Source organism: Nocardiopsis tropica, assembly GCF_042660575.1.
Taxonomy (GTDB): Bacteria; Actinomycetota; Actinomycetes; order Streptosporangiales; family Streptosporangiaceae; genus Nocardiopsis; species Nocardiopsis tropica.
Map to the genome: position 1 here is coordinate 519044 of NZ_JBHSUF010000001.1, position 57242 is coordinate 576285.

Consider the following 57242-nt stretch of genomic DNA (forward strand, 5'->3'; position numbering starts at 1 on the left):
GGGTGGCGCGGGTCCTGGGCCCCGGCACCCGGAAAAGCCCTTGGCGACACGGTCGGCGGTTGGTTCCATGGGGCCATGGACCAGATCGAACCGAACCGCCCCTTCCGCTGGAACGTGGCCGGCGGCGACCGGCTGGGGTCCCTCGTCGGAGACGGGTCCGAGGAGTACGACCCCGGCTACGCCGCCGAACTCACCGACTGCGCGGCGAAGGTCGTCGCGCGCAGCGCCGACGGGGACCTGTTCTTCGTGGGCCGTTCGCCCGACAGCCTGTACGACCTGCTGGGCGGGGTCCTCGCGGGGACGGCCGACGCCGAGCGCCTGAACCGGCTGCCGCTGTCCCTCTACGGGTACGAGGGGCGCGGGACCACCCCGCGGGAGCGGCGGCAGCTGCGCGTCAACCTGGCCGACGCGGGACTGTCCCCGGCGGGGCTGGCGGGCCGCAAACGCCCCGTGGTCCTCGTCGACCTGGTCGCCGCGGGCTCCACCTTCGGGAACCTCCACCGGGAGCTGCGGGACTGGATCGACGACGAGCGCGCCGCCTGGAACGTGATCCGGACGAAGGTCCGCTACCTGGGGGTCACCGCCAGGGGGAAGACGAGCCCGAAGACCTGGCGCTGGCAGCAGCACGCCGACTGGGTGGAGGAGCTTCCCGCCCGCGCGGTGCGCAACGTGTCCGTCTCCGGTTGGCTGTGGGGCTATCTGGGCAACACCCAGCCCAAGGCCGAGGACTCCTTCCGGCGCCACCGCTGGGCGGATCCGGGTGTGACCGTGCCCCGGCGGGACGAGGAGGCCCGCGCGGCCCTCGGCAGCGCGGTCGCCCTGCACAGGTACGGGCGCACCCCCGAGGCCAGGGAGCGCTTCCGCCGGGTCCTGGCGGGCGAGCCCGGCTTCCGGGAGCCCTGGCTGCGCGCCCTCGCCGGCCGCGTCCGCGACGCCTGAGCAAGGGACGGGTCCGACCCGGAACGACCGCTACCCCTCCGGTTCGGGATCCACCCAGGCGACGTGCAGCGGGGCACCCAGTGCTCGGCACACGCGCAGGGCGGACCTGACGGCGGAGAAGGTGTCCCGGACCGGTACCGCGTCGCCGACGAGGGTGACGCGGCCGTTGCGGAACGCCTGGCCCCAGGCGAGGACGACCGCGTCGGACTCGTCGTAGTCCATGGCACACACGGCGAATCGGCGGGGCGCCGCCTCGGCCGCCTTGAGCTCGGCCTCGGCGCGCAGGGCTCCGGGGGCCAGGACCGGGGACAGGATCGGAACCGCGGTGGTGTTCTGCATGCTTTGAGCCTGGATCCCGGTGTCCGCCCTGTGCTACTGATTCCTGTTCACGGTGCGAGCTGTGGCTTCGTGTCCCACATGCCGGAGGGCCCTGTGGTTCGGAGTGGCCTGGGAACGGTCCGCTGTGACCGGGGCGCGAACGACTGTGGACCTCGTGGCCGAACCAGGTCAGTGGAAAGCCTCCACCGGTGGTGAGTGCGGAACTACGCTGGGCAAGCTGACTTCTGCTGGTCGGCACCGTTCGTTCTCCCCTCGCCCACTCCGGAGCGTTCGCATGACCGACCTGCACCTCGTCCCGGAAGAGGAGCCCGAGGCCGAGCAGCGCCCGGCTTCACTGGCTCTGAGGTACTACGCCACCGAGCTCAAGCGTCACCGCGAGGCCGCCGGGCTGACCCAGGCCCAGCTCGCAGAACTCATCCCGTACTCGAAGTCCATGGTCTCCATGGTGGAGACCGCCAAGCGCTCGCCGGTGGAGAGCCGGGAGGGGGACAAGGTCACCTCCCGGTTCACCGAGTGCTGCGACGAGGCGCTGAACACCGGGGGCGCCCTGAGCCGGATACTGCCCCTGCTGGAGAGCGCCAACGACCTGTATCCGCCATGGTTCAGGCCCTACGCGGTCCTTGAAGCGGAAGCTACGGTGATTCACAGTTATGACGCTCAGACCGTCCCAGGACTGCTCCAGACGGAGGCGTATGCTCAGTCGCTGACCGAGTGCCTCTTCCCCGCACCGCGTGAAACGGAGATAGCCGGGCTCGTGGCCGCACGCATGCGGCGGCAGAAGATTCTCGACCGGCAGCAACCTCCCCACCTGTTCTTCGTGGTGGACGAAGCGGTGTTCAGGCGCCGTATCGGTACGGCCGCCGTGATGGCACAGCAGATGCAACGACTGATAGAGGCAGCGAGCCAGCCAAGGGTGAACCTGCTTGTCATGCCGTTCGAGGCAGGTGGACATCCGGCGATCGACGGTTCGCACTCGATTCTCGATCTGCCGGAGGGGGAATCCGCCCTGTACGTTGAGGGCCCGGGCAACGCGTCGATCACCATGGTGACCGACGAGGTGCGGCCGGCCCGGTTGCGCTTCCTTGCTCTCTGCGGTGCGGCGCTGCCCCCGTCGTGTTCGGTCGACATGATCAAGAAGTACATGGGAGATGCATGAGCGAGACCCCCTTCACCACGGAGCCGCAGTGGTGGAAGTCCTCGTACAGCAGTGCCCAGGGCGGTAACTGCGTGGAGGTTGCCGAGACCGGCCGCCACATGCACCTGCGGGACTCCCAGAACCCCGGGCTGGGCCACTTCTCCTTCGGCTCAGGGGAGTGGAGAGCCTTCCTCCGGTCCGCCGGGCGGAGCTGACCCCTTCCGATACCCCGGTGACCGGAGACATGCGGCCGTCGGACGGTCTGCGTCGGTTTTCCCAGGAGGCTCATGTCAGCCATCGGGGACGCGGGGCCGGAGCGGGGGTTCCGGTCACAGCCGTCCTGTGAGCAGGCGGCCGAAACGCCCGAAACCCCTGTGCTCGACCGTGTTCTCGGATCCCTCATTGTGAGCGGTTCGCCGGTGTCCGCCGCTTCTCGCCCGGGCATCGTTACGGCAGCCGTGAGTACGAATCTTCCTACGCCCTCACGGTGATCCGACTGTGGACCTGTGGGGCCGACCTTCATGGCGAACCTCACCCGACCTGAGAATTGGATGGGTTTCCTATGAGAGCTTCTGGAGAAGTCTGCCGAGACTGTGATGAGCACCAGTCGGACTGCCAGTGTCCGGGTGGACCCAACACCTGACAGGACGTGCCCCGGGCAGTTCCCATGCCCGGGGCGCGGTTGTCCACAGGGGGGCACGAGCGTCGTGGGAAAGTCGTAGGCTCGGGAGATACCACCCGACCTACGACCCTCATGGGGGCACCCGAACCATGGCCGACTCCTTCGCACATCTGCACGTCCACACCGAGTACTCCATGCTCGATGGGGCCGCGAAGCTGAAGCCCCTCTTCAAGGAGGCGGCGAGGCTGGGGATGCCGGCGGTCGCCATGACCGACCACGGCAACATGTTCGGCGCCTACGAGTTCTACCAGCAGTCCAAGGGGACCGGGGTCACGCCGATCATCGGCATCGAGGCGTACGTGGCGCCCGAGTCGCGGTTCCACAAGAAGCGTGTGTTCTGGGGTCGCTCCAGCGGGTCGGACGACGTGTCCTCCGAGGGCGGCAAGGACATCTCCGGCGGCGGCCGCTACCTCCACATGACGATGCTGGCGCAGAACGAGACCGGGCTGCGCAACCTCTTCCGGATGTCCTCGCTGGCGTCCATGGAGGGCTACTACATGAAGCCCCGCATGGACCTGGAGCTCATGCAGGAGTACAACGAGGGCATCATCGTCTCCACGGGCTGCCCGTCCGGCGGCGTGCAGACACGGCTGCGGCTGGGCCAGGAGAAGGAGGCCATCGAGTACGCTGCCGGCCTCCAGGACATCTTCGGCCGGGACAACGTCTTCCTGGAGCTGATGGACCACGGTGTGAGCATCGAGAAGGAGGTCCGCGACGGCCTCCTCAAGGTCGGCCGCGAGCTGAACATCCCGCCGCTGGTCACCAACGACTCCCACTACGTGTACGAGAACCAGGCGGCGGCGCACGACGCCCTGCTGGCGGTGGGCGTGGGCAAGAACCTGGACGATCCCACCCGGTTCCGGTTCAACGGCTCGGGCTACTACCTCAAGACCGCCGACGAGATGCGCGGCATCCTCGACTTCGACGAGTGGAAGCAGGGGTGCAAGAACACCCTGCTCATCGCCGAGCGCGTCGATCCCAACGCCTACGACAACGTTTTCGCCGAACGCGACCTGATGCCGGTCTTCCCCGTGCCCGACGGCGAGACGCAGGCCTCCTGGCTGGCCAAGGAGGTGGAGCGGCTCATCCCCACCCGTTTCCCGGGCGGCGCTGACGAGGAGGTCCACAAACGGATCCAGTACGAGCTGGGCATCATCAACGAGATGGGCTTCCCCGCCTACTTCCTCGTGGTCGCCGACATCTGCCAGTACGCGCGCAAGAGCAAGATCGCCCTGGGGCCTGGACGTGGGTCCGCCACCGGGTCGATGATCGCCTACATCCTGGGCATCACCGATCTCGACCCGATCGAGCACAGCCTCCTGTTCGAGCGGTTCCTCAACCCCGAGCGCGTGTCCATGCCCGATGTCGACCTGGACTTCGACGAGCGTCGGCGCGGGGAGATGATCGAGTACGTCACGCGGCTGTACGGCGAGGAGTCCACCGCGCAGATCCTCACCTTCGGCACCATCAAGGCCAAGGCCGCGATCAAGGACTCCACCCGTATCCTGGGCATGCCCTACTCGGTGGGCGACCAGATCACCAAGGCGTTCCCGGCCGCGGTCGGAGGCAAGGAGATCCCGCTCGAAGCGGTGTTCAACACCGAGCACGAGCGGTACGGCGAGACCACCGAGCTCCGCAGCCTGGTCGACAACGACCCCCAGGTCGCCAAGGTGATGGAGACCGCGCGCGGCATCGAGGGACTGACCCGCGGCACCGGCGTGCACGCGGCGGGCGTCATCCTGTCCAAGGAGCCCCTGCTCGACGTCATTCCGCTGCACAAGCGGGACAACGACGGGGCCATCATCACGGGATTCCCTTTTCCTCAGTGCGAGGAGATGGGCCTGCTCAAGATGGACTTCCTGGGCCTGCGCAACCTGACGGTCATCGACGACGCGGTCAAGAACATCAAGGAGGCCGACGGGATCGACATCGATCTCCCCACGCTCCCCCTGGATGACCCCAAGGCCTACAAGCTCCTCGCACGCGGTGACACCCTGGGCGTGTTCCAGCTGGACGGCGGCGCGATGCGCAACCTGCTCAAGCGGATGGAACCGAAGAAGTTCGGTGACATCGCCGCTGTACTCGCCCTGTACCGTCCCGGTCCGATGGCCGCGAACGCGCACAACGACTACGCCGACCGGTCGAACGGGCGCCAGGACGTCACCCCGATCCACCCGGAGCTGAAGGACGCCCTGGAGCCGATTCTGGGAGAGACCTTCCACCTGCTCGTCTATCAGGAGCAGGTCATGGCCATCGCCCAGCAGCTGGCCGGCTACACGCTGGGCGGCGCCGACCTCATGCGCCGCGCGATGGGCAAGAAGAAGAAGGAGGCCCTGGAGAAGGAGGAGGTCAAGTTCTTCGAGGGGGCCAAAGAGCGGGGCTTCTCACAGGAGGCCATCCAGGCCCTGTGGGACGTCATGCTTCCCTTCTCCGGCTACGCGTTCAACAAGTCACACACCGCCGGGTACGGGCTCGTCTCCTACTGGACCGCCTACCTCAAGGCCAACTACCCCGCTGCCTACATGGCGGCGCTGCTCACGTCCGTGGGTGACGACAAGGACAAGATGGCGGTCTACCTGGCGGAGTGCCGGGCACAGGGCATCAAGGTGCTCCCCCCGGACGTCAACGAGTCGGGTCTGCGCTTCACACCGGTGGGCAAGGACATCCGCTTCGGCATGGGCGCGGTCCGCAACGTCGGCGCCAACGTGGTCAACTCCATCGTCAAGACCCGCACGGAGAAGGGCAAGTACACGTCCTTCACCGACTTCCTGGCCAAGATCGAGCTGGCGGCCTGCAACAAGAGGGTCATCGAGTCGCTGATCAAGGCGGGCGGGTTCGACTCGCTCGGCCAGCCGCGGCGTGAGCTGTACCGCCACCACGAGACCGCGGTCGACGGCATGATCAGCTCCAAGAAGCAGGAGGCGCACGGCCAGTTCGACCTGTTCGGCGGTGCGGAGGAGGGCGGCGACTCCACCCCTATCGGCCTCAACATCAACTGGGGGGACGAGGAGTGGGACCGCAAGACCAAGCTGGCGTTCGAGCGGGAGATGCTGGGCCTGTACGTGTCCAGCCACCCGCTGGCGGGGGCGGAGCGCGTCCTGGCGCGGTCGCGGGACACGTCCATCGCGCAGATCGTCGCCGGTGACCTGGGCCGCGAACGCGGTGAGGTGCGGATCTCCGGCCTGATCTCCAAGGTGGACAAGCGCACCAACAAGGCGGGCAACCAGTGGGCCATCGCCACGGTGGAGGACCTGGACGCCTCCATGGAGGTGCTGTTCTTCCCCAAGACCTACCCCCTGTACGTGGAGGCCCTGCTGGAGGACACGGCGGTCACGGTCAAGGGCCGCCTGAACGACCGGGACGGCACGTGGTCGATGTTCGCCTCGGAGATGTCGATCCTGGACATCTCGCACATCACCGAGGGTGAGCCGCCGGTGCTGCTGACCGTGGACGAGAAGCGCCTCACCCCGGACCTGGTCGTCGACCTGCGCCAGGTGCTGGCCAGCCACCAGGGGGCGACGCCGGTGCGGATCAGGGTGGACAACCCGGTCCGGTCGAGGATCTACGCCGTGGACCGCTACTCGGTGCGGATCTCCCCGGAGTTCAACGGCGAGGTGAAGAGCCTGCTGGGGGCGTACGCGGTCGACTACTGACCCCGAGCGACCAGGATCCCCGTGAGCCGCGCTGTGCGGCCCACGGGGATTCTTCTGTGTCCGGGACTTGCCGGAAGAGAGTTAACGATATATCTTTGAGCTATCAGAACAGAGTAGACAGTCTCTCTGTATCGATAGAAGGAGAACAGCATGAGCGCCATGGCACTTCCCGGCCCCTGGTCCTGGAACGCACGCGGCGGACGCTCCGAGCGTGCGCGGCGTCCCTGGGACCGGCACCCGGCCGACGCACACCAGGGCCCCCACCCGCACCCCCACCCGCACGAGTACGGACACGAGCACGGCGGCGACCGGGCGCAGTTCGGACCGCCGCCGCCCCCGCCGCCTCCCGGAGTCCCGCCGGGAGGCGGACCCTGGGGAGGGGCGGGAGTCCCCTTCGGGGGCCCGTTCGGCGGTTTCGGGCACGGTCCCGGCGGCCACCGGGGCGGTCGCGGCGACGGGCGCCGGGCCCGGCGCGGCGACGTCCGCACCGGCATCCTGCTGCTCATCGCCGAGGAGCCGCGCAGCGGCTACGAGATCATCCGCGAGGGCCGCGACCGCAGCGGCGGCATGTGGCGGCCCAGCCCCGGGTCCGTCTACCCGATGCTCCAGCAGCTGGAGGACGAGGGCCTGGTCGCACAGGAGGAGGGGGAGGGGCGCCGCCGCCCCTACCGGCTCACCGAGGAGGGCATCGCCTACCTGGACGAGAACGGCGCCGGGCTCACCCCGCCCTGGGAGGCGGGTGCGGACGCCCATGCGGACAGCCGGTCCCGCTACGAGGAGATCGGCGGCCTGGCGTACCAGCTGGCGGCGGCCGCCGCCCAGGTCGCCCAGGCGGGCACCGACGACCAGCTGGACCGCGCCAAGCGGCTCCTGGCCGAGGCGCGGCGCAACCTCTACCTGATCCTGGCCGAGGAGGACACCGCCCCGGAGCCGGACCCCGGGGAGGACGCCGGCCTCTGAGCCGGGGACGCCGGGGGCCCGTGGACACGACCCTGGGTTTCCAGCGGTCGGCACGGGCCCTCCGCGGTCCGGCCCCGGCCCCGCACTACTCGCCGGTCACCCCGTCGGCGAGTTCGCGCAGCAGGTCCAGGTGCCCGTTGTGGCGGGCGGTCTCCTCGATCATGTGCACCAGGACCCAGCGCAGGGTGGTGGGCTCCTCGTCCTTCCGGGCGGTGGCGGCCACCGCGTCCAGGTCGAGCCCCGCGGTGATCTCGCGCGAGCGCGCGCACTGCTCCTCGTACTCGTCGAGCAGCAGGGACAGGGGGAGCTCACTGCCGCGCCGCCACTCGGCGTCGGGGTCCCCGGGGGTCGCGTGCCCGTTCTCGGGCAGGCCCATCAGGAGCTTCTCGAACCAGGCGTGCTCCACCCAGCGCAGGTGCGAGACCACGGCGCCGACGCTCATCAGCGGCGACGTCGGAAGCGGGGTGGCGGAGGCGTGCCCGGGGGACAGGCCCACGCACTTGGCGTGCACCGTGGCGCGGTGCCACTCCAGCCACGTCGTGAGCATGGTGCGTTCGTCGGCCGCCATGGGCGGATCGACGCGGCCGGGGGCGGTCAGGGGGACGTTCTCGTCGTTCATCCCCGTATTGTCCGGTCGGCGCCCCTCGCGCGCCAGCGCATTTCCGGAGGCGCCGGCCCCGGTTCGGGTGACCGGGGACGGGGTGGGCTCCGGGGGCGCGCCCCGGCCCTGTCCTACTGCCCGGTCACGCCGTCGGCGAGTTCGCGCAGGACGTCCAGGTGCCCGTTGTGGCGGGCGGTCTCCTCGATCATGTGCAGGAGCACCCAGCGCAGGGTCGGCTGCGGCCGCGAACGGCGGGCCGACGCCCCCAGCTCCAGCCTCGCGGTGATCTCGCGCGAGCGCGCGCACTGGGCCGCGTAGTCGTCGAGCAGCCCCGTGAGCGGCAGCTCGGCGCCGACGCGGAACTCGGCGTCCGGGTCCTCCAGCGAGTACGGCGCCCGGTCGGCCTGGTTGAGCATCACCACCTCGAACCAGAACGCCTCCACCCACCGCAGATGGGACACGAGGCCGCCCGCGGTCATCAGCGGAGAGGTGGGGAGGGGAGCCGCCCCCGACAGCTCCGAGGCCAGACCGGCGCACTTGAGGTGGACCGTGGCGCGCTGCCTGTCCAGATAACTGGTGAGCATGGTGCGCTCGTCGGCCGCCAGGGGAGGATCGACACGCCGGGGCGCGGGTGCGGCCGGAGGGCTGTTCTCGTCGCTCATGCCGGTATTCTCCGTTCCGGCTATGCCCTGTATCCACTGGTTTTCCGGGGTGGGACCGGGACGGGGTGAGGAGAGTTGGGGAGATGACGGAGCAGAACCGCGCGGACGGGGCGGCGCCGCTACGACAGCTGGCCGTGGGGGCGTGCGTCTTCGGGGCCCTGGTTCTGCTGGGCGCGCTGCTGGGCCTGGTGTGGTGGCAGTTCGCGCCCCGCGCGGAGGGCACCGCGCTGGGCGACGGGCAGGTCTTCACCGGCACCACCGAGGACGTGTTCGCCGGTGAGGGCTACTTCGTCGTCATGACCGCGCTCGCCGGCCTGGCCACCGGGTACGCGGCCTACATGGTCCAGTTCCCGCTGGCCCGGCGACGCCTCCAGGACCTGCGCCTGGCCGTCCTGGTCGCGGGTTTCCTGGGCGCGGTCGCGGGCGCCCTGCTCACCTGGCGCGTCGGGGTGGCACTGGACGGCGGGGTCCACGCCGCCGTCGGGGCGGCGGAGTCCGGCGCGACGGTCGTGACCGGGCTCCACCTGGACGCGACCGCGTTCCTGGTGGCCTGGCCCTTCGTGTTCGTGCTCCAGTACGGCCTGCTCGACGCGGTCAGCATCGTGCGCCGCGACCTGCCCGGCGTCCCCCCGCCCCCTCCCGCGCCGCCCGAGGGGGCGGCGGAGGGGGCCGTCGGGCAGGAGGGCGGGGACCGGACGCCGCAGGACGGCGGTCGGCCCCCGGCGCCCCCCGCCCGCGGTGCGCCGGTCGCGGTCGAACGCGACCCGTCCGGACCGGAGGGCACCGGGCGCTGACCCCCGGCCGCGTGCGCCTCAGAGGGGCCGGACCGAGTCCTCGTACATGGCGTCGAGGAGGTGCCGGTACTTGGCCTCGATCGTCCTCCGCCTCATCTTGAGACTGGGGGTGATCTCGCCCTCCTCCACGGTCAGGTCGTGGGGGAGGACGGTGAACCTCTTGACCGTCTCGTGCCGGGGCAGACCCCTGTTCAGCTCGTCGACGGCCTCCTGGACCATCTGCCGCACCCGGGGCTCCGCGGTCAGTGCCGTGTAGTCGAGGTGGCCCAGTCCGTTCTCGGCCGCCCACACGCCGACGGCCTCGGGGTCCAGGGCCACCAGCGCGGTGCAGTAGGGGCGCCTGTCGCCGTGCACGACCAGGTTGCTCACGTAGGGGCACAGCGCCTTGAAGCGGCTCTCGATCCCCTGCGGCGCGACGTACTTGCCGCCGGACGTCTTGATGAGCTCCTTCTTGCGGTCGGTGATCCGCAGGTGTCCGCCCTCCAGGACGCCGATGTCGCCGGTGGCGAACCATCCGTCCGGGCCGAGCGCCTCCTCGGTGGCGCCGGACAGGTTGTGGTAGCCGCGCATCACGCACCCGCCGCGGATGAGGATCTCGCCGTCCTCGGCGAGCTTGACCTCCGTGCCGGGCATGGGCAGGCCCACGGTGCCGAACCGGACCGAACCCGGCCGGTTGAGGAACGTGCCCGCACTGGTCTCGGTGAGGCCGTAGCCCTCCAGGATGAGGATTCCGGCCCCGTAGAAGAACCGGCCGATCTCGGGGGAGAGCGGGGCGCTGCCGGAGACGAAGAACTTGAGGCGCTCCCCGAAGCGCGCCCGCAGCCTGGAGAACACGAGCCGGTCCGCCACCCGGTGCTGGACGGCCAACAGGCCGGTGGGCGTCCGCCCCTCCTCCTTCTCGCGGGCGACCCGGTCCGCGACCCCCGCGGCCCACCGGAAGATCCGGTACTTGGCGGCGCCGCCCTCCGCGGCCTGCATGACGACCCGGTTGTACACCTTCTCGAAGATGCGCGGCGCGGCCGCCATGAAGGTGGGCTGCACGATCGCCAGGTTGTCCACGATCTTGTCCACCCGGCCGTCCACGGCGGTCCTGAAACCGATCCGCAACTGGCTGACCTGCATGAGCTTGCCGAAGACGTGGGACAGGGGCAGCCACAGGTACTGGACGTCGTCGGGGGTGAGCATCTCCCAGCCCTGCCCGCGCAGCTCCTCGTCCAGGTCCTGGACCGCCTGGGCCTCGTACAGCCAGTTGGAGTGGTCCAGGCGCACGCCCTTGGGCCTTCCGGTGCTGCCGGAGGTGTAGATGAGGGTGGCCAGGTGGTCGGGCCGGACCGCCGCGACGAGTGCGTCGAACAGGCCGGGTCTCTCCTCCCGGAGCTCCGCGCCCAGGGCGGACAGCTCGTCCAGGGTGATGACCCAGTCGCCGTCCCCGTCGCCGTCGAAGACGACCACCTTGGACACGCCGGGGATCTGCGCCCGCTGGTCGACGAGCTTGGCGACCTGTGCGGCGTCCTCGGCGAAGACCACCATGCTGCCGGAGTCGGAGAGGATGTAGGCGCAGTCGGGCGGGGTGCTGGAGGGGTAGACGGTGGTGGAGGCGCCGCCGGCGCAGAGGATGGCCAGGTCGGCGAGGATCCACTCCATCCGGGTGCCGGAGGCGATGGCGCACCGCGCCTGGGAGGTCACTCCCAGGGAGTGCAGGCCCAGCGCGAGGTCGCGCACGCGGTCGAGGGTCTGGGACCAGGTGAGGGTCTCCCACTTCTCGGGAGCGCCGCTCGGGTCGGGGACGGGATGGCTGAACGCCACGGCGTCACCGGACTCGGCGACGCGGTGGGTGAACATACCGGGAACGGAGGAGAAGGGGGATGTGTTGCCCATTTCACAAAGCTACCCTCGGGTAGGTAGCCCGGCAACAGCCCCTCCGCGGGCCTTCCCGGACGTCGGCCCCGGCGGGGAGGGAACGTGGCAGTCCGCTGCGGTGCGTCGCCGCGCCCCGCCCCCGCGCCGGCCGCCGCCCGTGGCCGGACCGGTGTCAGCCGGCGCAGATCGGGGCGGTGACCGCCTCGGTGAGCGCGATCAGGTCGTTCGGGCGCAGCTCCATCTGCAGGCCGCGCCTCCCCGCCGAGACGTAGACGGAGGCCAGGTCCGTCACCGAGGAGTCGATCACCGTCCGCAGCCGCTTGCGCTGGCCCAGCGGGCTGATCCCGCCCCTGACGTAGCCGGTGATCCTCTCGGCCCTGTCGGGGTCGGCCATGGCGGCCTTCTTGCCGCCGACCGCGGCGGCGAGCGCCTTGAGGTCGAGCGAGGTGCTCACCGGGACGACCCCCACCGTGAACACCCCGTCCACCTCGGCGATCAGAGTCTTGAAGACGTGCTCGCGGGGCACCCCGAGCGCGTCGGCGGCGTCGGCGCCGTAGGAGCTCCCCTCCGAGCCGCCGTCCACCTCGTAGGGGTGCAGGGTGTAGGTGGTCTTGGTCCGCCCGGCGGCCACGGTCGCGGGTGTGGCTTTTCCGCTCATCGGAATTCCTGGTTCCTGTCTGCGCGCGAGCGCGCGGATGTGCGTCGACGGTCCGCGCGAAGCGTCCGGGCCGGTCCCGGGCGGGCCGCGCCGGCCGCACCTGTCCGTACAGCAGGCTAGACCCGGACCCGCGCGCCCCACGAGGGGACCTGCGGGGAGGGGCGGGCCCCGGTGGCGGGGTGCGGATCGCCCCGCCCCGGGTCAGTTGAAGGAGACGCCGTTGCTGAGGAAGGGGCCCGCGGGCAGGTTGGGGAGGGTGGGGGCCGCCACGATGCGGTTCTCCCGGCGCAGGAACCTGGCCGCCACCGCCAGCCGTGTCGCGGCGTCCTCCGCCTCCAGCATCCGCTGCTTCTCGGACTGGTCCAGCACGACCGACGCGGCCACGGAGTACGACAGGGCGATGGGGTCCTTGGGCAGTTCCGGCGCGGAGTCCGGCGACATCCCGATCGACGCCAACCGCTGGGAGTAGGTCCCGAACAGGTCCCGTACGTGCTCGGCGTGCTCGTCGGCGTCAGGACCCAGGGGCTCGGGCAGGAACGACACCGAGGCGGTCGAGTACACCTCGGGGGAGGAGGCGTCCACCTCGGCCAGGTCGGTGACCGCGAACCGGGCGCCCCCCTCGACCACCAGGTCGTAGCGCCCGTCGTCGTAGGTGCGCACGTTGCGCAGCAGGGCTGTGCAGCCGGTGGCGGCCACCCTGGGGAGCGAGGTCCCCGGACCGCCGATCGTCGGCACCCCGGTGTCGGCCCCGCCCGCGCCCTGGCCCGACTCGGCGGCCACCTCGTGTCCCAGCTCGATCCACACCACGCCGAACCGGCGCGGTCCCCGGTCGTGCCCGGTCACCTCGCTCTGGGCGAGGGCGGGGCCGAGCAGCTCCGAGACCAGGGCCCGGTACCGCCGCTCGAAGACGTGCAGGGGAACGGTCATACCGGGGAACAGGACGGTGTTCAACGGGAAGATCGGCAGTGCCACGGGCATGCCCCCAGTATGCCTCCCTCCCGGCGGGGCGACGGCGTCGCGCGGGTCGGCGCGTCCGGGCGCGCGTACGGCCCGGGGGAATCCCGGCTCGGCCTCGGCCGAACACCGGAACGCGTCCGGGCGCGCGTACGGCCCGGGGCCGGCTCCCGGCTCCCCCCTCGGGAACGGGCGTCCGGGCCCCGGGCCGCACGGGAGGCGGCCGCCCACCGGGCGGCCGCGTGGCCGGAGGGCCGCGCCGGTCAGGAGACCGCGGGGCCCGCGGTGCCGGGAGCGCCCTGGCTCCCGTTGTCCTCGCTGGGCATGTCGCGGGCCACGAAGGTCTCCACGTCGAACAGGTTGCCCTGGGCGCGGTCCACCACGTTGAGGAGCGTCGACATCTTGGCGACCTCCTCGGTCTGCTCCTGGATGAACCACTGGAGGAACTGCTCGCCCGTGTAGTCGTCCTCGTCGCGGGCGACCTTGGCCAGTCTCTGGAACTGGTCGGTCACCTCGCGCTCCTGGCGAAGGGCCAGGGCGACCAGGTCGCGGGGGGTGGAGAAATCGGTCTCGATCTCGTCCACGGAGGGGAGCGCGAACTGGATGTCGCTGTCGAGAAGGAACCGCACGATCATCATCGCGTGGTCCCTCTCCTCCAGGGACTGCTCGTAGAAGACCCGCGCCAGCTGGGGCAGGTCCTGGTCGTCGAACCAGGCGGCGATGGCGACGTACTGGTGCGAGGCCGTGAACTCGTGCCGTACCTGGTCGACCAGGAGGCGGTGGAACTTGGAAAGGCCGATATCGCTGCTCTTGTTCGAAGTCATGGCCCTACGATAACTCATCGATAAGAGTTTTACGAAACGCGCCAAAACGTGTCGCTCATTGTTAGGCAAGCCTTTCTGAAGTCAAATTAGGTTAGGTGTCCCAAAGTTAGGCGACACTTATTCGCGGTATTTGCGGTGGTTGTCGGCCCGGGTCGCCGCGATCGCGTACCCGCCGGTCGCGAAGGTGTGGTGTCCATCATCCGGACGCCGCAGCCCACCGAATGCGCGAGGCCCCCTAGACTGGGCCCGTGATCAGTCGAATCGACCTCCGAGGCACCCAAGGCGACCCGCGCGAAGCCCTTCCGCGCGCGGAACTGGACGTGGCGGCCGCCGCCGACCGCGTACGTCCCATCTGCGAGGACGTGCGCCATCGGGGGACCGAGGCGCTGATCGAGCTCACCGAGCGCTTCGACGGCGTCCGGCTCACCGACATCCGCGTGCCCGCCGAGGCGATCGAGGGGGCCCTGACCGGTCTCGACCCGGCCGTGCGCGCCGCGCTGGAGGAGTCGATCCGCCGCGTCCGCAAGGTCCACCGGGACCAGCGCCGCTCCGACCACACCACCCAGGTCGTCCCGGGCGGCACCGTCACCGAGAAGTGGATCCCGGTCGACCGCGTCGGCCTCTACGTGCCGGGCGGCCGGGCCGTCTACCCCTCCAGCGTCATCATGAACGTCGTCCCCGCCCAGGAGGCGGGGGTGCGCTCCCTGGCGGTCACCTCACCGCCGCAGAGCGACTTCGGCGGGCTGCCGCACCCGACCATCCTCGCCGCGTGCGCCCTGCTGGGCGTGGACGAGGTCTACGCGGTCGGCGGCGCCCAGGCCATCGCCATGTTCGCCTACGGCGCCGAGGGGTGCCGGCGCGCCGACATGGTCACCGGTCCGGGCAACATCTGGGTGGCTGCGGCCAAGCGCCTGCTCAAGGGCGTCATCGGCATCGACGCCGAGGCGGGCCCCACCGAGATCGCGATCCTGGCGGACTCCACCGCCAACGCCGACTACGTCGCGGCCGACCTCGTCAGCCAGGCCGAGCACGACGTCGTCGCGGCCTCGGTCCTGGTCACCCCGGACGAGGCGCTCGCCGACGCCGTCACCGGGCACCTGGAGCGGCGCGTCGCCGCCACCAAGCACAGCGGCCGCGTCCGCGAGGCCCTGTCCGGTCCGCAGTCCGGCATCGTCCTGGTGGACGACCTCGAACACGGGCTCGCGGTCGTGGACGCCTACGCCGCCGAGCACCTGGAGATCATGACCGTGGACGCCCCCGCGCGGGCCGCGCGCGTGCGCAACGCGGGGGCTGTCTTCGTCGGCGACTTCTCACCGGTCTCCCTCGGCGACTACGCGGCCGGGTCCAACCACGTGCTGCCCACCGGCGGCTGCGCCTGCCACTCCGGCGGCCTGAGCGTGCAGACCTTCCTGCGCGGGGTGCACATCGTGGACTACGACCGCGACGCGCTGGCCGACGTCGCCCACCACGTCATCACCCTGGCCGACGCCGAGGACCTGCCCGCGCACGGCGAGGCCGTCGCCGCGCGCACGAACCCGGTGACGGCCTGAGCCCTGCGGCCGACCGCCCGGCGGGAGGGGACAGGGGGACCGCGCGGCCGCACAGGCCGCGGGAGCCCCGCACACCCGCCCGCCCACAACCGACCATGAGCGTGGAACCCGTGAGCTTCACACTGAACGACCTGCCACTCCGCGACGACCTGCGGGGGCGCTCGCCCTACGGGGCGCCCCAACTGGACGTGCCGGTGGTCCTCAACACCAACGAGAACCCGCACGCGCCCTCGCCCCGCCTCGCCAGGGCCCTGGCCGACGCCGTGGCCGCCACCGCGCTGGGCCTCAACCGCTACCCCGACCGGGACGCGGTCCGCCTGCGCGAGGGCCTGGCCTCCTACCTCGGCCACGGTCTGACCGGCGCCCACGTGTGGGCTGCCAACGGGTCCAACGAGGTCCTCCAGCAGATCCTCCAGGCCTTCGGAGGGCCGGGCAGGACCGCCATGGGCTTCGAGCCGTCCTACTCGATGCACCCGATCATCTCCCGGGGCACCGGGACGGGATGGGTGTCCGTGCCGCGCGACGCCGACTTCCGGATCGACACCGACACGGCCCTGGCCGCGATCGCCGAGCACCGGCCCAGCGTGGTCTTCCTCACCTCGCCCAACAACCCCACCGGCACGGCCCTGGACATCGCCGACATCGCGCGCGTCGCCGACGCGGCGCCCGGGGTCGTGGTCGTGGACGAGGCCTACGCCGAGTTCCGCCGCACGGGCACGCCCAGCGCGCTCACCCTGCTGGCCGACCACCCCAGGCTGATCGTCTCGCGCACGATGTCCAAGGCGTTCGCCCTGGCCGGGGCCCGCGTCGGCTACCTGGCCGCGCACCCGGCCGTGGTCGACGCCCTCCAGCTGGTCCGCCTGCCCTACCACCTGTCCGCCGTCACCCAGACGGTCGCGCTCACCGCGCTCGACCACTCCGACGAACTCCTCGGCGCCGTCGACGACCTGCGCGCCGAACGCGACGCCGCCGTCGCCTGGCTGCGCGAGCACGGCTTCGCCGTGGCCGACTCCGACGCGAACTTCGTCCTGTTCGGTGAGTTCGAGGACCGCACCGAGGTGTGGCAGGCGATGCTCGACCAGCAGGTCCTCATCCGCGAGGTCGGTCCGCCGGGCTGGCTGCGCGTCACCGTCGGCACCCCGGAGGAGATGGCCGCCTTCCGGGCAGCGCTCCTCCGCGCGACCGGCCGCTGACCGCGCCTCCGGGACCCGCCGGCCGCCGGCCCCGCCCCACCGCACCCGCCAGAACCACCGGGAGAGTCACCATGAGCCGTATCGGGCGCGTCGAACGCGCAACCAAGGAAACCAAGGTCCTGGTCGAGATCGACCTGGACGGCACCGGCGTCGCCGACGTCTCCACCGGCGTCGGCTTCTTCGACCACATGCTCGACCAGCTCGCCAAGCACGGCCTGTTCGACCTGACCGTGCGCACCGAGGGCGACCTGCACATCGACTCGCACCACACCATGGAGGACACCGCCCTGGCCCTGGGCGCGGCCTTCCGGGAGGCGCTCGGCGACAAGGCCGGCATCCGCCGCTTCGCCGACGCCAAGGTGCCCCTCGACGAGGCACTGGCCGAGGTGACCGTCGACGTCTCCGGCCGCCCCTACCTGGTCCACAGCGAACCCGAGGGCATGGCGCCGATCATCGGCCGCGACTACGACACCACCATGACCCGCCACATCCTGGAGTCCTTCGTCGCCCAGGCGCGGGTCGCCCTGCACGTGCGCGTCCCCTACGGGCGCAACGCCCACCACATCGTGGAGTGCCAGTTCAAGGCACTGGCGCGCGCCCTGCGCTCCGCCACGGAGAAGGACCCGCGCGTCAGCGGCATCCCCTCCACCAAGGGCGCCCTGTAGATGGACACCGACCTGTGGGGGATCGCCCTCGTCGTGCTGGGCGGTTTCCTGGCCGGGGGCGCCTACGCGATGTGGAAGGTCAACAGGCTCATCGCCGTGGCCCTGGCCGGCTGCACCGTGCTCGCCGTCGCCTCCGGCGCTCTCCGACTGGGCTACCTGTAGAGGAAGGGCAGTTCCCATGCCGTCACGAGTGGTCGTCTTCGACTACGGCTCCGGCAACCTGCGCTCGGCGCAGCGCGCCATGGAGCGCACCGGCGCCGACGTCACCGTCACCTCCGACCCGCACGCCGCACTGGAGGCGGACGGCCTCGTCGTCCCGGGCGTCGGCGCGTTCAGCGCCTGCATGTCCAGCCTCAGAGCGGCCGGCGGCGACCGGATCATCGGTCGGCGCGTGGCCGGGGGCCGCCCCGTCCTGGGCATCTGCGTGGGGATGCAGGTCCTCTTCGACCGGGGCGTGGAGCGCGCCGACCCGAGGGCCGGGGACCAGGTGACCGAGGGCTGCGGCGAGTGGCCCGGGACCGTGGACCGCCTGCGCGCGCCGATCGTGCCGCACATGGGCTGGAACACCGTCCGGCCCCCCGCGGACACGCGGCTCTTCGCCGGGATCGGCCCGCAGGAGCGCTTCTACTTCGTGCACTCCTACGCGGTGCGCGAATGGGAGTTCTCCACGCACAACGAGCGCATCCGCGAGCCCGGGGTCACCTGGGCCGAGCACGGCGAGCCGTTCGTGGCCGCCGTCGAGAACGGGCCGCTGTGCGCCACCCAGTTCCACCCGGAGAAGTCCGGCGACGCGGGCGCCCGCCTGCTCGCCAACTGGGTCGCCACCCTCTGACCGACGTTTTCCCACCGAGCACGAGAAGGTTTCATGACCGGCGAGCACACCCCGTCGTCCCCCGCACTCGAACTGCTTCCCGCCGTGGACGTGGCGGGCGGGCAGGCCGTCCAGCTCGTCCAGGGCAAGGCCGGTTCGGGGGGCCAGTACGGCGACCCCTTCGAGGCCGCCACGGCCTGGCAGAACGCCGGGGCCGAGTGGATCCACCTGGTGGACCTGGACGCCGCGTTCGGGCGCGGACACAACCGCGACCTGCTGCGCGACATCGTGGGACGCCTGGACGTCAAGGTGGAGATGTCCGGCGGCATCCGCGACGACGAGTCGCTGGCCGCCGCGCTGTCCACCGGGTGCCGCCGGGTCAACATCGGCACCGCGGCCCTGGAGAACCCGGAGTGGTGCGCCAGGATCATCGCCGAGCACGGCGACCGGATCGCGATCGGCCTGGACGTGCGCGGCACGACCCTGGCCGCGCGCGGCTGGACCCGGGACGGCGGCGACCTGTTCGCGACCCTGGACCGGCTGGAGTCGGAGGGCTGCGCCCGGTACGTCGTCACCGACGTCAACAAGGACGGCACCCTCAAGGGCCCCAACCTGGACCTGCTGCGCACCGTGTGCGAGCGCACCGACAAGCCGGTGGTCGCCAGCGGCGGCGTGTCCAGCCTGGACGACCTGAGGGCCATCGCCACCCTGGTACCGCTGGGGGTGGAGGGCGCCATCATGGGCACCGCGCTGTACGAGGGCGCGTTCACCCTGGAGGACGCCCTGGCTGCGGTGCGCGACGCCGAGGACGTGGTCCGGTGAGCCTGGCCGTGCGCGTCATCCCCTGTCTGGACGTGGACGCCGGGCGGGTGGTCAAGGGCGTCAACTTCGAGAACCTGCGCGACGCGGGCGACCCGGTGGAGCTCGCCCACGGCTACGACGCGGCCGGCGCGGACGAGCTCACCTTCCTCGACGTCACCGCCTCCAGCGGCGACCGGGAGACCACCTACGACGTGGTCCGCCGCACCGCCGACCAGGTGTTCATCCCGCTGACCGTGGGCGGCGGGGTGCGCACCGCCGACGACGTCGACCTCCTGCTGCGGGCGGGCGCGGACAAGGTGGGCGTCAACACGGCCGCCATCGCCCGACCCGAGCTCATCGAGGAGATCGCCGAGCGCTTCGGCCGCCAGGTCCTGGTGCTCTCCGCCGACGTGCGCCGGGTGCGCGAGGGCGACCGGCCGACCCCCAGCGGGTTCGAGGTCACCACCCACGGCGGCCGCCGCGGGACCGGGATCGACGCCCTGGAGTGGTGCGAGCGCGCCGCCGGGCTGGGCGCGGGGGAGATCCTGCTCAACTCGATGGACGCCGACGGCACCAGGGCCGGCTTCGACCTGGAGCTGATCCGCGGGGCGCGGGCCCGGGTGGACGTGCCCCTGATCGCCTCCGGCGGCGCGGGGGCGGTCGAGCACTTCGTCCCGGCGGTGGAGGCGGGCGCGGACGCGGTGCTGGCCGCGACGGTCTTCCACTTCGGCGAGTTCACCGTCGCCGACGTCAAGCGGAGCCTGCGCGAGGCGGGCCACGCGGTGCGCTGAGGTTTTTCGGCGGATGGAAGTGCGCAAGGTCCCCGGGACGAGTACGTCCCGGGGACCTTGCGCGTCCGTATGACGACACGTAGTCGTTTCCGTGTGGCGTTGCCTCGACACGCCGACGCTTCGTGTGAGCATGATCCCCGTAGTGCCCATTACCCACGGGGGAAGGACCTTTTTTCGCATGTTTCCGCACTTCTTTGGTGGTTTTGGTAGGCGTTTCGTCTCCCTGATCGCCGCCTCCGCGGTCGCCGCCACCGCCGTCGTCGCCACCGCTCCCGCGGCCTCCGCCGACAACCTCAACCGCACCTCCGAGCAGGTCGTCGCCCAGATCGAGGCCGAGGCGTGGCCGTACTACGTGAGGGGCGACCGGTCGGTCGACATCGCGGCCGCACGCAAGCTGCTCGCCCACCACGGCTACCGCTCGGACAGCACCACCTCGCGGTTCTTCAACCTCAGCCTCGAGAACACGGTCAAGCGCTACCAGCGGGACAACCCGAACGACCTCGTCGAGACCGGGGCGCTCGACGAGGAGACCTGGCTGCTGCTGCGCGAGCGCACCTTCGGCGAGTACGGCCCGGGCACCCGCGGACTCGTCGTCGAGGCGATCCAGGTCCTCCTCAAGGAGAAGGGGATCGCCTCCGGGCTCGCCGTCGACGGCCAGTACGGCCCCGCCACCGAGCGGGCGGTCCGCGCCGCGCAGCGCGAGTTCGGCATCGGGGTCGACGGCATCACCGGCCGCCTGACCTTCCGCGCGCTGGTCACCTACCAGGTCGCGGCCCAGTAGTACCCGGCGGTCGGAGGACGGCCGCTCCGACCGCCACGGCGCCCGGACCACCCCGGTGGACCGGGCGCCCCGTCGACCACCCCACCCGGCGTGCGCCGGCCACCGCACGCGGACCCCTCCGCCCGCCCCGGACCCCTCCGCCCGCCCCGGGCGCCGTCCCCCGCCCCCCGGGCGCTCCCACGAGCGCCGGACCCTCCCGGCCGGAATAGCCCCGGCGCGAACCGCGCTGAAACAATCCGGTGGAACCTTGTCGGTTCCGCTGGATAGGTTGGCTCGACACACGCACCCACGTCCCCTTCGGCATGCCCGGAGGGCGTCGGCGCGTGAGGGGCCGGGCCGTGCCGGCGGAACCGGCAGGCAGACGAACGGGGGGCGTATGGCGCAGGGCACCAGCACGAGGGATCCGGGGACCGGGGAGGGCTCCGCGCCACCGGAGGAGCCCGTCGGCGACGCCGGGACCGGCGACCGCCCCGCGGACACCGCCGGCGCCGGGATCTTCGGACGGGGCATGCGCGTCCTGTGGGTCGCCGCGCGCACCGAACCGTGGATCTTCCTCGCCGCCGTCGCCGGAGCCATGCTGCACGCCGGCGTCACCGTCGGCTCGGCCTCCGTCCTCGGCCACCTCACCGACACCACCATCCTCCCCGCCTTCGCCCGGGGCAGCACCACCGCGGCCGCGCTCGCCACCGCCGCCGGACTGCTCCTCGCGGTCGGCCTGGGCAAGGCCGTCGGCATCGCCATGCGCCGCATGCTCGCCGCCCTCATGCAGTTCCGCATGCAGGCCCGCTACCGCCGCGCCGTCGCCCGCAAGTACCTCGAACTCCCGCTCTCCTGGCACCACCGCCACCCCACCGGCCAGCTGCTCTCCAACGCCAACGCCGACGTCGAGGCCGCCTGGCAGCCGCTCGCTCCGCTTCCCATGGCCGTCGGCAGCGTGTTCATGCTCGTCATCGCCGCGGTGGCCATGCTCGTCACCGACCCCGTGCTCGCCCTGGTCGCCTTCGTCGTCTTCCCCGTCCTGGCCGCCGCCAACGTCGTCTTCCAGCGCCGCGTCTCACCCATGGCCTCCCGGGCCCAGGCCCTGCGCGCCGAGGTCAGCGGCGTCGCCCACGAGTCCTTCGACGGCGCCCTCGTCGTCAAGACCCTCGGCAGGGAGGACACCGAGACCGAGCGCTTCACCCGGTCCGCGCACAGCCTCCGCGACGCCCTCATCCAGGTCGGCCGCATGCGCTCCATGTTCGACCCGGTCATGGAGGCGCTGCCCAACTTCGGCGTGCTCGCCGTCCTGCTCCTCGGCATGTGGCGGCTCTCCACCGGCGCCATCGACCCCGGCGACCTCGTCCAGATCGCCTTCCTCTTCACCCTCCTGGCCCTGCCGATCCGCTCCTTCGGGTGGATCCTCGGCGACCTGCCCCGCAGCGTCGTCGGCTGGGACCGCGTCCAGTCCGTCCTCGGATCCGGCGGCACCATGGAGCACGGCGACCGGACCCTGGAGGACAGCCCCCGCGGCATCGCCCTGAGCGCCCGCGGCGTCACCTTCTCCTACGCCGACTCCTACGACGCCGACGGCGGCGGCCGCGACCTGATGGACGACGGGGAAACCACCGCCCGCACCACCGTCCTCAACGGAGTGGACCTGGACATCGCCCCCGGCCGCACCGTCGCCCTCGTCGGCCCCACCGGCTCGGGCAAGTCCACGCTCACCACCCTGCTCATGCGCCTCGTCGACCCCGACACGGGCCACATCCGCCTCGACGGCGTCGACGTCCGCGACCTCGCCCGCGGCCAGGTCTCCGGGCACGCCGCCCTCGTGCCCCAGGGCACCTTCGTGTTCGAGGACACGGTCCGCGACAACATCACCCTCGGCGCCGACATCGACGACGAGCAGGTGTGGGCCGCCCTGCGCCTGGCCCGCGCCGACGGCTTCATCGGCGAACTCGACGGCGGCCTCGACGCCCCGCTCGGGGAGAAGGGCACCACCCTGTCCGGCGGCCAGCGCCAGCGCCTCGCCCTGGCCCGCGCCGTCGTCCGGCGGCCCCGGCTGCTGATCATGGACGACGCCACCTCCGCCGTCGACCCGCAGGTCGAGGCCCAGATCCTCGCCGGGCTGCGCGCACGCGACGACGCCGCCACCGTGGTCGTCGTCGCCTACCGGCGCGCCACCATCGAACTCGCCGACGAGGTCGTCTACATGGAACGGGGCCGCGTCCTGGCCCGCGGCACCCACGACGAACTCCTCACCGCCTCACCCGGCTACACCAGGCTGGTCACCGCGTACGAACGGGCCTCCGCCGAGGGCGAGGCCGAACGCGAACCCCTCCCCGAGGAACCCGGACCACTCGAACCCGCCCCGCCCGCCACCGCGCACGGCGACCACGCCACCGAGGAGACGAGCCGATGAGCGCACCCGCCCAGACCCGTGCCGACCAGCGGCCCGAACCGGACCCCGGGCGGGAGGCCGGCGACGCCGCCGACCCGCTCCTCTCCCTGCACCGCTCCACCGACACCGCCATGGGCACGGTCCGGCGCGGCCTGCGGCTCTCCCCGGAGTTCGCCAAGGGCCTCTGGCTCACCCTGGTGTTCGCCGTCGTCGCCACCGGCGGCAAGATCGTCGTGCCCGTCGCCGTCCAGCAGATCATCGACAACGGGCTCTCCGGACCGGAGGGCCCCGACCTCGCCTTCGTCGCCCGCATGGTGGCCGTCTGCGCCGGACTCCTCGTGGTCACCATGGTCGCGTCCTACCTGATGAACCTGCGCCTGTACCGGGCCACCGAGTCCGGCCTGGCCACCCTGCGCCGCAAGGCGTTCCGGCACGTCCACGACCTGTCCGTGCTCACCCAGAACAGCGAGCGCAAGGGCGCCCTGGTCTCCCGCGTCACCAGCGACGTCGACCAGATCAGCACCTTCATGCAGTGGGGCGGCCTGCTCCTGCTCGTCAGCGCCGGCCAGCTCCTCGTCGCCACCGCCCTCATGGCGGTCTACTCCTGGCAGCTCACCATCGTGGTGTGGGTCTGCGTGCTGCCGCTGCTGTTCGGCGTCCGCTGGCTCCAGAAGCACCTGTCCTCGGCGTACATGAAGGTCCGCGAGAACACCGGCGACATGCTCGGCGTCATCGGCGAGACCGTCATGGGCGCGGCCGTCATCCGCGCCCACGGCACCGAGAAGCGCACCGCGGAGCGGATCGACTCCACCGTGACCAGGACCCGGCGCTCCCAGGTCCGCGCCCAGCGGCTGGCCATGGCGGTCTCACCCTTCGCCGAGATCGTCTCCGCGGTCGGCAACGCGGCCGTGGTCCTCGTCGGCGTCTGGCTCGGCCTGGGCGGCGACCTGACCGCCGGACAGCTCATCGCCTTCCTGTTCCTGCTGACCCTGTTCATCCAGCCCATGATGATGGCGACCGAGATCTTCAACGAGGCCCAGAACGCCATCGCCGGGTGGCGCAGGGTCCTGGGCGTCCTGGACACCGCACCCGACATCGCCGACCCCGGGGAGGCCGGCAAGGTCCTGCCCCGCGGCCCGGTCCGGGTCACCTTCGACGACGTCACCTACTCCTACCCCGACGGCCCCGTCGTCCTGGACGACGTCGCCGTCGAGATCACCCCGGGCACCCGGGTCGCGGTCGTGGGGGAGACGGGCTCGGGCAAGACCACCTTCGTCAAACTCCTCACCAGACTCATGGACCCCGCCAGGGGCACCGTGCGCCTCGACGGCGTCGACCTGCGCGAGGTGGCCTTCTCCTCCCTGCGCAGCCGCGTCGTCATGGTCCCGCAGGAGGGCTTCCTCTTCGACAGCTCCCTGGGCGACAACATCCGCTTCGCCCGCCCCGAGAGCACCGACGCCGAGCTGGAGGCAGCCGTCACCGAACTCGGCCTCTCCGAGTGGCTCGACTCCCTCGCGCACGGCCTGGACACACCGGTCGGACAGCGCGGAGAGTCCCTGTCGGCGGGGGAGCGGCAGCTCGTCGCCCTCGTGCGCGCCTACGTCGCCGACCCCGACCTGCTCGTCCTCGACGAGGCCACGTCGGCCGTGGACCCCCACACCGAGGTCCGCATCCAGCGGGCCCTGGACCGGCTCACCCGGGGACGCACCTCCGTGGCCATCGCACACCGCCTGTCCACCGCCGAGGCGGCCGACCGGGTACTGGTCTTCGACGACGGCCGCATCGTCCAGAGCGGGTCGCACGCCGAACTCGTCGCGCGGCCCGGCGTGTACGCCGACCTGTACGCCTCCTGGGTCAGCTCCTCGGCCTGACCCCGCCACCGTCCGTCAGCGGGGGGACGCCCTCCACCAGTGGGCGGCCAGCAGCTCCGCCACCAGCGGCTCCACCAGCAGGCTCACATCCGGGTCGGAGTCGCCCGGGTAGCGGACGGTCAGCTCCGCCCCCGGCACGCGCTCGTGCCCGGGGGTGGGGCCCACGGCCACGAACGTGCCGCGCAGGTGCCCCAGGTGCTCGGCGAACCGCTCGTCGTAGGCCGACCCCGCGAACAGCAGCGCCCGGTAGTCCGTCACGGCCGCCAGGTAGCGGTCCGTGTGCGACCACTCGCCGGTCTCGCACGCGTACGCCGCCCGCACCGGGCCCTTGCGCAGGGCCTGGACGCCCTGCGAGGCCGACGCCATCCGCTCGTCCGGCGCCACCAGGTGCACGCCGTGCGGCGACTCCAGGATCCGCGCCGCCTCGGGCACCCACTCCGGGGCACTCGCCAGCAGCGACTTCGCGGCGTTGGCCGCCCGGCGCAGCAGCCCCGGGAAGTTCTGGCTGCTCCCGGACACAGGGGCGCCCAGGCGGTGGCCCAGCAGCAGGAGCAGCGCCAGCGCGTGCTGGTAGGCCCGGCAGGCCAGGCCGCTCTCCTCCTCGCCCGCGTGCAGCGGCACCAGCAGGTCCGCGTAGTGCCCCACCACCAGGTCCGCGGACGGGGCCAGCACGATCACCGGTGACCGCGCGACGTACCGGTCCAGCACCGTGTACAGCTCCCTCTGGCCGCCGCCCAGGGACACCGCCACCACCAGCGTCTCCGGGCCGGCGGGCGGCTGCTCCGCGGACGAGGAGCGGTCCGCGCTCGCCGCGATGCCCGCGCGCCGCAGCCGGGCCGCCGCCACCTCGCAGGCGTAACGGGCCGAACCCAGGCCCACGAACCGCACGGCGGCGGGCTCGTCGGCCAGGAGCGCGGGCAGCGCGGCGTAGGGGTCCCACCGGGGGAAGCGGGTGGCGAGCGAGGTCAGCGCTGCGGGCTTGCCCGCCAGGTCGGCGGACAGGGTCTCGGCGGTCACGGAACTCCCAGGGTGGAGACGGCGGACGGAAGGGGCGGGGGAGCGAGGCGGGCGCCGGGGACGGCCCGCGGCACCCGAACCGGGAGGACGCACGAACTCTAACCGCCCCGGACGAACGCCCCCAAGGGGACGCCCCGCGCCCGGCCCCGCTGGGCACGACCCGGTGCGGACCGCTGGACGGTCGGCCATAACCTGGAGGACATGAGCGTCACCAGCCTCGACCCGGCCATCGCCGCCCGACTCAAGCGGACCGCGGACGGCCTCGTCCCCGCCGTCGTCCAGCAGCACGACACCGGGGAGGTGCTCATGCTCGCCTGGATGGACGACGAGGCGCTGCACCGCACCCTCACGACCCGCGCCGCCACCTACTGGTCGCGCAGCCGCAACGAGTACTGGGTCAAGGGAGCCACGTCCGGGCACACCCAGCGTGTGGTGTCGGTCGCACTGGACTGCGACGGCGACACGCTCCTGGTCCGCGTCGACCAGGAGGGCGCCGCCTGCCACACGGGCGACCGCACGTGCTTCGACGCCGGGGCACTGCTGTGAGCTCCCCCACGACCTCCCCCCGCGTCCGGCGCGAGTACGGCGCCACCATGCTCGGCCTGGCCGCCGGCGCCGGACTCCTCCTCGCCGCCGCCGGACAGCAGTGGGCGACCGGCCAGCTCACGGCGCCCGGACCGGTCCCGCCGGTCCCCGTCGCACTCACCGGGGCCGACCTGACCGGCGCGCCCAGCGGCATCGGGTGGGCCGGCCTGGCCGGCATCGCGGGCCTGTACGCCACACGCGGATGGGCCCGGCGGCTCGTCGGCGCCCTCGTCGCCGCGGGCGGCGTCCTCGCCCTGACCTCCGTGTGGGGAGCAACACGGCCCGACGCCCTCATGGAGGCCGTGGCGAAGAACGCCACTGACGCCGCGGGCACCGCCCAGGTGGCGGCGGCGCCCCACCTGGCCGCGCTCGGCCCCGCCATGGCCGGGGGAGGCGCCGTCCTCCTGGTCCTCGCCGGGCTCCTGTCCGCGGTACGAGCCCCTGCCTGGCCGGGCATGGGCACCCGGTACGATCGGGACGCCGCACCGCGCGCGACCCGGGCCGAGACACCTGCCGACCTGTGGAAATCGCTGGATGCCGGTGACGATCCCACACTCGACGCCCCCGACGGCGGCCGGTCCGAGGACCCCGCCGGCCCCGGGGACGCCGGCGAACCCGCACCGCTGGCAGCACGGCCAGCCGAACCGAAGGAGAACCACTGATGGCCGACGAACACCACGACGACCACGGCAACACCGTTTCCGCCTGGTTCCTCACCATCTCCTGGATCGTGGCCTGGACCGTGGCGGCCGTCGCCATCATCCTCGGCGGCGCCCTGGTGACGTGGACCCTCATCGGTCTCGGCCTCAGCATCGTCCTGGCCGTCATCGCCGGCGTCATGAAGAAGGTCGGCCTCGGCCGCAAGGAGCCGCGCCCCTACCCGCAGACCCGTGAGGCGTGGGAAGCCGCCCGGAAGGTCTCGGCCACGGCGGGCAATAACTGACTCCCCTCCGCGAAACCGCAGCTCACAACGAGTGAGTAACGGAAAATGGACGAAGGTCCCATGGGGCAGGTAGATTCACCACACCGGACCTGCCAAACGTGTCGTCGCCTGTCGGCTGATGTCCCCTCTGTCTGGCATCATTCGTTTCTGCCCGTGACGTACGCGTTCCGGTGACCCGATCCTGCCCCATGTCGGGCCGGTGTGTTCTCCACACCGTGCGAAATCCCTTGTCCTCTTTCTGAAAGTTGTACGACCATGAGCTACGGTCCCCCTCCCCCCGGCAACCCCGGCCCGCCCCCCGGCGGCGGCTACGGGCCTCCCGGAGGCGGTTACGGCGCCCCCGGCGGCACCCCGCCCGACAACGGCCTCACCTGGGCGATCGTCGCCGTCTTCTGCTGCTGGCCCCTCGCCATCCCGGCGATCATCAACGCGACCAAGGTCAACGACCTGTGGAACCGCGGCGACCAGGCCGGCGCGATGCAGGCCCAGGCCCAGGCGAAGAAGTTCACGAAGCTCGCCTTCATCCTCGGCAGCATCGCCTACGTGCTGAGCATCGGCTTCTACATCGTGAGCACCGTGCTCCTCGTTGCGTCAACGCCCACGTACTACTAGTCGGCACCCGCACCGAGCACGTGTCTGCCCCCGTGCGCCCTGTGGCCACGGGGGCAGAACCCTGTCCTCCCCGAACCCGTAGGCTGGTCCCGTGCACCCAAGCGAACCACCCGAGACCGCCGGGCCCGAGACGCCTGCCGCGCCCTCGTGGACCCAGCGCGTCGAACACCGGCTCAGGGCCCTGCCCCCGGTCGTGTGGCCCGTCGGCCTGGGCGTCCTCGGCCTGACCGGGGCCACGCTCCTGCACTTCGTGGACCCCAACGAGCCCGGCAACTACCCCACGTGCCCGTGGCTGCTGCTCACCGGCACGTTCTGCCCCGGCTGCGGCAGCATGCGCGCGATCGCCCTGGCCACGCACGGCGACTTCCTCGGCGCCATCAGCATGAACCCCCTGCTGGTGCTCCTGCTCCCCTACATCGCGGTGACCTACACGCTGTGGCTGGTCAGGACGGTCCGACCGCCCACGAAGCCGCCCAAGCTCACCCCGGGCTGGTTCCTGTGGCTGCTCCTGATCGTCATCACCGCCCACTGGATCCTGCGCAACCTGCCCTGGTTCTCCTTCCTCGCCCCGGGAACACCGCTGTTCCCCGGCTGGTAGCCAGAACCAGAAGGGCACTTCCGCCGTCTGAGCGGATGAGCGCCACGACCCCCTGTACGAGTCAACGCACCACACACACGTCCTGGAAGGTTGGACCCCTATGAGCTACGGACCTCCCACCGGCGGCTACGGCCCGCCCAGCGGTGGCTACGGCCCGCCCGCGGGCTACGGAGGCGCGCCGGGGTACGGAGGCCCGCCCGCGGGCGGACCGCCCAAGAACTACCTGATGTTCAACATCCTGGGCATCTTCGGGTGCACCGTGGTCGGCATCATCGGCCTGATCTTCGCACTCCAGGTCAACAGCAAGTGGGAGTCGGGTGACTACGCGGGAGCCCAGTCCTCCGCGCAGGTCGCCAAGATCATGGGGATCATCGGCCTGGTCGGATTCATCTGCGTCGTCCTCTACCTGCTCTTCGTCCTCCTGATGTTCATCGTCGCCTTCGGCGCCGCGGCCACGTACTGAGGCAGGCATCCCGGCCCACGGCAGCGCGTGCCGCCGCGAGCGGCGCGACGAGCGGTGCTCGGGACACGGCGCCCCTGTCCCCGGTCTCCGGGGCAGGGGCGCCGACGAACGCGCGGCGCCCCCGGCAAGGAAGAAGACCGGCCGTCCCGGCCGCCCATCGGCGCCACGGGCCCGGACGGGCGGAACGCCGGTGAGGGCCGTGCCCGACAGGTGGAGCCGGGGACGAGCCGGCCCGCCGACATCCCCCACGAGAGCGGAACCCGACATGAGCTACGACGCCCTGCCCCCCGGCGGCCACGGTCCCCCCGGCGGCCACGGTCCCCCCGGGGGATACGGCCCTCCAGGGGGCTACGGCACACCCGGCGGATACGGCCCTCCCTCCGGCTACGGAGGCGTACCGGGCCACGGTGGCCCGCCTCCCGGCGACCCGCCCAAGAACCACCTGGCCATGAACATCCTGGGCATCATCAGCTGCTTCCCGGTGATCGGCATCATCGGCCTGGTCTTCGCCGTCATGGTCAACAGCCAGTGGACCTCCGGCGACTACCGGGGCGCCGAGACCTCGTCCAAGATCGCCAAGGTCATGGGCATCATCGGCGTGGTGCTCTTCGTCCCGGCGGCCCTCTACATCCTCTTCATGATCGTGATGATGGTCGGCCTCTTCATCTCCGAGATCTGATTCCGGCGCGGCGGCACGCGCCGCCGGACACCCCCTGACACAAGCGGACACAGCCACCCCTTCCCACCCGTTCCCCCGGAGAACCCGGGGGACCAGGTGGGGGGTGGCGGCCCCCCGGCCCCCGAAGGTCGATACGATGACCAGCAACACGGTGCGCCGGCGGTGCGTCCGGGCACGCCGCGCGGGCGGCCCGCCCGCCGGAGCCACCACCGTGACAGACCACTGCACGAGGGAGCGGTAACTGGTGAGCGTGCTCGACGAGATCCTCGACGGAGTACGCGCCGACCTGGCGAAGCGGCAGGAGGCGCTGCCCCTGGACCGCCTCAAGGCCCAGGCCGAGTCGGCGCCCACCCCGCAGGACGCCGAAGCCGCCCTGCGCCGTCCCGGCGTCCACGTGATCGCCGAGGTCAAGCGGGCGAGCCCCTCCAAGGGACCGCTCGCGACCATCACCGACCCCGCCGCCCTGGCCCGCGACTACGAGGCCGGGGGCGCCGCGCTCATCAGCGTCCTCACCGAGGAGCGCCGCTTCAAGGGCAGCCTCGACGACCTCCGGGCCGTCCACCAGGCCGTCGACACCCCGCTCCTGCGCAAGGACTTCGTGGTCAGCTCCTACCAGCTGTGGGAGGCCCGCGTCTTCGGCGCCTCCGCCGTCCTCCTCATCGTCGCGGCGCTGCCCCAGGAGGCCCTGGTCTCCCTGGTCGAGCGCGCCCGCTCCCTGGGACTCATGCCCCTGGTCGAGGTCCACGACGAGGACGAGGTGACCCGGGCCGTCGACGCCGGCGCCACCGTCATCGGCGTCAACGCGCGCAACCTCAAGACCCTGGAGGTCGACCGGGACACCTTCTCCCGGATCGCCCCCGGCATCCCCTCCGACGTCGTCAAGATCGCCGAGTCCGGAGTCCGCGGCCCGCACGACCTGCTGGCCTACGCCGGCGCCGGCGCCGGAGCGGTCCTCGTCGGCGAGAGCCTCGTCCGCGGTCGGAACCCGCGCGAGGCCGTGGCCGACCTGGTGACCGCGGGAGCACACCCCGCCCTGCGTGACCGGAACTAGGGGACGAACAGCACGATGGGACAGACGACGCCAGGGACGGTCGCGGTGACGGCACACCCCGGCCTCCGATGGCGATGGCTCTAGGGAACCCGCAGGCATGAGCCGCGGGTTCCCGACGCCGCGTCGACCCACCGGTCCGAACGCGCCGCCGGAACCAGGCGGCGCGCAGCCGGTCGACGCGCGGACCCCCGCGGCCGTACGCCCGGGGGAAGAGCCGCCGTCGGCCCCTTCCCAGGAGAACGTCCCAATGAGCCATGCTGGACCACTGCCCGACCACGGCGGGCACTACGGCCGCTTCGGGGGCCGCTTCGCCCCCGAGGCGCTCATCGCCGCCCTCGACGAGGTCGAGGCGGAGTGGGAGAAGGCCAAGAACGACCCCGCCTACCAGGCCGAACTGGCCGCGCTGCTGAAGGACTACACCGGCCGCCCCAGCGCCCTCAGCGAGGCCCGCAACTTCTCCGAGCACTGCGGCGGCGCCCGCGTCCTCCTCAAGCGCGAGGACCTCAACCACACCGGCTCGCACAAGATCAACAACGTGCTCGGCCAGGCCCTGCTCACCCGGCGCATGGGCAAGACCCGCGTCATCGCCGAGACCGGAGCCGGACAGCACGGCGTGGCCACCGCCACCGCCTGCGCCCTCCTCGGCCTGGAATGCGTCATCTACATGGGGGAGGAGGACACCCGGCGCCAGGCGCTCAACGTCGCCCGCATGCGCATGCTCGGCGCCGAGGTCGTCCCCGTCACCATCGGCAGCCGCACCCTCAAGGACGCCATCAACGAGGCGTTCCGCGACTGGGTCGCCAACGTGGACCGCACCCACTACCTCTTCGGCACCGTCGCCGGGCCCCACCCCTTCCCCAAGCTGGTGCGCGACCTGCACTTCGTCGTCGGGGAGGAGGCCCGCGCCCAGGTCCTGGAGAGGGTCGGACGGCTCCCCGACGCGGTCGCCGCCTGCGTGGGCGGCGGCTCCAACGCCATGGCGGTCTTCGCCGCGTTCATCCCCGACGAGAGCGTCGCCCTGTACGGCTTCGAGGCCGGGGGGGACGGCGCGGACACCCCCCGCACCGCCGCGTCGATCACCGCGGGCAGCCCCGGGGTCTTCCACGGGGCGCGCACGTTCGTGCTCCAGGACGAGTTCGGCCAGACCCTGCCCAGCCACTCCATCTCGGCGGGGCTCGACTACCCGGCGGTCGGCCCCGAGCACGCCTACCTCGCCGACACCGGCCGGGCGAGCTACGAGCCGATCACCGACGCGGAGGCCATGGAGGCGTTCCGCCTGCTGTGCCGCACCGAGGGCATCATCCCGGCGATCGAGAGCGCCCACGCCCTGGCCGGCGCCCGCAAGCTCGGCGAGCGCCTCGGCCCGGACGCCGTCATCCTGGTGAACCTCTCCGGGCGCGGGGACAAGGACGTCGACACCGCGGCCGCGTACTTCGGACTCGTCGACACGGAGGGACAGGCGTGATGACCGCGACGACGCTGCAGACCAAGCTGGCCGAGGCCCGCGAGGCGGGCCGGGCGGCCCTGATCGGCTACCTCCCCGCGGGGTTCCCGGACCCGGACTCCTCCGTCCGGGTGATCCAGGCCATGGTGGAGGGGGGCTGCGACGTCATCGAGGTCGGCCTGCCCTACTCCGACCCGATGATGGACGGCCCCACCATCCAGAGGGCCGCGGACCGGGCCCTGGCGGCCGGAACCACCACCGAGGACGTGTTCCGCGTCGTGGAGGCCACCGCCGCCACGGGCGCCGCCGCCGTGGTCATGTCGTACTGGAACCCGATCGAGCGCTACGGGGTGGAGCGCTTCGCCGCGAACCTCGCCAAGGCGGGCGGAGCCGGGGTGATCACCCCCGATCTCATCCCCGAGGAGGCGGGGGCGTGGACGGCCGCCTCCGAGGCGTCCGGCCTGGACCGGATCTTCCTGGTCGCGCCCTCCTCCACCGACCGCCGCCTCGCCATGACCACCGCGGCGTGCAGCGGGTTCGTGTACGCGGCCTCGCTGATGGGCGTGACCGGCACCCGCACGCAGGTCGCCGACACCGCCGCGACGCTGGTGCGGCGCACCCGCGAGGTGACCCGCGAGTCCGGCCTGCCGGTCTGCGTGGGCCTGGGGATCTCCACGGCCGCCCAGGCGGCCGAGGTGGCCGCCTACGCCGACGGCGTCATCGTCGGCGCGGGGTTCTGCCAGCGGATCCTGGACGCCCCGGACCTGGAGACCGGCCTCACCGCCGTCCGCTCCTTCGCCGAGGAGCTCGCGGGGGGCGTCCGCGACAGGTAGGGCCCGGTGTGCTCCGCGGGCCCCTCCGCCCGGGACGCGCAGCCCGCCCGCGGGACCGGGGCCGTGTTCGCACGGGACCTCCGTCCACGGCGGTCGCGGCGTCGGTCACCGGCGGGGGAGACCTGTGGCACCGGTGTCGGGCCGTCCCCTCGGGGGCGGCCCGACGCTCTTCCCGCCTGGTCAAAAGCAGGGTTAAGAGGGTGAGAATCGGGTGAGAGGCCCCTGCCGGAACCCCTGAAACGCCCCCACCGGGGCCGTGCCGGTGATGTGATGGCGGTGTCGCGGATTCCTGGGGCGCCCGCCGCTGCGCCCGGGCTTCCGGCCGCAGCGTCACGGACCCACCACAGTCAGTAGGATGTGACGCGATACGTAGAGCGACGGATCCAACACCGAACGCGACAAAGCGTCCCCTACTCCCCGAAGGCCCAAGCGATGGACACAACCGACGAATCCCCCGACGCCTCCACCGCCCCCGCGGTCCCGCGCTCCCGCTGGGAGGCCGTCCAACCCTGGCTCACCCTCGCCTGCCGGCTCGGACTCGCGGCCGTCCTCGTCTTCGCCGCCGTCTCCAAGTTCCCGCCCGCGCTCTCCGTCCAGGCGGTCGAGGCCTACGACCTCTTCCCCGTCGAGGTCGCCCGGCTCATCGGCTACACCCTCCCCCTGTTCGAGCTCGCCCTGGCGGCCCTCCTCCTCGTCGGACTCGCCACCCGCTACGTCGGAGCCGTCGGCGCCCTCCTCATGGTCGTCTTCATCGCCGGGATCGTCTCCGCCATGGCCAGGGGCCTGAACATCGACTGCGGCTGCTTCGGCGGCGGCGGACAGGTCGCCCCCGGGGAGACCACCTACGGGCTCTCCATCGCCCGCGACATCGCCTTCGCCGCCATGGGCGCCTTCATCGCGGTCTGGCCGCGATCACCCTTCGCCCTCGACCGCGCCATCGGGCTCTTCCGGTGACCCCGGAACCCACGACGGTCGACCACCTCCAGCAGTAGAAACAGGGGAAAGCATGGGGAGTGAAGCGCGCAAGCGCTCCCGCGAGAAAATCAGGGAACAGCGCGAACGGGAGAAGCGGGCGGCCAAACGCACCAAGACGCTCATCGTCATCGGCGCCGCCGCGGCCGTCGTCGTCCTGGTCGTCGGCATCGGGTTCGCCGTGCTCAACGCCGACCGCCGCGGCTCCGGGTACGAAGGGGCGCTCCCGCCCCAGGTCCTCCAGGAGGACGGCAGCGTCGTCCTCGCCCAGGAGGGCGCGCAGGCGCCCGTCGTCGAGGTCTACGCCGACTTCCAGTGCCCCGCCTGCCGCCAGTTCGAGCTGCTCAACGGCGACGTCCTCAAACGGAACGCCGCCGAGGGCAACGCCATCGTGCACTACCGGCCGGTGAGCATCTTCGCCCAGCAGCCGGTGCCCATCAGCAGCAACTCGCTGCGCGCCGGCGCCGCCGCACGCGCCGCCGCCGAGCACGGCTACTTCGTCGAGTACAACGACATCCTCTTCGAGAATCAGCCCACCGAGGGCAACGAGGGCTTCACCGTCGACGAGCTCAAGGACTGGTTCCGCCAGACCGACGCCAACGCCGAGCAGGAGGGCGAGTTCGACCGGCGGATCGACGAGGAGGCCGCCGTCGTCACCACGTTCACCGAGGACTACCTGCCCGCGCTCACCGAGGACGCCATGGCGGAGATCGGCGAGGAGACCCTCGGCACCATGGTCCTGTCCGACCTGATCTCCTGGGGAGCCGGCAACGGGCACGACCCCGCCTTCCTCGACGGCACCTACACGGGCGAGATCATCACCGCCACCGGAACGGCCTACACTCGCTACAGCGGAGACAACACGTTCCGCGGCACTCCTTCCGTGTACCTCAACGGCGAGTTGCTCGACAACAACACCGCCATGACGGTCAGGGGCCTCAACGAGGCGATCGCCTCCGCGGACGCCGGTGAGGTCGACACCCAGCCCATGGGTGACGGGGGCGCGGAGTAGCACCCCTGACAGCACCCCCCGCACGCGGGGCGAACCCGAGAGCAGAGCAGTGACACTGTCGTCGACAGCTTCCGAGGGCGCGGCCGGGCTCGGCCGCGCCCTCGCGGCCATCCCCAGCCCCCAGATCAACGCGATCCCGATCGGGCCCCTCCAGATCCACTTCTACGCGCTGTGCATCCTCGCCGGCGTCGTCGTCGCCGTGGTCTGGAGCGAGCGCCGCTGGGCAGCCATGGGGGGTGAGAAGGGCACCATCATGGACATGGCCGTCTGGGCCGTGATCCTGGGACTGATCGGCGGCCGCCTCTACCACGTCATCAGCGACGCCCAGCTGTACTTCGGCGAGGGCCGCGAGCCCATCCGCGCCCTGTACGTGTGGGAGGGCGGCCTCGGCATCTGGGGCGCCGTGCCCTTGGGCGCCGTGGGCGTGTGGCTGGTGGCGCGCAAGCGCGGGCTGTCCATGTCCAAGCTGTCGTTCGCGATCGCCCCCACCATCCCCCTCGCCCAGGCCCTCGGCCGCTGGGGCAACTACTTCAACCAGGAGCTGTTCGGAGCGCCCACCGACCTGCCCTGGGCCGTGGAGATCACCCCCTACCCCGAGGGCCACCTGCGCCCCGGCATGGAGTTCGGCGTCACCACGTACCACCCCACGTTCCTCTACGAGTCCCTGTGGTGCCTGCTCCTGGCCGTGCTCCTGGCCTGGGCCGGACGCCGCTTCGAGGGCTCCCTCCAGGGCGGCCGGCTCTTCGCGCTCTACGTCATGGGCTACTGCGCGGGCCGGTTCTGGATCGAGTACCTGCGCGTCGACCCGGCCAACGACTTCCTGGGCATGCGCCTCAACAACTGGACCTCCATCGTCGTCTTCCTCGGCGCGCTCGCCTACTTCGTGTGGGCCGGACGCCGCATCGACTCCTTCTCCACCGCCGTCGTCCCCTACGGCCACGACGCCGGAACCCAGGTGTTCGGCGCCACAGCCGGCAGTGAGGTGCCCGACGACAGCACCGTCTACAGCGCCGTGGACAGCGAAGAAACGGGCTCCGGAACGCAAAATGGCAGCTCAGAGGAGGCGGGCACGGAATACCACCCGAGCCCTGAGCGATCTAGTACCGAGGGCTCGACCGCGAACGACGCCGGAGACACGGGAACCGATTCCGGGGCGAAGCCCGAGTAGCGCAGGGCTCCTGAACGCGGGCCGGCCGTGTCCGGCCGCGGAGCGGAGAACGCCCTGTACCTTTCGAGCAGACCACGGGTTGACGATTGAGAAAGACCGTGAGCAGAGCTGAGTCCGGGTACGGCCGCCGGGGACGGCGCGGCGGTTCACGCCGCGCCGGCCGGGCCTACACCGAGGACCACGCCGACGACTACGGCCACGACGAGGGCCGCGAGGACGACTACGACCCCGAGGAGGACTTCTCCGCGGAGTACGGTCACACCCGCACGTCCGACGCCGACACCGCCGACACCGCCGACACCGCCGACACCGCGGACCGGGCCGACGGGGACGAGGCGTACGACGACTACGACGAGTACGAGGACGAGGAGGGGGCCCCGGCCGAGGACGAGGCCGCCGGCTCCCGGCGGTCCTCCCGCCGCAGGAAGGGCCGCGGGGCGACCGCGGCCGGAGCCTCGAGGCGCAGGGCGTCCGGGGCCAGGCGCGGCGGGGTCGGCAAGGTCTCGGCCTTCTCCGCGTCCGCGATCAAGAAGGTGTCGGTCCTGGGAGACCGCCCCAACCAGATCGTCTACACCCTCGCCGAGCAGAGCAAGCGCAAGCGCGGCACAGCCGTCCTCGGCGTCCTGCTGGGCGCGTTCAGCATCGCGCTGGTCGCCCTCCTCGGACTGCTGACCTTCCAGCTCTTCACGGGGTCGGGGGGCTCGGTCTCGGGCGGCGACGACTCGGTCGTGGCTCCGCCGGAGGGGCACAGCACCCTCACACCGGAGCTCTACCTGTCCGAGCCCAACCGCGAGGACGTGTTCGGCGCGATCAACGAACGCCCCGAGGGCGCGGAGCCGATGACCGAGGAGTCCGTGTTCGGGGCGGTCGGCGAGATCGGGCTCGACGACATGACGCTGGAGCTCCGCCAGAGCAGCGTCACCGACTCCTGCACCTCACTGGTGTGGGGCGAGGAGCTCGGCCAGACCCTCATCGACGCGAACTGCATCCAGGCCGCCACCGGTGTGTACACCGACGCGGGCGAGGAGCACATCGCACAGGTCACCGTCTTCGACCTGGCCAACGCCGATGAGGCCGCCAACGTCGAGGCCTCCCTGGACCCGACCAACGCCGAGAGCGACGCCGGATTCCTGCTCACGCAGAACGGCGACGACATTCCCGGCCTCCAGGAGGGCTACAGCCAGGCGAACGCCCAGGTCATGGGCCACTACCTGGCGGTGTTCTGGGTCGCCGACACCGACGGCGCAGACCCGGGCGACAACGCCGACCTGGCGAAGCTGAGCGTGGCCTCCATGAACTCCACGCAATTCATCTACGAGGAGGTCGTCGAGGCGGGTCGGGCCGAGGAGTAGGCCTGTCCCGCCCTGTCGGACGCCCCGATAGGATCTCGGACAGATCGACCCTTCCGCCAGGGTCGTGCGGGCGGGGTGCTTTCCGCCCCTCTCCCCAAGCGAACCGGGCCGGCCACGCGCGCGCGGCCGGCCCGCATCCGAGGAAAGGTCCACTGGGTGTCCCCTTCTGAACCGTCGGCGTCCGGTCCCGCCGGACGCCGGAGGAAAAACAGCGAGTCCGACGAGGTGTCGGCGGGGCCGTCCTCCCGCACGGGTGGGCGCCGCCGGGCCGGAGGCCGGAGGAAGCAGGAGACCAAGGGGCGCCGCCGTCCCCTCCTCGTGGTGGCCGGAGTGGCCGTCGTGGCGCTGGCCGTGCTCGGTACCGTGCTGTACATGCGCCTCGGCGAGGGGGGCGGAGCGGACCAGGCCGCCCAGGAGACCCGACCCGTCATGTACCGGGTGATCGACACCGGCCGCATGAACGAGGTGCTGGCCTCCCGTGAGGACGACAGCCGCGCCCTCAACGCCGGAGAGCTGTTCGAGAGCCGCAACGCGGAGATCTCCAGCCAGGAGATCGACTTCACCCTGCGCGACTCGGACCTGAGCGACGACTGCTCGGCCGCGGTGTGGGGGGAGCAGGTCCGCACCGCCCTGGCCGAGGCCGACTGCACCCAGGCAGGACGCGCCACCTACGTCTCCGACACCTACTTCGGCGTGACGGCCGTGTTCAACCTCGCCGACGTCGAGGGGAGCAGGGCCGTCGCCGCCGCCATGAACGCGCCCGAGGCGGACGAGGCCGGGGCCGAAGGGGAGGGCGACGCCTCCCCGGACCCCGGGTTCGTGCTCTCCCCCTCCGGCGCCGACCCGTTCGACCGCCTGGGCGAGGGCTACAGCGCCAGCGACGCGATCGTCAGCGGCCACTACCTGGTCGTGGTGTGGGTCCAGCCCACCGGATCCGAGTCGGTCGAGGAGAGGGTCAGCCTCTCCGGCCCGCTCGTGGCGCTGGCGAACTTCCGCGACCCGCTCTACCGGCGGATGGTGCAGCTCGACGACGGCTCCGGAACCGGCCAGCCGGACGAGGGCACGCAGGAGGGCACCGTCGAGGACCCGGCGGGGACCGAGGGCACGGTGCAGGACCCGGCCGGAACCGACGGCACGGTGCAGGACCCCGCGGGTACGCAGGGCACCGCGGAGGACCCCGCCGGAACCGAGGGCCTCGGCACCGGAACCGGCTGAACCGCGCGCGGAGGGGCCCGGAGGACACGTCCTCCGGGCCCCTCCGCGCGTGCCGGGGCGGGAGTTCCCCCGCGGACCCCGTGCGGCCGTCCACCGGCCCCGGCGGGGCCCGGCGGGCGGGTGTCCCCGCCCGTGGCGTGGCGACCGGGGGAGTCGGGCCCCGCCTGCGCCGTGCTGCCCCGGACAGCCCCGTGCGGCGCCGGCCGGGGCGGGACCTACACCTGGGCGAGCAGTGCGGCGGCCACGCCCCGCAGCTCCGCGAAGCGGTGCTCGGGCAGGTCGAGCAGCGTGTGGCCGGCCAGCCACCACGGCGCCGTGGACACGGCCTGCCGTGCGGTGCGCTTGTTGGCCGGGCGGCCCCCGCGCGCCGACACCTCGACGAGCCCGGCCCTCAGCGTGGCGGTGAGCGTGCCGTGCGCCCGCTCCTGCACGTGGGTCAGGAGGAGGTCGACAGCGGCGTCCGGAACCCCCTGCACCCGCTCGCCCTCCGGGACCCCTCCCCGGCCCTCCTCGGCACGCGCTCCCGCCCCGCCCGGCGCGCCCGCACCCGGCTCGTCCGCGTCCGGCGGGCGCCGTGTCAGGCGTACCGCGGTCAGGTCGTCGGCGCCGAACCCGCGCAGGAACCGCACCCGGAAGCGGGGCTCCACCAGGGCGCGCAGACCCCGCTGCCCCGCGGCGTCGCGCACGCACGCCGCGGAGGAGGGGACCAGGGCATACACCGTGTCCGCGGCGGAGGCCAGGGCCGCACGCGCCGCCAGCCGCTCCCACCCGCCGGTCAGGTTGAGCACGGCGCAGTCGCCCACGGGCGCGGGCGCGTCCATCCAGGTGGACAGCCGTACCCGCCCGGCCGCCGACGCCTCCGACGGCCACTCGCCCACCAGCGTCGGCTCCGCGCCCCCGGCGGCGGCCCGGCCGCCGTCCCCGCGCCCGTCGCCGTCCCCGCGGCCCCTGTCCGCGGCCCCCCGGCCGTCCAGGTCCTCGCGCACGCGGTCGAGCACCGCACGGGCGCGCCCGGCGTCGAGGCCGCCCCGGGCCTCCTTGGCGTTCACCCCCTGGCTGTACACCCTGGCGGCGTCGCCCGAGGGCGGCGCCGGGGCGCGCGTGAGCGGCCGGAGCACGTAGAGGTCGGAGGCCGCGCCGATGGACTCCGCGCCGTGGTACCGGTTGAAGTCCGGCCACACCGCCTCGAACAGCAGGTCCATCCGCGCCAGCCGCGACTGGGTGGCGGCCGCCAGCTTGGGCGTGGTCTCGCTGGCGCCGTACGCCACCAGGACCCGCCCCCGGCGGGGGTCGGCCATGCCCTCCACGCCGCGGCGCACGAACAGCTCCACCCCGTCGGCGGTGTACGGGGGATCGGTGAACACCACGTCCGCGACGCCGCGCACCGTGGACGGCAGCCCCAGGCGCAGGTCGGCCGTGTGGGTCCGCACCCGCAGGTCCAGCCTGTCGGCCAGCGCGTCGATGTGCGCCAGCACACGCTCGTCGATGTCGACGACCTCGGCCCGGGCGCCGGGGCACACGAGCGTCAGCGCGATCGAGGTCAGGTCGTGGTCGCCCACGCACAGCAGGACCCGGTCGTGCAGGTCGAAGCGCGTGGCCAGGAACAGGGCACGGCGCAGCGCCGTCTCCGCGGTCGCGGTGACGTGGTCAAGGTCCAGGTCGGAGGCGGGCCCCTCGGCCACGGCGCGCGCCAGCTCGGCGTGGGCGCGGGCGTACCGGGGGAGGAGGTGCGCCACGGGGTCGGCGAGGTCGTCGCCGGCCGCGCCGGCGTAGCCGGAGGGCCGCGCCAGGCGTACCCGGCTCTGGCGGCCGGCGCTCTCGGTGGCGAGTTCACCGGCCTCGTCCAGCGCCTTGAGCAGCGACGACACCAGCGTGTACGCGACACCCGTACCCCGGACCAGGTCGTCGGCGCCCCACCACCGGCCGTCGGCGAGCAGCGCCAGGACCCGGCGGAGCCGGGGCATGTCCACGCCGTGGTCGCGCAGCAGCCGCAACGCGGCCTCGGGCAGCGGCGGCGCGCCCCCGGGCGGGTGCGCGGGGGAGGTGTCCGAAACCGTGACTCCTGGTGTTCGTGGGGTGTGGTCGGGGGGTGCGGAACCGTGGTCGTCCGGGTCCGGGAAAGTCGGGTGGCCTGCCATCCACCGATGGTCCCACGGGTCGGCGGGTGGCCGTGGCCGCCCAGGTCAGAACGGTCCGTCTCGGGTGAGGGACAGATCACCCACGTGGGGGACCCGGGCCCCCTTGGGCGGTGCGTTAACGCCGGGGTAATGTTGACCACCGGTACACGGCGTCACGCGGTCCCGGAGCGGAACACCGACCCACAGTCGGGGTTTTATCCACTTTGGGAGGTTTAGCGGGGTTCCCTCGTGGAAAAACCGGCTAGGCCAGCCCTCATCGGGGACAACCGAGAGGGACAGCACCGCCCCCCGCGGGCGAACCGCGAACACCGGCGCACCGCGGCGCCATCTGGTCTAGACCTTCGATTCGCATCGCGGCCGGACCAGCGTGTATAAGGGAACCCGCCCGCAACAGGGACCCCGACCGCCACCGGCGACCACGAGGACGTGGACGCGCGACGGTAGCGCGAGAGGCGCCCGCCCAGCGGGAACCGCCGCTCACACGGCACACAACTTCATCCGCACGCAGCAGGGCCAATGTCGTCCCGAATGCGCTTTTCACAAAGCCGACAAGAGACGACAGGGAGGGTAGATGCCCGCTGCTCAGGTGCGGCGTTCGTCCGTCCGAACGAACGCAGAATCCACTTCCCAGGGCCTGTACGACCCCACCTTCGAGCACGACGCCTGCGGTGTGGGCTTCGTCGCCGACCTCACCGGCCGGCGCAGCCACGACATCGTCGAGAAGGCGCTCACCGTCCTCCGCAACCTCGACCACCGGGGCGCCTCCGGCGCGGACCCCGACGACGGGGACGGCGCGGGCATCCTCACCCAGATCCCGCACGAGCTCTACACCGAGGTCTGCGACTTCGCACTCCCCGAGTCCGGCGCCTACGCCACCGGCATCGCCTTCCTGCCCGTCGACGCCGCCGAGCGCGCCGCCGCCGTCGAGGCCATCGACGCCATCGTCGCCGACGAGGGGCTGACCCTCCTCGGCTGGCGCGAACTGCCCTTCGAGCCCCAGTACAGCGGCCCCGCCGCCCGCCAGGCCATGCCCTACTTCGGGCAGCTCTTCATCACCGGCACCCCGGGCACCCCCACCGAGGGCCTCACCGGCATCGAACTCGAACGCCACGCCTACTGCGTCCGCAAGCGCGCCGAGCACGAGACCGACGTCTACTTCCCGAGCCTGTCCCCGCGCACCATCGCCTACAAGGGCATGCTCACCACCCCGCAGCTCGAACCGTTCTTCCCCGACCTGTCCGACCGGCGCTACGCGTCCGGCCTCGCCCTGGTCCACTCCCGGTTCTCCACCAACACCTTCCCGTCCTGGCCGCTCGCCCACCCGTTCCGCTTCGTCGCCCACAACGGCGAGATCAACACGGTCAAGGGCAACCGCAACATGATGCGCGCACGCGAGGCCAAGCTCGCCAGCGACCTCATCCCCGGCGACCTCGACCGCATCTTCCCCATCGTCGACCCCGACGACTCCGACACCGCGTCCTTCGACGACGCCCTCGAACTCCTCCACCTCGGCGGACGCACCCTCCCGCACGCGGTGCTCATGATGATCCCCGAGCCGTGGGAGAACCACACCGAGATGGACCCGGCCGTCCGGGCCTTCTACGAGTACCACTCCACCCTCATGGAGCCCTGGGACGGCCCCGCCTCGGTGTCCTTCACCGACGGCACCGTCGTCGGCGCCGTCCTGGACCGCAACGGGCTGCGCCCCGGCCGCTACTGGGTCACCGAGGACGGCTTCGTCGTCCTCGCCAGCGAGGCCGGCGTCCTCGACATCGACCCCGCCACCGTCGTCCGCAAGGGACGCCTCCAGCCCGGCCGCATCTTCGTCGTCGACACCGCGCAGGGCCGCATCATCGAGGACGAGGAGATCAAGGCCGAACTCGCCGCCGAACACCCCTACCAGGAGTGGATCGACTCCGGCGTCCTGCGCCTGGCCGAACTCCCCGCCGCCGACCCCGTCCCCGTCACCGAGCTCAACCTCGCCCAGCAGGTCTTCGGCTACACCGAGGAAGAACTCCGCGTCATCCTCACCCCCATGGCCCGCACCGGAGCCGAGCCCATCGGCTCCATGGGCACCGACACACCCGTCGCCGCGCTCTCCGACCGCTCCCGGCAGCTCTTCGACTACTTCTCGCAGAACTTCGCCCAGGTCACCAACCCGCCGCTGGACGCCATCCGCGAGGAGATGGTCACCAGCCTGTCCACCCTCCTCGGCGCCGAGCACAACATCCTCGACGCCGCCCCCGGCGACACCCAGCGGCTCGTCCTGCCCACACCCGTCGTGGACCAGGCCGAACTCGCCGCCATCGTCGCCGCCGGCCGCGACAACCCCGCCCTCAGGACCTACACCGTCGACGGCACCTACCCCGTCGACGGCGGCGGGGACGCCCTCTCCGCACGCCTCGACCAGATCAACACCGAGGTGTCCCGGGCCATCGCCGACGGCGCGCACATCCTCGTGCTCAGCGACCGCGGGGCCGGCGCCGACCGCGCACCCGTCCCCTCGCTCCTGCTCACCGGCTCCGTCCACCACCACCTGGTACGCGAGAAGACCCGCACCGAGGTCGGCCTCCTCATCGAAGCCGCCGACGTGCGCGAATGCCACCACGTGGCACTCCTCGTCGGCTACGGCGCCTCCGCCGTCAACCCGTACCTGGCCCTCGCCACCGTCCGCGACATGGTCGAACGCGGAACCCTCGGCGGCGTCGACGCCGACACGGCCGTCCGCAACACCGTCAAGGCGTTCGGCAAGGGCGTCCTCAAGGTCATGTCCAAGATCGGCGTGTCCACCGTCAGCTCCTACACCGGGGCCCAGATCTTCGAGGCCCTCGGCCTCGGCGCCGAGGTCATCGACCGCTGCTTCACCGGAACCACCTCACGCCTGGGCGGCGTCGGCTTCGACGTCCTCGCCGAAGAGGTCGCCATCCGCCACCGCCGCGCCCACGCCGCCAACCCCGGCGCCCACCGGCGCCTGGACGTCGGCGGCGAGTACCAGTGGCGCCGCGAGGGCGAACCCCACCTCTTCAACCCCGAGACGGTGTTCAAGCTCCAGCACTCCACCCGTACCCGCACGTACGAGATCTTCAAGGAGTACACCTCCAAGATCGACGACCAGGCCGAGAAGCTCATGACCCTGCGCGGGCTCTTCCGCCTCCGCGAGGGCGTGCGCGAACCCGTCCCCGTCGACGAGGTCGAACCCGTCTCCGAGATCGTCAAGCGCTTCTCCACCGGAGCCATGTCCTACGGCTCCATCTCCGCCGAGGCACACGAGACCCTCGCCATCGCGATGAACCGCCTCGGCGGCAAGTCCAACACCGGCGAGGGCGGCGAGGACCCCGCCCGCTTCACCCCCGACGCCAACGGGGACCTGCGGCGCAGCGCCATCAAGCAGGTCGCCTCCGGCCGCTTCGGCGTCACCTCCCACTACCTCAGCAACGCCGACGACATCCAGATCAAGATGGCCCAGGGCGCCAAGCCCGGCGAGGGCGGCCAGCTGCCCGGCCACAAGGTCTACCCGTGGATCGCCGACACCCGGCACTCCACCCCCGGCGTCGGGCTCATCTCCCCGCCGCCGCACCACGACATCTACTCCATCGAGGACCTCGCCCAGCTCATCCACGACCTCAAGAACGCGAACCCGTCCGCACGGGTCCACGTCAAGCTGGTCTCCGAAGCGGGCGTCGGCACCGTCGCCGCGGGCGTCTCCAAGGCCCACGCCGACGTCGTCCTCATCTCCGGCCACGACGGGGGGACCGGCGCCTCGCCGCTCACCTCCCTCAAGCACGCGGGCACCCCCTGGGAGCTCGGCCTCGCCGAGACCCAGCAGACCCTCCTGCTCAACGGCCTGCGCGACCGCATCGTCGTCCAGGCCGACGGCCAGATGAAGACCGGACGCGACGTCGTCATCGCCGCACTCCTCGGCGCCGAGGAGTTCGGCTTCGCCACCGCGCCCCTCGTCGTCTCCGGCTGCGTCATGATGCGCGTCTGCCACCTCGACACCTGCCCCGTCGGCGTCGCCACCCAGAACCCCGCCCTGCGCGCACGGTTCTCCGGCCAGGCCGACCACGTCGTGAACTTCTTCGAGTTCATCGCCCAGGAGGTCCGCGAGTACCTCGCCCGGCTCGGCTTCCGCAGCCTCGACGAGGCCATCGGCGCCGTCGACCTGCTCGACACCACCGAAGCCGTCACCCACTGGAAGGCCCAGGGGCTGGACCTCGCACCCATCCTCCACGAGGTCGAACCCCGCACCGGCGACCACCGCACCCACCAGCGCATCCAGGACCACGGCCTCGCCAAGGCCCTGGACAACACCCTCATCCAGCTCAGCGAGGGCGCGCTCGACTTCGGCCGGCCCGTCCGGCTCGAACTGCCCGTGCGCAACGTCAACCGCACCGTCGGCACCATGCTCGGACACGAGGTCACCAAGCGCTACGGCGCCGACGGCCTCCCCGACGACACCATCGACGTGTCCTTCACCGGATCCGCGGGACAGTCCTTCGGCGCCTTCGTGCCCAAGGGCGTCACCCTGCGCCTGTCCGGGGACGCCAACGACTACGTCGGCAAGGGACTCTCCGGCGGCCGCCTCGTCGTCCGCCCCGCGGCCGAATCCCGGCTCGTCGCCGAAGACCACATCATCGCCGGAAACGTCATCGGCTACGGAGCCACCTCCGGCGAGATCTTCCTCCGCGGCGTCGTCGGCGAACGCTTCTGCGTCCGCAACTCCGGCGCGCTCGCCGTGGTCGAGGGCATCGGCGACCACGGCTGCGAGTACATGACCGGCGGACGCGCCGTCGTCCTCGGCCGCACCGGCCGCAACTTCGCAGCCGGCATGTCCGGCGGCATCGCCTACGTCCTGGACCTGGACACACGGCGCGTCAACACCGAGATGGTCGAGATCGACGCCCTCACCGACGAGGACCGCGCCTACCTCACCGACGTCCTCACCCGGCACCTGGCCGAGACCGGCTCGGACGTCGCCCGGCGCATCCTCGCCCAGGGCGACACCGGCCTCGCCCGGATCGCCAAGGTCATGCCGCGCGACTACAAGCGGGTCCTGCTCGCCCAGGCAGAGGCCGAAAGAGACGGCCGCGACGTCAACGAGGCCGTCATGGCCTCCGCGCAGTCCTGAGCGCCGGCCCACACGAGAGGAGGAGAAACACCATGGCCGACCCCAAGGGTTTCCTGAAGATCACCGAGCGGGAACTCCCCGCCCACCGCCCCGTCGACGTCCGCATCCAGGACTGGCGCGAGGTGTACGAGGACTTCGACCGCGCCACCGTCACCAAGCAGGCCTCACGCTGCATGGACTGCGGCATCCCGTTCTGCCACAACGGCTGCCCGCTCGGCAACCTCATCCCCGAGTGGAACCACCTCGTCCACAACCACGACTGGGCCGAGGCGATCGAACGCCTGCACGCCACCAACAACTTCCCGGAATTCACAGGCCGGCTCTGCCCCGCCCCCTGCGAGTCCGCGTGCGTGCTCGGCATCAACCAGCCCGCCGTCACCATCAAGAACGTCGAGGTCTCCATCATCGACCGCGCGTGGGAGGAGGGCTGGGTCAAGCCCCTGCCCCCCACCACACGCACCGGCAAGAAGGTCGCCGTCGTCGGCTCCGGCCCCGCCGGGCTCGCCGCCGCACAGCAGCTCACCCGCGCCGGACACGACGTCACCGTCTACGAGCGCGCCGACCGCATCGGAGGCCTCCTCCGCTACGGCATCCCCGAGTTCAAGATGGAGAAGCGGCACATCGACCGCCGCCTCGCCCAGATGACCGCGGAGGGCACCGCCTTCCGCACCGGCGTCGAGATCGGCGTCGACATCACCGTCGACGAGCTCCGCGCCGGCCACGACGCCGTCGTCCTCACCGGCGGAGCCACCGCCTGGCGCGACCTGCCCGCACCCGGACGCGAGCTCAAGGGCATCTACCAGGCCATGGAGTACCTGCCCCTGGCCAACAAGGTGCAGGAGGGTGACTACGACCGCGCCCCCATCCACGCCGAGGGCAAGCACGTCATCGTCATCGGCGGCGGCGACACCGGCGCCGACTGCGTCGGCACCGCCCACCGCCAGGGGGCCGCGTCGGTCACCCAGCTGGAGATCATGCCCAAGCCCCCGGCGACGCGGCCCGACCACCAGCCCTGGCCGACCATGCCGATGCTGTACAAGGTCACCAGCGCCCACGAGGAGGGCGGACGGCGCATCTACTCCGTCAACACCCTGGAGTTCCTCGGCGACCAGGACGGCAACGTCCGCGCGCTGAAGCTGGTCGAGGTCAAGCGCGGCCCCAACGGCTTCGAGCCCGTCGAGGGCACCGAGCGCGAGATCCCCGCCGACCTGGTCACCCTCGCCATGGGCTTCGTCGGCCCGCAGAAGGAGGGCATGATCGACCAGCTCGGCGTCGAACTGGACGGCCGCGGCAACGTCGTGCGCGACAGCGACTACCGCACCACCGTCGACGGCGTCTTCTGCGCCGGCGACATGGGGCGCGGCCAGTCGCTGATCGTCTGGGCCATCGCCGAGGGCCGCTCCGCCGCCGCGGGCGTGGACCGCTTCCTCGCCACCGGGACCGGCCTCCCCGGCGGCACCAACCTGCCGGTGGCCATCCCGCCGACCGAGCGCCCCCTGGTCTAGGGGACGCCCGCACCGCGGGACACGGCAGCACACCACGCGTCGGGCGCGGGGGGAACACCCCCCGCGCCCGACGCGTTCCCGGCTGCCGGTGCCTGCCGGTGCCTGCCGGTGCCTGCCGGTGCCTGCCGGTGCCTGCCGGTGCCTGCCGGTGCCTGCCGGTGCCTGCCGGTCCAAGGCCGGGCCGCGGGCGGTCACAGTCGCCGGGGCCGCGGGCACAGGGCGCGCCCGCGCCCCGGACACCCCCCTCCACAGGCCGCACCGCCCCCTGGCCCGCCCGGCCCCGCCCGGAGATACTGGGAACAGACGGACCCGATCCGGCGCCCGGGCCTCCCCGCACCCCTCCCACGGAGCCCCGCACCGGGCCGGCCCCTCCGCGGGCCCACAGCGCCCGCGGACACACCAGGGAGGACGACGTCCATGGCCTACCGACTCATCGGCGACACCGCCATGCTCCTCCACCTGCTCTTCCTCGCCTACGTCGCCCTCGGCGGATTCCTCGCCTGGCGGTGGCCCCGCACCCTCTGGCCCCACCTCGCCTGCGCCCTCTACGGCCTCGGCGTCACCGTCATCGGATGGCAGTGCCCCCTCACCGCCCTCGAGAACTGGGGACGCGAGTACGCCGGCCAGGCGGGACTCCCCGCCACCGGCTTCATCGACCACTACCTCACCGGCGTCATCTACCCCTCACAACACCTCCTCACGGTCCAACTCGCCGTCGCCGCCACCATCGCCGCCTCCTGGGCCGGACACCTCATCCACCACCGAAGACGCAAACACCACAAAGCTTCGAACCCCGCGTAAAGAACGCGAATGGATTGTCCCGCGAGCTATTCTCCGCGCCCGACAGCGGACGTACCGTCGAAGACATGACCGTCGTGACCTGGGACTCCTTCCGCACAGCGGAACACTTCACCATGCGCAACGCGCGACTCATCGACCGCCACCGCTTCGCCCACCTCTTCCAGAACGGCCCCACCGAACCCGTCCGCCAAGCACTCACCGCCTACCGCAACCTCGACGGCGGCTACGGCAACGGACTCGACCCCGACCTCCGCGGACACGCCAGCCAACCCGCCGCCGCCCAGATCGCCCTGCGCCACCTCGACGAACTCGGCCCCATCCCCACCACCGTCGGACTCGGCATCTGCCGCTACCTCTCCACCGTCAGCGAACCCGACGGCGGCCTGCCCCCCGTCCTGCCCAACGTCCGCTACAGCGAGGCCGCCCCCTGGTGGCAGCACCGCGACGACTTCACCGCCGACCTCGGCCTCACCGCCCACATCACCGGCTACCTCCACAAACACCACATCAGCCACCCCTGGCGCGACCTCGCCACCGCCTGGTGCTGGAAACGCATCGACGCACTCCACTGGACCGACCCCCACGAAGCCATCGGCATCTGCGCCTTCCTCCAACACGCGCCCGACCGCCCCCGAGCCGTCCAGGCCATCAACCGCCTCCACCCCATGATCCGCGCCGGCATCGACGTCAACCCCAAACCCTGCGGACAGCGACACGTCCACACACCGCTCGACCTCGCCGACAACCCCGGCCACATCGCCCGGCCCCTCTTCACCGAAGCCGAGATCGACCGCAACCTCGACTACTTCGAGAACAGCCAACGCCCCGACGGCGGATGGGACGCCGCCTGGGAACACTGGGACACCGCCGCCACCATCGAACGCGAAGGGATGCGCACCATCCAACGCCTGCGCATCCTCCGCGCCTACGGCCGCGTCGCCGCCTTCCTCCCACCACCCCGCCGCGACCGCTGAACACCCGCCCACCGGGCCCGGCCCACCGACCGGGCCCCCACCCGCACCCGAAAACCACCCGCACAACCGACGGCCTTCGATAGAGTCACCCGCCGACACCCCACCGGCACCCCCGAAGGCACATGTCCACCAACACACCCCCCGCGCCCGGCCGACCCTCCCCCCGACCCACACCACGCCTCAGCCCGGCCTTCCACCGCTTCTGGGCAGGCAGCCTCTCCAGCAACCTCGCCGACGGCATCATGCTCACGGCCCTGCCCATGCTCGCCGCCGCCCTCACCAACGACCCCCTCGCCGTCGCCGGACTCACCGCGGCCCGCTACCTCCCCTGGCTCCTCTTCGGACTCCTCGCCGGAGCCCTCGTCGACCGCGTCGACCGCGTCAGGGCCATGGTCGCCGCCAACCTCCTCCGCGCCGCCGCCATCACCGCCCTCGCGATCCTCACCGCCACCGGCAACGCCACCGTCACCACCCTCTACATCGTCATGTTCGCCGCCATGACATGCGAGATCGTCTACGACACCGCCGGAAGGGCCATCCTCCCCGCCCTCGCCCGCACCGCACTCGACCGCGCCAACGGACGGCTCGTCGGCGGACGCGAAGTCGCCCAGGAATTCGCCGGCGCACCCCTCGGCGGCTTCCTCTTCGCCATCGCCGCAGCCCTGCCCCTCGCCACCAACGCCGGAGCCTACGCCCTCGGCGCCCTCATCCTCCTCGGACTGCCCCTCACCGCACGCCGAGCCCCCGCACCACCCACCGACCAGCCCCCCACCCCGCCCGCCAACCCCGTCCGCGCCGTCCTCCACGACATCGGACAAGGCCTGCGCCACATCCACACCGACCCGCCCCTACGCGCCCTCATCCTCTTCGGCGCCACCCTCAACCTCGGCGCCGCAGCGGTCACCGCCGTCTTCGTCCTCACCGTCCAGGACCACTACGGCGTCCCCCCGCACCTCTTCGGCGTCTTCCTCGCCACCGCCGCACTCGGCGCCATCGGCGGCGCACTCCTCGCCGGCAACACCGCACACCGCATCGGCCGCTACCGCGGCATCACCGCCGGATACCTCGCCCAAGCGGCCTTCTGCACCCTCTTCGCCCTCGCCCCCGACGCCCCCACCGCAGCCGCCGCCTGGACCCTCGTCGCCGCCGCCAGCGCCTACGGCACCGTCCTCTCCAGCGGCATCCTCCAACACATCGTCCCCGAACACCTCATGGGACGCGTCAGCAGCGCCAAGCAGATGCTCGGCCTCGGACTCGCCCCCGCAGGCGCCCTCCTCGGCGGCCTCCTCGCCCGTGCCGACCTCCGGGCCCCCGCCCTCTTCGGCGCAGCCGTCTTCACCGCCGCCACCCTCCTCGCCCTGCGCCACCTGCGCACCGCCACCGCCCGCGCCGACGCCAACGAACAGGCCGCCCGCGCCGACCCCGCCCACTGACACCCGCCCGACCCGCCGCCCCGGGGGGGCGGCAGGGCCGGGCGGGGCAGGCCCCAGGCGTGCCCCTCCGGGACGAATAAGCCCAACCCCCAGAACCCGCCCCCGGCACGCCCCCACCGCCTAACCCAACGCCAGGAACCGCACCCCCGCCCCCTCCCACGCACCTCGGGACACACCGCCCCCACGGCCCGTCACCGAACGCACCGCGGCCACCCCCGCCTCACGACCCGACAACGCACCCGGCACCACCTCCTCCACCACCGCCGGATCGGCCTCCCCGAACAACAACCCCCGCACCACGTCCAAAGCCCCACCGCACACCCACGGATCCCGACCCAGCGCGTCCGCCAGGTCCAACCCGTGCAACACCGACTCCACCACCCGCGTCACCAGGAAATCCGACAACAGCATCCGGTCCCCGTGACGCGTCACCACCACCCGGTCCACCGGCTCCGCCGCCAACCGCGCCACCAACGGCGACCACCGCCCCCGCAACAGCCGCCCCGACTCACCCGCGTCCGTACGACGCGCCGCCGCCTCCACCGCCGAACCCACCCGATGCGCGTTCACCTCCGCCGAGAACCGCACATCCGGCCGGTAATACTCCCCAGCAGAAACCAACGCCCCTCCCGTCACCGCAGGTTCACCAACCAACATCGGCTCCACCTGCAACATCGCCCTCACCGTGTGCGCCGCCAACGCCGCCACATCCCACGGCGCACACCGCGTCCCCACCACCGCCTCCTCCTCCGACAACCCCCACAACACCGCGTCCAACGAGGCAACCTCCACCGCCAACGCACCCAGCACCACATCACGCGAGAACACCAGAACCTCCCAGAATCGCCACCGTCACAGGCAACCTACAGAAAGCCCCCGCACCACCCACAACCCCGTTCGTGCAACGCCCCCGTTCGTCTTCCCGCAGCCTGAGATACGTCCATTCGCAACCTGGTTTAGACCACTGCATCCCCCAGACGCTCTAAAGTGATAGGCGTGACACGTCGAGCAAAAATCGTCGCGACCCTCGGTCCCGCCACGTCGAGCACGGAAGTCCTCCGCAAGCTCGTCGACGCAGGACTCGACGTCGCCCGTATCAACCTCAGCCACGGAACCCACGACGACCACAGCGCCAGCCTCGCCAACCTGCGCGAAGCCGCTGAGTCGGCCCAACGAGCAGTCGGAGTCCTCGCCGACCTCCAAGGACCCAAGATCCGCGTCGGCACCTTCCCCGACGGACCGGTCGAACTCACCGCCGGAGACGAGTTCACCGTCACCATCGACGACGTCCCCGGCGACGCCACACGCGTCTCCACCACCTACAAGGGACTCCCCGGAGACGTCCGCCCCGGCGACCGCGTCCTCATCGACGACGGCCGCGTCGTCCTCGAATGCACCAAGACCACCAGCACTGACGTCCACACCCGCGTCATCTACGGCGGCACCGTCTCCAACCACAAGGGACTCAACCTCCCCGGCGTCTCCGTCAGCGTCCCCGCCCTCACCGAGAAGGACGAGGCAGACCTCCGCTGGGCCCTCCACCAGGGCGTCGACATGGTCGCCCTCTCCTTCGTCCGCAGCCCCGCGGACGCCGAGGAATGCCACCGCATCATGGACGAGGAGGGCATCACCGTCCCCCTCATCGCCAAGATCGAGAAGCCCCAGGCGGTCGAACGCCTCCAGGACATCATCGAGGTCTTCGACGGAGTCATGGTCGCCCGCGGCGACCTCGGCGTCGAACTCCCCCTCGAGAACGTCCCCATGGTGCAGAAACGCGCCGTCGAACGCTGCCGCGACAAGGCCAAACCGGTCATCGTCGCCACCCAGATGCTCGAATCCATGATCGGATCACCCCGGCCCACCCGCGCCGAGGCCTCCGACGTCGCCAACGCCGTCCTCGACGGCGCCGACGCCGTCATGCTCTCCGGAGAGACCAGCGTCGGCCAATACCCCATCGAGACCGTCGAGACGATGGCCCGCATCATCAGCGCCGCAGAACAGGATTCCCTGCGCGCCTCGCACATCCTCAACCGGGTACCCGAGACCACCGGCGGAGCCATCGCACGCGCCGCCGCCGAAATCGGCGCCACCATCGGAGCCAAGGCCCTCGTCGCCTTCACCATGTCCGGCGAAACCGCCCGACGCCTGGCCCGCTACCGCTCACCCATCCCGCTCATGGCGTTCACCACCGAGAACTCCACCCGCGGAACCCTCTCCCTCACCTGGGGAGTGGAGACCAACCTGGTGCCCTGGGTCGACAACACCGACGACATGGTCCGCCAGGTCGAAGCCGAACTCCTCCAGCTCGGCGACTACACCAAGGGCGACAAGGTCGTCATCGTGGCCGGCAGCCCGCCCGGAACCACCGGATCCACCAACTCCCTGCGCGTCCACCGCCTCGGCGACGCCGTCGCGCTCGGAACCACGTAGGACCCGGCGCCCGCGACGGGCGCCCGCAAGACGTGCCGCATCAGGTCCGGCCCGGAGGAACGGCGTATGAGCCGCGCCGACCCACCGGGTCAGGGCCAGGTGCGGCCGACGTCTTTCCGGAGCCCTACGGCTCCGGGTTGGCCGCCAGCCCGCCCTCGGGAATGACCCGCTCCAACGGCATGTCCCACGGCAGCAGGTTCCACGGACTCCGCACATCCTCGGTGAGCAGACCCAGAGCCGCCCACACCCGGTCCGTCCCCCCGTGGTCCCCCTCCACGCCCTTGTCCCGCCACAGCAGGTACCCCGCGTGGAAAGCCGTCGACAACTGCTGCCACGACGAGTACCGGCGCTGCAGGTCCGAGGCCACCCGCCGCAACAGGGTCTGCGTCTCCACCGGGCTCAGCCAGTCCAGGGTCGCGCCCCCGCACACCAACCGGATCACGTGCACCGACCGCCACCACTGGTACGCCCCGATGATCACCGTCTCGTCGGCCTCGCCGACCCCCGTGACGGCACGCAGCCGGACGACCTGCTCCGGCGTCAGCAGCACGTGCCCGCCCGTTGCCTGGCCGCCCTCGTCCCGGGGGAACCGGGAACGCGCGATCCCGCCCCTCAGGTCCACGACCAGGTCCAGGGTCGGACTCGTGTGCAACTCGTCCAGAAGACCCTCCACGGCCGCCAGGAGCGACTCCCGGTCCGTCACCTGCCACTGGCGCTCCAGCAGCCGCCGGTAGCGGCGGCGCAGCGACGGGCGCGCCACCACGTCCCAGGGCTCGGCGAGCGCCACCCGGAACGGGGCGGCGACGGCGGCCGCCCAGCGCTCCGTGCTCAGCGGCGCGTCCGGGTCCTTGGTGCGCACGGCGGGGGACTCACGGGCGCCGATGACCAGCTCGGCGAAGGAGCCGGCGACGAGCGCCGCAGCGGGGAGGAACGACCATCCCGCCTGGCCCACGGCCACGAGAAGGACGACGAGCAGGGCGAACGGGGTCAGCAACCAGGGCTGGCGGCGTCGGGAGCCCCAGGCCACCACGACCCAGGCGCCGATTACCAGTGCGCCGACGATTCCGGCCACCGCGGTCAGCACCTGCTGCTCCTCTCCTGAGAACTCGTCCGTGATCTTCAAGGATCAGGGACACGCGGTCGCCGGGGCGACCGAACCCACGGGTTGTACTCAGGTTGTGGCCGTGATGTGACCGGTTCGGCCCGCCTTGCCCGGGGATAAAGTGACAAAAGGCCCATGTGTGGTCGAACTGCCCGGGTAGTTACGCAGGTTCTGGCCCCGCTGACCGCTCCTCAGTACTTGGGCCCCACGAACTCGTCCATCCGCGCTACGGCCGCCCGCTTCGACACCGACACGATGAACGCATCCCGGTTCGGGAGCTTCACCTCCACTCGGCGCCTCCATGAGATGCCGAGCCGGTCGAGGGCATGGACAAGAAGGTTGCTGATGTCCTGTGACGTGTTGGAGAAGAAATAGCGGGGGTACTCGTAGTACTTCCATCCTCCGTCTGTCTTCTTGCGCACACGGTTGGACACGCGGCAGCCGTCGGAGTGGATCAGTCCTCGGATGAAGGGTTCGGGGCACTCGTCGACGGCCTCCTGCTGCCAGGGTTCGAGGATGATCGGTCGTGAGTGCTTCATTCCCTTGCCGTTCTGCGGGAAGATGCAGCGCCAGTGCTTGGAGGTTCCCTTGACCTCCGTACAGCCCTGGCGCCGTACCTGGAAGGCACCCACGGGGAAGACCGTGGATATCGTTCGTGCGCACTCCTCGATGAGGCCGGGCCATGTGTCGCAACAGGCGATCGACAGGTAGTCGACCCCGTTGCGGATACGTCCGATGTACCCGTCTCCCAAATAGAGACCGAGCAGGTAGACGTAGGCTGCGGGGTCCAGGGCACCAGTCCCGCAGACAGGGCAGTAAGCGGTCCGGTCGGCTTCCGTCTGCGGGGACCGCCGGGTGCCGTAGCGCCAGTGCCTGAGCGCTTGGACGGAGACGCCGCACTGTTCCGCGATGGCGCGGTCGGTCAGGCCGAGGGCCTTGAGGCGAAAAGTCTCTTCAACGATGTCGCGTGAGTACATAGAGTGAAGATTCGCCCACGTCCGGTCAATGCTCCGAGAAGCAGAAAAGCCACCCCTTGGGGTGGCTCTCGTACCCTGGGTGGGATTCGAACCCACACTGCGCAGGACTTGAATCTGCTGCCTCTGCCATTGGGCTACCAGGGCTTGGAGAATTTGTCAAGACATTCTCTGTAGTTTTCCCGGTCGGCCAGCGGCCCCGGCCAACGGTGGTGTCACGATTGGCGCGCATTGCCGGTCCCGACGCTCAGCATCCTAGCGGATCTCTGTAACCTCATGTACGTGACGAGGACGCAGAGCCGTGTGGTGATCGCGGAAGACGAGGCCCTGATCCGCCTGGACCTCAAGGAGATGCTGGAAGAGGACGGTTACGCCGTCGTCGGCGAGGCCGGGGACGGGGAGACCGCTATCCGGCTTGCCCGGGAGCTCAAGCCCGACCTGGTGATCACCGACATCAAGATGCCGGTGCTCGACGGCCTCTCGGCCGCCGAGCGCATCGCCGGTGAGCGCATCGCGCCGGTCGTCATCCTGACCGCCTTCTCCCAGCGAGAGCTGGTGGAGCGCGCGCGGGACGCCGGGGCCATGGCCTATCTGGTCAAGCCGTTCAACAAGTCGGACCTCGTGCCGGCCATCGAGATGGCCACCTCCCGCTACGCCGAACTGGCGGCGCTGGAGTCGGAGGTCGGCAACCTCCAGGACCGTCTCGAGACCCGCAAGCTGGTCGAGCAGGCCAAGGGGCTTCTCCAGGGGCGTCACGGGATGAGTGAGCCCGAGGCGTTCCGGTGGATCCAGAAGAACTCGATGGACCGGAGACTGACCATGAGGAAGGTCGCCGAGACGGTCGTCGAGACCCTCGGGGGACAGTAGGCCGACCGGGCCGACCCCCGCGACCCTGAACCGGGGCCGCACCCGACCGGGTGGGGCCCCGTTGTCGTGTCCGGGGGAGGGAGGGTGAGGGGCGGTGTGCCGGGGGTGACGAAAACTAGACGAATGGCCACCGTCAACGGGCGATGGATACCATTTTGATCTCGTTTGCGCACAATGGGGTGACGGTTGGGTCACGTGGCTTTAGCTCTGCTGAATGACCAGGCTAAACCGGGCTAAACTCGCCGCACCGAACAGTAAAGGACAAGCGGTGTCGAATGCTCGCATTTGGTGCCGTCACCCTCAGATGCGCAAGGAGCGCGCGTGCGCACACGTCTCGTGACCGTGTTGCTCGCCCTGATCACCGCCATCCTGGTGATCCCCGGGCCAGTGGCAGCGGCAGACGAACAGGGCGGTGAAGCGCTGCACGGTCAGATCCTCAACCCGGAGAACCGGGATCAAGGTGTCGAAGGCATCGGGATCACGGTCTACGACGGTGAGGACGAGATCGGGGCGGCGGAGACCGACTCTGATGGAATGTGGGAAGTGGAGCTGCCCGAACCGGGCACCTACCGCGTAGTGGTGGACCAGGAGTCCGTCCCCAGCGAGTACGTCGTACGAGAGGGCATCATCGTCGACGGCGAGACCGAGGTCGAGGTCGAGGCCGACGACCGGCGTCCCCTCATCGTGGCCCTGGAGGGCGCGGGCGCCGCGGAGGGCGGTGACGCCTCGGAGTCCCCCTCGGAGGACGCGGCGGACGACTCCGGCGGCGAGGCCGGGGGAGAGGACGGGGCGGTCGCGCCGACGACGGGCGGCGGCAGTTCCTTCGGAGCCCAGTTCCTGCAGTTGACCGTGTCGGGGATCCTCTTCGGCCTGGTGATCGCGATCTCCGCGATCGGTCTGTCGTTGATCTTCGGTACGACGAAGATGATCAACTTCGCCCACGGTGACATGGTGACCTTCGGTGCGATGGTGGCGCTGTTGTTCAGCACGGGTGCCGCGGGGTTGGGCAATTCCCTGTTGGCGATCTTCGCGGGTATCGGGA

51 protein-coding genes and 1 tRNA gene (1 of these 52 cut by a window edge) are annotated in these 57242 nt (G+C 71.6%); 39 read left to right on the plus strand and 13 right to left on the minus strand.

The annotated features are described in order from the left end of the window. Positions 1 to 75 precede the first annotated feature (75 nt). Complete coding sequence (locus tag ACFQBR_RS02205; RefSeq protein WP_344180810.1) at positions 76 to 939, plus strand: hypothetical protein; 864 nt, start codon at positions 76 to 78, stop codon at positions 937 to 939. 30 nt (positions 940 to 969) lie between these two features. Here ACFQBR_RS02205 and ACFQBR_RS02210 read toward each other — a convergent pair whose 3' ends face one another. Continuing rightward, positions 970 to 1278, minus strand: a complete 309-nt coding sequence (locus tag ACFQBR_RS02210) for a hypothetical protein (protein WP_344180812.1) — start codon at positions 1276 to 1278, stop codon at positions 970 to 972. A 274-nt stretch (positions 1279 to 1552) separates the two neighbouring features. On the opposite strand from ACFQBR_RS02210, the gene ACFQBR_RS02215 reads away from it, so the two are divergent. The 4 genes from ACFQBR_RS02215 (at position 1553) to ACFQBR_RS02230 (ending at position 7708) form a co-directional block, all read left to right on the plus strand. Further along, positions 1553 to 2434 (plus strand): helix-turn-helix domain-containing protein, encoded by an 882-nt coding sequence (locus ACFQBR_RS02215; RefSeq protein ID WP_344180814.1) that lies wholly within the window; start codon positions 1553 to 1555, stop codon positions 2432 to 2434. Continuing rightward, the gene (locus ACFQBR_RS02220) at positions 2431 to 2628 is read left to right on the plus strand and encodes a DUF397 domain-containing protein (protein WP_344180816.1); all 198 of its coding nucleotides are present in this window, start codon (positions 2431 to 2433) and stop codon (positions 2626 to 2628) included. The genes ACFQBR_RS02215 and ACFQBR_RS02220 overlap by 4 nt, the downstream gene beginning before the upstream one ends. Before the next feature lie 556 nt (positions 2629 to 3184). Beyond that, a complete protein-coding gene (gene dnaE / locus ACFQBR_RS02225; protein ID WP_344180818.1) occupies positions 3185 to 6748 on the plus strand; it encodes a DNA polymerase III subunit alpha in 3564 nt (1187 codons plus the stop codon). Positions 6749 to 6898: 150 nt separating this feature from the next. Next, positions 6899 to 7708, plus strand: a complete 810-nt coding sequence (locus ACFQBR_RS02230) for a PadR family transcriptional regulator (RefSeq protein ID WP_344180820.1) — start codon at positions 6899 to 6901, stop codon at positions 7706 to 7708. Between the two features lie 85 nt (positions 7709 to 7793). Here ACFQBR_RS02230 and ACFQBR_RS02235 read toward each other — a convergent pair whose 3' ends face one another. Both ACFQBR_RS02235 and ACFQBR_RS02240 read right to left on the minus strand, forming a co-directional pair. Continuing rightward, on the minus strand, positions 7794 to 8327 hold the full coding sequence (locus ACFQBR_RS02235; protein WP_344180822.1) for a DinB family protein: 534 nt from the start codon (positions 8325 to 8327) through the stop codon (positions 7794 to 7796). Positions 8328 to 8440: 113 nt separating this feature from the next. Next, positions 8441 to 8971, minus strand: coding sequence for a DinB family protein (locus ACFQBR_RS02240; protein ID WP_267945790.1), 531 nt, complete (start codon positions 8969 to 8971; stop codon positions 8441 to 8443). A gap of 83 nt (positions 8972 to 9054) precedes the next feature. Here ACFQBR_RS02240 and ACFQBR_RS02245 point away from each other — a divergent pair, with 83 nt between their 5' ends. Then, positions 9055 to 9765: a hypothetical protein gene (locus ACFQBR_RS02245; RefSeq protein ID WP_344180824.1), complete on the plus strand. Its 711-nt coding sequence runs from the start codon at positions 9055 to 9057 to the stop codon at positions 9763 to 9765. 18 nt (positions 9766 to 9783) lie between these two features. On the opposite strand, the gene ACFQBR_RS02250 is transcribed toward ACFQBR_RS02245, so the two are convergent. From ACFQBR_RS02250 to ACFQBR_RS02265, 4 genes are all read right to left on the minus strand, one after another. Then, entirely contained in the window at positions 9784 to 11643 is a 1860-nt protein-coding gene (locus tag ACFQBR_RS02250; protein WP_344180826.1) for an AMP-dependent synthetase/ligase, read from the minus strand. A 154-nt stretch (positions 11644 to 11797) separates the two neighbouring features. Further along, positions 11798 to 12283 (minus strand): Cys-tRNA(Pro) deacylase, encoded by a 486-nt coding sequence (gene ybaK, locus ACFQBR_RS02255; protein ID WP_267945787.1) that lies wholly within the window; start codon positions 12281 to 12283, stop codon positions 11798 to 11800. Positions 12284 to 12484: 201 nt separating this feature from the next. Further along, positions 12485 to 13261, minus strand: coding sequence for an LON peptidase substrate-binding domain-containing protein (locus ACFQBR_RS02260; protein ID WP_267945786.1), 777 nt, complete (start codon positions 13259 to 13261; stop codon positions 12485 to 12487). 239 nt (positions 13262 to 13500) lie between these two features. Next, positions 13501 to 14061 carry a ferritin gene (locus tag ACFQBR_RS02265; RefSeq protein ID WP_267945785.1) on the minus strand — a complete coding sequence of 187 codons (561 nt, stop codon included), beginning with the start codon at positions 14059 to 14061 and terminating at the stop codon, positions 13501 to 13503. A 248-nt stretch (positions 14062 to 14309) separates the two neighbouring features. Here ACFQBR_RS02265 and hisD point away from each other — a divergent pair, with 248 nt between their 5' ends. From hisD to ACFQBR_RS02315, 10 genes are all read left to right on the plus strand, one after another. Next, positions 14310 to 15611, plus strand: coding sequence for a histidinol dehydrogenase (gene hisD / locus ACFQBR_RS02270; RefSeq protein WP_267945784.1), 1302 nt, complete (start codon positions 14310 to 14312; stop codon positions 15609 to 15611). A gap of 95 nt (positions 15612 to 15706) precedes the next feature. After that, positions 15707 to 16804, plus strand: coding sequence for a histidinol-phosphate transaminase (locus ACFQBR_RS02275; protein WP_330159365.1), 1098 nt, complete (start codon positions 15707 to 15709; stop codon positions 16802 to 16804). A gap of 71 nt (positions 16805 to 16875) precedes the next feature. After that, complete coding sequence (hisB, locus tag ACFQBR_RS02280) at positions 16876 to 17469, plus strand: imidazoleglycerol-phosphate dehydratase HisB (RefSeq protein WP_267945782.1); 594 nt, start codon at positions 16876 to 16878, stop codon at positions 17467 to 17469. After that, positions 17470 to 17631: a hypothetical protein gene (locus tag ACFQBR_RS02285; protein ID WP_267945781.1), complete on the plus strand. Its 162-nt coding sequence runs from the start codon at positions 17470 to 17472 to the stop codon at positions 17629 to 17631. A gap of 16 nt (positions 17632 to 17647) precedes the next feature. Continuing rightward, complete coding sequence (gene hisH, locus ACFQBR_RS02290; RefSeq protein WP_352982961.1) at positions 17648 to 18301, plus strand: imidazole glycerol phosphate synthase subunit HisH; 654 nt, start codon at positions 17648 to 17650, stop codon at positions 18299 to 18301. A gap of 33 nt (positions 18302 to 18334) precedes the next feature. Further along, on the plus strand, positions 18335 to 19102 hold the full coding sequence (gene priA, locus ACFQBR_RS02295) for a bifunctional 1-(5-phosphoribosyl)-5-((5-phosphoribosylamino)methylideneamino)imidazole-4-carboxamide isomerase/phosphoribosylanthranilate isomerase PriA (RefSeq protein WP_344181745.1): 768 nt from the start codon (positions 18335 to 18337) through the stop codon (positions 19100 to 19102). Beyond that, the gene (hisF, locus tag ACFQBR_RS02300; RefSeq protein ID WP_267945778.1) at positions 19099 to 19872 is read left to right on the plus strand and encodes an imidazole glycerol phosphate synthase subunit HisF; all 774 of its coding nucleotides are present in this window, start codon (positions 19099 to 19101) and stop codon (positions 19870 to 19872) included. The genes priA and hisF overlap by 4 nt, the downstream gene beginning before the upstream one ends. Before the next feature lie 178 nt (positions 19873 to 20050). After that, entirely contained in the window at positions 20051 to 20653 is a 603-nt protein-coding gene (locus ACFQBR_RS02305; protein ID WP_267945777.1) for a peptidoglycan-binding domain-containing protein, read from the plus strand. Positions 20654 to 21029: 376 nt separating this feature from the next. Next, positions 21030 to 23054, plus strand: coding sequence for an ABC transporter ATP-binding protein (locus tag ACFQBR_RS02310; protein ID WP_344181742.1), 2025 nt, complete (start codon positions 21030 to 21032; stop codon positions 23052 to 23054). Further along, positions 23051 to 24904 (plus strand): ABC transporter ATP-binding protein, encoded by a 1854-nt coding sequence (locus ACFQBR_RS02315; protein ID WP_344181740.1) that lies wholly within the window; start codon positions 23051 to 23053, stop codon positions 24902 to 24904. Before ACFQBR_RS02310 ends, ACFQBR_RS02315 begins: the two co-directional genes overlap by 4 nt. Positions 24905 to 24919: 15 nt before the next feature. On the opposite strand, the gene ACFQBR_RS02320 is transcribed toward ACFQBR_RS02315, so the two are convergent. Further along, on the minus strand, positions 24920 to 25921 hold the full coding sequence (locus ACFQBR_RS02320) for a phosphoheptose isomerase family protein (RefSeq protein ID WP_344181738.1): 1002 nt from the start codon (positions 25919 to 25921) through the stop codon (positions 24920 to 24922). A gap of 201 nt (positions 25922 to 26122) precedes the next feature. On the opposite strand from ACFQBR_RS02320, the gene hisI reads away from it, so the two are divergent. The 15 genes from hisI to ACFQBR_RS02395 all read left to right on the plus strand — a co-directional run bounded on the left by hisI (position 26123) and on the right by ACFQBR_RS02395 (position 38848). Beyond that, the gene (gene hisI / locus ACFQBR_RS02325; protein ID WP_330159372.1) at positions 26123 to 26467 is read left to right on the plus strand and encodes a phosphoribosyl-AMP cyclohydrolase; all 345 of its coding nucleotides are present in this window, start codon (positions 26123 to 26125) and stop codon (positions 26465 to 26467) included. Beyond that, the gene (locus ACFQBR_RS02330) at positions 26464 to 27168 is read left to right on the plus strand and encodes a Trp biosynthesis-associated membrane protein (protein WP_378551869.1); all 705 of its coding nucleotides are present in this window, start codon (positions 26464 to 26466) and stop codon (positions 27166 to 27168) included. Before hisI ends, ACFQBR_RS02330 begins: the two co-directional genes overlap by 4 nt. Further along, on the plus strand, positions 27168 to 27449 hold the full coding sequence (locus ACFQBR_RS02335; RefSeq protein ID WP_344181736.1) for an HGxxPAAW family protein: 282 nt from the start codon (positions 27168 to 27170) through the stop codon (positions 27447 to 27449). The genes ACFQBR_RS02330 and ACFQBR_RS02335 overlap by 1 nt, the downstream gene beginning before the upstream one ends. A gap of 255 nt (positions 27450 to 27704) precedes the next feature. Beyond that, the gene (locus ACFQBR_RS02340) at positions 27705 to 28061 is read left to right on the plus strand and encodes a CD225/dispanin family protein (RefSeq protein WP_267945770.1); all 357 of its coding nucleotides are present in this window, start codon (positions 27705 to 27707) and stop codon (positions 28059 to 28061) included. A gap of 91 nt (positions 28062 to 28152) precedes the next feature. Next, positions 28153 to 28659: a DUF2752 domain-containing protein gene (locus ACFQBR_RS02345; RefSeq protein ID WP_344181734.1), complete on the plus strand. Its 507-nt coding sequence runs from the start codon at positions 28153 to 28155 to the stop codon at positions 28657 to 28659. 100 nt (positions 28660 to 28759) lie between these two features. Continuing rightward, on the plus strand, positions 28760 to 29122 hold the full coding sequence (locus ACFQBR_RS02350) for a CD225/dispanin family protein (protein ID WP_344181732.1): 363 nt from the start codon (positions 28760 to 28762) through the stop codon (positions 29120 to 29122). Between the two features lie 265 nt (positions 29123 to 29387). Beyond that, a complete protein-coding gene (locus ACFQBR_RS02355) occupies positions 29388 to 29801 on the plus strand; it encodes a CD225/dispanin family protein (RefSeq protein ID WP_344181730.1) in 414 nt (137 codons plus the stop codon). Between the two features lie 244 nt (positions 29802 to 30045). After that, the gene (trpC, locus tag ACFQBR_RS02360) at positions 30046 to 30852 is read left to right on the plus strand and encodes an indole-3-glycerol phosphate synthase TrpC (RefSeq protein ID WP_267945766.1); all 807 of its coding nucleotides are present in this window, start codon (positions 30046 to 30048) and stop codon (positions 30850 to 30852) included. A gap of 247 nt (positions 30853 to 31099) precedes the next feature. Then, positions 31100 to 32317, plus strand: coding sequence for a tryptophan synthase subunit beta (gene trpB / locus ACFQBR_RS02365; RefSeq protein ID WP_267945765.1), 1218 nt, complete (start codon positions 31100 to 31102; stop codon positions 32315 to 32317). After that, a complete protein-coding gene (trpA, locus tag ACFQBR_RS02370; RefSeq protein ID WP_267945764.1) occupies positions 32317 to 33129 on the plus strand; it encodes a tryptophan synthase subunit alpha in 813 nt (270 codons plus the stop codon). Before trpB ends, trpA begins: the two co-directional genes overlap by 1 nt. Before the next feature lie 432 nt (positions 33130 to 33561). Next, positions 33562 to 34083 (plus strand): MauE/DoxX family redox-associated membrane protein, encoded by a 522-nt coding sequence (locus tag ACFQBR_RS02375; RefSeq protein WP_330159381.1) that lies wholly within the window; start codon positions 33562 to 33564, stop codon positions 34081 to 34083. A 52-nt stretch (positions 34084 to 34135) separates the two neighbouring features. Next, positions 34136 to 35113 (plus strand): DsbA family protein, encoded by a 978-nt coding sequence (locus ACFQBR_RS02380; RefSeq protein WP_344181728.1) that lies wholly within the window; start codon positions 34136 to 34138, stop codon positions 35111 to 35113. A gap of 55 nt (positions 35114 to 35168) precedes the next feature. Beyond that, a complete protein-coding gene (lgt, locus tag ACFQBR_RS02385) occupies positions 35169 to 36281 on the plus strand; it encodes a prolipoprotein diacylglyceryl transferase (protein WP_344181753.1) in 1113 nt (370 codons plus the stop codon). 98 nt (positions 36282 to 36379) lie between these two features. Then, complete coding sequence (locus ACFQBR_RS02390; protein WP_344181726.1) at positions 36380 to 37633, plus strand: hypothetical protein; 1254 nt, start codon at positions 36380 to 36382, stop codon at positions 37631 to 37633. A 156-nt stretch (positions 37634 to 37789) separates the two neighbouring features. Beyond that, positions 37790 to 38848: a hypothetical protein gene (locus ACFQBR_RS02395; protein WP_344181724.1), complete on the plus strand. Its 1059-nt coding sequence runs from the start codon at positions 37790 to 37792 to the stop codon at positions 38846 to 38848. A gap of 215 nt (positions 38849 to 39063) precedes the next feature. Here ACFQBR_RS02395 and ACFQBR_RS02400 read toward each other — a convergent pair whose 3' ends face one another. Beyond that, a complete protein-coding gene (locus ACFQBR_RS02400; RefSeq protein WP_352982970.1) occupies positions 39064 to 40986 on the minus strand; it encodes a bis-aminopropyl spermidine synthase family protein in 1923 nt (640 codons plus the stop codon). 571 nt (positions 40987 to 41557) lie between these two features. Between ACFQBR_RS02400 and gltB the strand changes: the two genes are divergently transcribed. The 5 genes from gltB (at position 41558) to ACFQBR_RS02425 (ending at position 50827) form a co-directional block, all read left to right on the plus strand. After that, positions 41558 to 46114 (plus strand): glutamate synthase large subunit, encoded by a 4557-nt coding sequence (gene gltB, locus ACFQBR_RS02405; RefSeq protein WP_344181719.1) that lies wholly within the window; start codon positions 41558 to 41560, stop codon positions 46112 to 46114. A gap of 32 nt (positions 46115 to 46146) precedes the next feature. Then, positions 46147 to 47619: a glutamate synthase subunit beta gene (locus ACFQBR_RS02410; protein ID WP_267945757.1), complete on the plus strand. Its 1473-nt coding sequence runs from the start codon at positions 46147 to 46149 to the stop codon at positions 47617 to 47619. 417 nt (positions 47620 to 48036) lie between these two features. Then, entirely contained in the window at positions 48037 to 48420 is a 384-nt protein-coding gene (locus tag ACFQBR_RS02415) for a DUF2784 domain-containing protein (protein ID WP_344181716.1), read from the plus strand. A gap of 74 nt (positions 48421 to 48494) precedes the next feature. Continuing rightward, a complete protein-coding gene (locus ACFQBR_RS02420; protein ID WP_267950448.1) occupies positions 48495 to 49394 on the plus strand; it encodes a prenyltransferase in 900 nt (299 codons plus the stop codon). A 122-nt stretch (positions 49395 to 49516) separates the two neighbouring features. After that, complete coding sequence (locus ACFQBR_RS02425; RefSeq protein WP_344181714.1) at positions 49517 to 50827, plus strand: MFS transporter; 1311 nt, start codon at positions 49517 to 49519, stop codon at positions 50825 to 50827. Positions 50828 to 50947: 120 nt separating this feature from the next. Here ACFQBR_RS02425 and ACFQBR_RS02430 read toward each other — a convergent pair whose 3' ends face one another. Further along, the gene (locus ACFQBR_RS02430) at positions 50948 to 51655 is read right to left on the minus strand and encodes a maleylpyruvate isomerase N-terminal domain-containing protein (protein ID WP_378551879.1); all 708 of its coding nucleotides are present in this window, start codon (positions 51653 to 51655) and stop codon (positions 50948 to 50950) included. Between the two features lie 168 nt (positions 51656 to 51823). Here ACFQBR_RS02430 and pyk point away from each other — a divergent pair, with 168 nt between their 5' ends. Continuing rightward, a complete protein-coding gene (pyk, locus tag ACFQBR_RS02435; RefSeq protein ID WP_344181712.1) occupies positions 51824 to 53257 on the plus strand; it encodes a pyruvate kinase in 1434 nt (477 codons plus the stop codon). Positions 53258 to 53381: 124 nt separating this feature from the next. Here the strand turns inward: pyk and ACFQBR_RS02440 are convergent, their stop codons facing one another. The 3 genes from ACFQBR_RS02440 to ACFQBR_RS02450 form a co-directional block, all read right to left on the minus strand. Next, positions 53382 to 54341, minus strand: a complete 960-nt coding sequence (locus tag ACFQBR_RS02440) for a DUF1266 domain-containing protein (protein WP_344181747.1) — start codon at positions 54339 to 54341, stop codon at positions 53382 to 53384. A gap of 209 nt (positions 54342 to 54550) precedes the next feature. Further along, positions 54551 to 55336 (minus strand): LAGLIDADG family homing endonuclease, encoded by a 786-nt coding sequence (locus tag ACFQBR_RS02445; protein ID WP_344181710.1) that lies wholly within the window; start codon positions 55334 to 55336, stop codon positions 54551 to 54553. A gap of 71 nt (positions 55337 to 55407) precedes the next feature. Then, positions 55408 to 55480, minus strand: a tRNA-Leu gene (locus tag ACFQBR_RS02450). Positions 55481 to 55636: 156 nt separating this feature from the next. Between ACFQBR_RS02450 and ACFQBR_RS02455 the strand changes: the two genes are divergently transcribed. Together ACFQBR_RS02455 and ACFQBR_RS02460 are read left to right on the plus strand one after the other, a co-directional pair. Continuing rightward, positions 55637 to 56200, plus strand: coding sequence for an ANTAR domain-containing response regulator (locus ACFQBR_RS02455; RefSeq protein WP_267950446.1), 564 nt, complete (start codon positions 55637 to 55639; stop codon positions 56198 to 56200). Between the two features lie 321 nt (positions 56201 to 56521). Beyond that, positions 56522 to 57242, plus strand: partial view of a branched-chain amino acid ABC transporter permease gene (locus ACFQBR_RS02460; protein WP_344181708.1) — the 5' portion only. The gene runs 842 nt beyond the window's last position; 721 of the gene's 1563 nt are visible here — the first part of the coding sequence; the start codon lies at positions 56522 to 56524; its stop codon lies beyond the right edge, outside the window.

What these genes read in the sequence shown, in the direction of transcription:
- ACFQBR_RS02250 (WP_344180826.1), bottom strand. Translation starts at nt 11,643, where the DNA reads ATGGGCAACACATCCCCCTTCTCCTCCGTTCCCGGTATGTTCACCCAC.
- ACFQBR_RS02210 (WP_344180812.1), bottom strand. Translation starts at nt 1,278, where the DNA reads ATGCAGAACACCACCGCGGTTCCGATCCTGTCCCCGGTCCTGGCCCCC.
- ACFQBR_RS02220 (WP_344180816.1), top strand. Translation starts at nt 2,431, where the DNA reads ATGAGCGAGACCCCCTTCACCACGGAGCCGCAGTGGTGGAAGTCCTCG.
- ACFQBR_RS02245 (WP_344180824.1), top strand. Translation starts at nt 9,055, where the DNA reads ATGACGGAGCAGAACCGCGCGGACGGGGCGGCGCCGCTACGACAGCTG.
- ybaK (WP_267945787.1), bottom strand. Translation starts at nt 12,283, where the DNA reads ATGAGCGGAAAAGCCACACCCGCGACCGTGGCCGCCGGGCGGACCAAG.
- ACFQBR_RS02240 (WP_267945790.1), bottom strand. Translation starts at nt 8,971, where the DNA reads ATGAGCGACGAGAACAGCCCTCCGGCCGCACCCGCGCCCCGGCGTGTC.
- ACFQBR_RS02285 (WP_267945781.1), top strand. Translation starts at nt 17,470, where the DNA reads ATGGACACCGACCTGTGGGGGATCGCCCTCGTCGTGCTGGGCGGTTTC.
- ACFQBR_RS02355 (WP_344181730.1), top strand. Translation starts at nt 29,388, where the DNA reads ATGAGCTACGACGCCCTGCCCCCCGGCGGCCACGGTCCCCCCGGCGGC.
- priA (WP_344181745.1), top strand. Translation starts at nt 18,335, where the DNA reads ATGACCGGCGAGCACACCCCGTCGTCCCCCGCACTCGAACTGCTTCCC.
- ACFQBR_RS02425 (WP_344181714.1), top strand. Translation starts at nt 49,517, where the DNA reads ATGTCCACCAACACACCCCCCGCGCCCGGCCGACCCTCCCCCCGACCC.
- ACFQBR_RS02310 (WP_344181742.1), top strand. Translation starts at nt 21,030, where the DNA reads ATGGCGCAGGGCACCAGCACGAGGGATCCGGGGACCGGGGAGGGCTCC.
- ACFQBR_RS02340 (WP_267945770.1), top strand. Translation starts at nt 27,705, where the DNA reads ATGAGCTACGGTCCCCCTCCCCCCGGCAACCCCGGCCCGCCCCCCGGC.
- hisB (WP_267945782.1), top strand. Translation starts at nt 16,876, where the DNA reads ATGAGCCGTATCGGGCGCGTCGAACGCGCAACCAAGGAAACCAAGGTC.
- ACFQBR_RS02415 (WP_344181716.1), top strand. Translation starts at nt 48,037, where the DNA reads ATGGCCTACCGACTCATCGGCGACACCGCCATGCTCCTCCACCTGCTC.
- ACFQBR_RS02305 (WP_267945777.1), top strand. Translation starts at nt 20,051, where the DNA reads ATGTTTCCGCACTTCTTTGGTGGTTTTGGTAGGCGTTTCGTCTCCCTG.
- ACFQBR_RS02335 (WP_344181736.1), top strand. Translation starts at nt 27,168, where the DNA reads ATGGCCGACGAACACCACGACGACCACGGCAACACCGTTTCCGCCTGG.
- ACFQBR_RS02380 (WP_344181728.1), top strand. Translation starts at nt 34,136, where the DNA reads ATGGGGAGTGAAGCGCGCAAGCGCTCCCGCGAGAAAATCAGGGAACAG.
- ACFQBR_RS02410 (WP_267945757.1), top strand. Translation starts at nt 46,147, where the DNA reads ATGGCCGACCCCAAGGGTTTCCTGAAGATCACCGAGCGGGAACTCCCC.
- hisH (WP_352982961.1), top strand. Translation starts at nt 17,648, where the DNA reads ATGCCGTCACGAGTGGTCGTCTTCGACTACGGCTCCGGCAACCTGCGC.
- ACFQBR_RS02315 (WP_344181740.1), top strand. Translation starts at nt 23,051, where the DNA reads ATGAGCGCACCCGCCCAGACCCGTGCCGACCAGCGGCCCGAACCGGAC.
- dnaE (WP_344180818.1), top strand. Translation starts at nt 3,185, where the DNA reads ATGGCCGACTCCTTCGCACATCTGCACGTCCACACCGAGTACTCCATG.
- trpA (WP_267945764.1), top strand. Translation starts at nt 32,317, where the DNA reads ATGACCGCGACGACGCTGCAGACCAAGCTGGCCGAGGCCCGCGAGGCG.
- gltB (WP_344181719.1), top strand. Translation starts at nt 41,558, where the DNA reads ATGCCCGCTGCTCAGGTGCGGCGTTCGTCCGTCCGAACGAACGCAGAA.
- ACFQBR_RS02260 (WP_267945786.1), bottom strand. Translation starts at nt 13,261, where the DNA reads ATGCCCGTGGCACTGCCGATCTTCCCGTTGAACACCGTCCTGTTCCCC.
- hisI (WP_330159372.1), top strand. Translation starts at nt 26,123, where the DNA reads ATGAGCGTCACCAGCCTCGACCCGGCCATCGCCGCCCGACTCAAGCGG.
- ACFQBR_RS02400 (WP_352982970.1), bottom strand. Translation starts at nt 40,986, where the DNA reads ATGGCAGGCCACCCGACTTTCCCGGACCCGGACGACCACGGTTCCGCA.
- ACFQBR_RS02230 (WP_344180820.1), top strand. Translation starts at nt 6,899, where the DNA reads ATGAGCGCCATGGCACTTCCCGGCCCCTGGTCCTGGAACGCACGCGGC.
- ACFQBR_RS02275 (WP_330159365.1), top strand. Translation starts at nt 15,707, where the DNA reads ATGAGCGTGGAACCCGTGAGCTTCACACTGAACGACCTGCCACTCCGC.
- ACFQBR_RS02350 (WP_344181732.1), top strand. Translation starts at nt 28,760, where the DNA reads ATGAGCTACGGACCTCCCACCGGCGGCTACGGCCCGCCCAGCGGTGGC.
- ACFQBR_RS02205 (WP_344180810.1), top strand. Translation starts at nt 76, where the DNA reads ATGGACCAGATCGAACCGAACCGCCCCTTCCGCTGGAACGTGGCCGGC.
- ACFQBR_RS02445 (WP_344181710.1), bottom strand. Translation starts at nt 55,336, where the DNA reads ATGTACTCACGCGACATCGTTGAAGAGACTTTTCGCCTCAAGGCCCTC.
- ACFQBR_RS02375 (WP_330159381.1), top strand. Translation starts at nt 33,562, where the DNA reads ATGGACACAACCGACGAATCCCCCGACGCCTCCACCGCCCCCGCGGTC.
- ACFQBR_RS02265 (WP_267945785.1), bottom strand. Translation starts at nt 14,061, where the DNA reads ATGACTTCGAACAAGAGCAGCGATATCGGCCTTTCCAAGTTCCACCGC.
- trpB (WP_267945765.1), top strand. Translation starts at nt 31,100, where the DNA reads ATGAGCCATGCTGGACCACTGCCCGACCACGGCGGGCACTACGGCCGC.
- ACFQBR_RS02235 (WP_344180822.1), bottom strand. Translation starts at nt 8,327, where the DNA reads ATGAACGACGAGAACGTCCCCCTGACCGCCCCCGGCCGCGTCGATCCG.
- ACFQBR_RS02215 (WP_344180814.1), top strand. Translation starts at nt 1,553, where the DNA reads ATGACCGACCTGCACCTCGTCCCGGAAGAGGAGCCCGAGGCCGAGCAG.